At 69.7% G+C, this 46,914-nt stretch carries 49 protein-coding genes, 1 tRNA gene and 1 rRNA gene (1 of these 51 only partly in view); 6 read left to right on the plus strand and 45 right to left on the minus strand.

Features of this window, described 5'->3' with window-relative positions; genetic code table 11:
• The 8 genes from ACPCHZ_RS20200 to ACPCHZ_RS20235 all read right to left on the minus strand — a co-directional run.
• Window positions 1-425 carry the beginning of a major capsid protein gene (locus tag ACPCHZ_RS20200; RefSeq protein ID WP_423486354.1) on the minus strand. 463 nt of this gene lie to the left of the window's left edge, so only the first 425 of its 888 coding nucleotides appear in the window; its start codon is at window positions 423-425; the stop codon falls past the left edge of the window.
• 29 nt (window positions 426-454) lie between these two features.
• Window positions 455-835: a DUF2190 domain-containing protein gene (locus ACPCHZ_RS20205; RefSeq protein WP_423486355.1), complete on the minus strand. Its 381-nt coding sequence runs from the start codon at window positions 833-835 to the stop codon at window positions 455-457.
• 18 nt (window positions 836-853) lie between these two features.
• Window positions 854-1,438 carry a hypothetical protein gene (locus ACPCHZ_RS20210; protein ID WP_423486356.1) on the minus strand — a complete coding sequence of 195 codons (585 nt, stop codon included), beginning with the start codon at window positions 1,436-1,438 and terminating at the stop codon, window positions 854-856.
• 6 nt (window positions 1,439-1,444) lie between these two features.
• Complete coding sequence (locus tag ACPCHZ_RS20215) at window positions 1,445-1,855, minus strand: helix-turn-helix domain-containing protein (protein ID WP_423486357.1); 411 nt, start codon at window positions 1,853-1,855, stop codon at window positions 1,445-1,447.
• Complete coding sequence (locus tag ACPCHZ_RS20220) at window positions 1,852-2,649, minus strand: hypothetical protein (protein WP_423486358.1); 798 nt, start codon at window positions 2,647-2,649, stop codon at window positions 1,852-1,854. The genes ACPCHZ_RS20215 and ACPCHZ_RS20220 overlap by 4 nt, the downstream gene beginning before the upstream one ends.
• 414 nt (window positions 2,650-3,063) lie before the next feature.
• Window positions 3,064-3,456, minus strand: coding sequence for a hypothetical protein (locus ACPCHZ_RS20225; protein ID WP_423486359.1), 393 nt, complete (start codon window positions 3,454-3,456; stop codon window positions 3,064-3,066).
• The gene (locus ACPCHZ_RS20230) at window positions 3,453-4,352 is read right to left on the minus strand and encodes a hypothetical protein (RefSeq protein ID WP_423486360.1); all 900 of its coding nucleotides are present in this window, start codon (window positions 4,350-4,352) and stop codon (window positions 3,453-3,455) included. The genes ACPCHZ_RS20225 and ACPCHZ_RS20230 overlap by 4 nt, the downstream gene beginning before the upstream one ends.
• Window positions 4,353-4,407: 55 nt before the next feature.
• A complete protein-coding gene (locus tag ACPCHZ_RS20235; RefSeq protein WP_423486361.1) occupies window positions 4,408-4,608 on the minus strand; it encodes a helix-turn-helix transcriptional regulator in 201 nt (66 codons plus the stop codon).
• A gap of 385 nt (window positions 4,609-4,993) precedes the next feature.
• Here ACPCHZ_RS20235 and ACPCHZ_RS20240 point away from each other — a divergent pair, with 385 nt between their 5' ends.
• Entirely contained in the window at window positions 4,994-6,202 is a 1,209-nt protein-coding gene (locus ACPCHZ_RS20240; RefSeq protein ID WP_423486362.1) for a tyrosine-type recombinase/integrase, read from the plus strand.
• A gap of 86 nt (window positions 6,203-6,288) precedes the next feature.
• Here ACPCHZ_RS20240 and ACPCHZ_RS20245 read toward each other — a convergent pair.
• A tRNA-Pro gene (locus ACPCHZ_RS20245) sits at window positions 6,289-6,362 on the minus strand.
• A 66-nt stretch (window positions 6,363-6,428) separates the two neighbouring features.
• Window positions 6,429-7,427 carry a hypothetical protein gene (locus ACPCHZ_RS20250; protein WP_423486363.1) on the minus strand — a complete coding sequence of 333 codons (999 nt, stop codon included), beginning with the start codon at window positions 7,425-7,427 and terminating at the stop codon, window positions 6,429-6,431.
• 31 nt (window positions 7,428-7,458) lie between these two features.
• Between ACPCHZ_RS20250 and ACPCHZ_RS20255 the strand changes: the two genes are divergently transcribed.
• Window positions 7,459-8,952, plus strand: coding sequence for a cryptochrome/photolyase family protein (locus tag ACPCHZ_RS20255; RefSeq protein WP_423486364.1), 1,494 nt, complete (start codon window positions 7,459-7,461; stop codon window positions 8,950-8,952).
• Window position 8,953: 1 nt separating this feature from the next.
• Here ACPCHZ_RS20255 and ACPCHZ_RS20260 read toward each other — a convergent pair whose 3' ends face one another.
• The 16 genes from ACPCHZ_RS20260 to ACPCHZ_RS20335 all read right to left on the minus strand — a co-directional run bounded on the left by ACPCHZ_RS20260 (window position 8,954) and on the right by ACPCHZ_RS20335 (window position 23,915).
• On the minus strand, window positions 8,954-9,538 hold the full coding sequence (locus ACPCHZ_RS20260) for a rhodanese-like domain-containing protein (RefSeq protein ID WP_423486365.1): 585 nt from the start codon (window positions 9,536-9,538) through the stop codon (window positions 8,954-8,956).
• A 72-nt stretch (window positions 9,539-9,610) separates the two neighbouring features.
• Window positions 9,611-10,975, minus strand: a complete 1,365-nt coding sequence (locus tag ACPCHZ_RS20265) for an MBL fold metallo-hydrolase (RefSeq protein WP_423486416.1) — start codon at window positions 10,973-10,975, stop codon at window positions 9,611-9,613.
• 31 nt (window positions 10,976-11,006) lie between these two features.
• Entirely contained in the window at window positions 11,007-11,501 is a 495-nt protein-coding gene (locus ACPCHZ_RS20270; RefSeq protein WP_423486366.1) for a CAP domain-containing protein, read from the minus strand.
• On the minus strand, window positions 11,498-11,848 hold the full coding sequence (locus ACPCHZ_RS20275; protein WP_423486367.1) for a DUF732 domain-containing protein: 351 nt from the start codon (window positions 11,846-11,848) through the stop codon (window positions 11,498-11,500). The genes ACPCHZ_RS20270 and ACPCHZ_RS20275 overlap by 4 nt, the downstream gene beginning before the upstream one ends.
• A complete protein-coding gene (locus tag ACPCHZ_RS20280; protein ID WP_423486368.1) occupies window positions 11,848-12,468 on the minus strand; it encodes a hypothetical protein in 621 nt (206 codons plus the stop codon). Before ACPCHZ_RS20280 ends, ACPCHZ_RS20275 begins: the two co-directional genes overlap by 1 nt.
• A 31-nt stretch (window positions 12,469-12,499) precedes the next feature.
• A complete protein-coding gene (locus ACPCHZ_RS20285) occupies window positions 12,500-13,024 on the minus strand; it encodes a hypothetical protein (RefSeq protein WP_423486369.1) in 525 nt (174 codons plus the stop codon).
• Window positions 12,991-14,475, minus strand: coding sequence for an MCE family protein (locus ACPCHZ_RS20290; protein WP_423486370.1), 1,485 nt, complete (start codon window positions 14,473-14,475; stop codon window positions 12,991-12,993). Before ACPCHZ_RS20290 ends, ACPCHZ_RS20285 begins: the two co-directional genes overlap by 34 nt.
• Window positions 14,476-14,477: 2 nt before the next feature.
• Window positions 14,478-15,599, minus strand: coding sequence for an MCE family protein (locus ACPCHZ_RS20295; protein WP_423486371.1), 1,122 nt, complete (start codon window positions 15,597-15,599; stop codon window positions 14,478-14,480).
• A complete protein-coding gene (locus tag ACPCHZ_RS20300) occupies window positions 15,596-16,969 on the minus strand; it encodes an MCE family protein (RefSeq protein WP_423486372.1) in 1,374 nt (457 codons plus the stop codon). The genes ACPCHZ_RS20295 and ACPCHZ_RS20300 overlap by 4 nt, the downstream gene beginning before the upstream one ends.
• Window positions 16,970-16,971: 2 nt before the next feature.
• Window positions 16,972-18,276, minus strand: a complete 1,305-nt coding sequence (locus ACPCHZ_RS20305; RefSeq protein WP_423486373.1) for an MCE family protein — start codon at window positions 18,274-18,276, stop codon at window positions 16,972-16,974.
• Window positions 18,273-19,301: an MCE family protein gene (locus ACPCHZ_RS20310; RefSeq protein WP_423486374.1), complete on the minus strand. Its 1,029-nt coding sequence runs from the start codon at window positions 19,299-19,301 to the stop codon at window positions 18,273-18,275. The genes ACPCHZ_RS20305 and ACPCHZ_RS20310 overlap by 4 nt, the downstream gene beginning before the upstream one ends.
• Window positions 19,298-20,725: an MCE family protein gene (locus ACPCHZ_RS20315; RefSeq protein ID WP_423486375.1), complete on the minus strand. Its 1,428-nt coding sequence runs from the start codon at window positions 20,723-20,725 to the stop codon at window positions 19,298-19,300. The genes ACPCHZ_RS20310 and ACPCHZ_RS20315 overlap by 4 nt, the downstream gene beginning before the upstream one ends.
• A complete protein-coding gene (locus ACPCHZ_RS20320) occupies window positions 20,722-21,558 on the minus strand; it encodes an ABC transporter permease (RefSeq protein WP_423486376.1) in 837 nt (278 codons plus the stop codon). Before ACPCHZ_RS20320 ends, ACPCHZ_RS20315 begins: the two co-directional genes overlap by 4 nt.
• Entirely contained in the window at window positions 21,555-22,319 is a 765-nt protein-coding gene (locus ACPCHZ_RS20325) for an MlaE family ABC transporter permease (RefSeq protein ID WP_423486377.1), read from the minus strand. Before ACPCHZ_RS20325 ends, ACPCHZ_RS20320 begins: the two co-directional genes overlap by 4 nt.
• A 273-nt stretch (window positions 22,320-22,592) precedes the next feature.
• On the minus strand, window positions 22,593-23,102 hold the full coding sequence (locus ACPCHZ_RS20330) for a winged helix-turn-helix domain-containing protein (protein WP_423486378.1): 510 nt from the start codon (window positions 23,100-23,102) through the stop codon (window positions 22,593-22,595).
• A 60-nt stretch (window positions 23,103-23,162) separates the two neighbouring features.
• On the minus strand, window positions 23,163-23,915 hold the full coding sequence (locus ACPCHZ_RS20335) for a MetQ/NlpA family ABC transporter substrate-binding protein (protein ID WP_423486379.1): 753 nt from the start codon (window positions 23,913-23,915) through the stop codon (window positions 23,163-23,165).
• 170 nt (window positions 23,916-24,085) lie between these two features.
• Between ACPCHZ_RS20335 and ACPCHZ_RS20340 the strand changes: the two genes are divergently transcribed.
• Genes ACPCHZ_RS20340 through ACPCHZ_RS20355 form a run of 4 tightly spaced genes read left to right on the plus strand, consistent with a single transcriptional unit; the run spans window position 24,086 to window position 29,117 of the window.
• Window positions 24,086-25,528: an APC family permease gene (locus ACPCHZ_RS20340; protein WP_423486380.1), complete on the plus strand. Its 1,443-nt coding sequence runs from the start codon at window positions 24,086-24,088 to the stop codon at window positions 25,526-25,528.
• On the plus strand, window positions 25,525-26,871 hold the full coding sequence (locus ACPCHZ_RS20345) for a glutamine synthetase family protein (RefSeq protein ID WP_423486381.1): 1,347 nt from the start codon (window positions 25,525-25,527) through the stop codon (window positions 26,869-26,871). Before ACPCHZ_RS20340 ends, ACPCHZ_RS20345 begins: the two co-directional genes overlap by 4 nt.
• On the plus strand, window positions 26,868-27,884 hold the full coding sequence (locus tag ACPCHZ_RS20350; protein WP_423486382.1) for an LLM class flavin-dependent oxidoreductase: 1,017 nt from the start codon (window positions 26,868-26,870) through the stop codon (window positions 27,882-27,884). Before ACPCHZ_RS20345 ends, ACPCHZ_RS20350 begins: the two co-directional genes overlap by 4 nt.
• A gap of 15 nt (window positions 27,885-27,899) precedes the next feature.
• Window positions 27,900-29,117 carry an acyl-CoA dehydrogenase family protein gene (locus ACPCHZ_RS20355; protein WP_423486383.1) on the plus strand — a complete coding sequence of 406 codons (1,218 nt, stop codon included), beginning with the start codon at window positions 27,900-27,902 and terminating at the stop codon, window positions 29,115-29,117.
• Window position 29,118: 1 nt separating this feature from the next.
• Here the strand turns inward: ACPCHZ_RS20355 and ACPCHZ_RS20360 are convergent, their stop codons facing one another.
• The 19 genes from ACPCHZ_RS20360 to rrf form a co-directional block, all read right to left on the minus strand.
• Complete coding sequence (locus ACPCHZ_RS20360) at window positions 29,119-29,904, minus strand: sulfite exporter TauE/SafE family protein (protein ID WP_423486384.1); 786 nt, start codon at window positions 29,902-29,904, stop codon at window positions 29,119-29,121.
• Window positions 29,905-29,972: 68 nt separating this feature from the next.
• Complete coding sequence (gene der, locus ACPCHZ_RS20365) at window positions 29,973-31,376, minus strand: ribosome biogenesis GTPase Der (RefSeq protein ID WP_423486385.1); 1,404 nt, start codon at window positions 31,374-31,376, stop codon at window positions 29,973-29,975.
• The gene (gene cmk / locus ACPCHZ_RS20370) at window positions 31,373-32,059 is read right to left on the minus strand and encodes a (d)CMP kinase (RefSeq protein ID WP_423486417.1); all 687 of its coding nucleotides are present in this window, start codon (window positions 32,057-32,059) and stop codon (window positions 31,373-31,375) included. The genes der and cmk overlap by 4 nt, the downstream gene beginning before the upstream one ends.
• 8 nt (window positions 32,060-32,067) lie before the next feature.
• The gene (locus ACPCHZ_RS20375; protein WP_423486386.1) at window positions 32,068-32,817 is read right to left on the minus strand and encodes a pseudouridine synthase; all 750 of its coding nucleotides are present in this window, start codon (window positions 32,815-32,817) and stop codon (window positions 32,068-32,070) included.
• Between the two features lies 1 nt (window position 32,818).
• Complete coding sequence (gene scpB / locus ACPCHZ_RS20380; protein WP_423486387.1) at window positions 32,819-33,553, minus strand: SMC-Scp complex subunit ScpB; 735 nt, start codon at window positions 33,551-33,553, stop codon at window positions 32,819-32,821.
• Window positions 33,550-34,398, minus strand: a complete 849-nt coding sequence (locus ACPCHZ_RS20385; protein WP_423486388.1) for a segregation/condensation protein A — start codon at window positions 34,396-34,398, stop codon at window positions 33,550-33,552. Before ACPCHZ_RS20385 ends, scpB begins: the two co-directional genes overlap by 4 nt.
• Complete coding sequence (locus ACPCHZ_RS20390) at window positions 34,395-35,267, minus strand: ParA family protein (RefSeq protein WP_364983232.1); 873 nt, start codon at window positions 35,265-35,267, stop codon at window positions 34,395-34,397. The genes ACPCHZ_RS20385 and ACPCHZ_RS20390 overlap by 4 nt, the downstream gene beginning before the upstream one ends.
• Before the next feature lie 164 nt (window positions 35,268-35,431).
• Entirely contained in the window at window positions 35,432-36,412 is a 981-nt protein-coding gene (gene xerD / locus ACPCHZ_RS20395; protein WP_423486389.1) for a site-specific tyrosine recombinase XerD, read from the minus strand.
• The gene (locus ACPCHZ_RS20400; protein WP_423486390.1) at window positions 36,412-37,029 is read right to left on the minus strand and encodes an NUDIX domain-containing protein; all 618 of its coding nucleotides are present in this window, start codon (window positions 37,027-37,029) and stop codon (window positions 36,412-36,414) included. The genes xerD and ACPCHZ_RS20400 overlap by 1 nt, the downstream gene beginning before the upstream one ends.
• The gene (locus ACPCHZ_RS20405; protein WP_423486391.1) at window positions 37,022-38,776 is read right to left on the minus strand and encodes a CTP synthase; all 1,755 of its coding nucleotides are present in this window, start codon (window positions 38,774-38,776) and stop codon (window positions 37,022-37,024) included. Before ACPCHZ_RS20405 ends, ACPCHZ_RS20400 begins: the two co-directional genes overlap by 8 nt.
• Before the next feature lie 133 nt (window positions 38,777-38,909).
• A complete protein-coding gene (locus ACPCHZ_RS20410) occupies window positions 38,910-39,851 on the minus strand; it encodes a copper transporter (RefSeq protein ID WP_423486392.1) in 942 nt (313 codons plus the stop codon).
• Between the two features lie 9 nt (window positions 39,852-39,860).
• Window positions 39,861-41,045: a putative cytokinetic ring protein SteA gene (gene steA / locus ACPCHZ_RS20415; RefSeq protein WP_423486393.1), complete on the minus strand. Its 1,185-nt coding sequence runs from the start codon at window positions 41,043-41,045 to the stop codon at window positions 39,861-39,863.
• Window positions 41,046-41,134: 89 nt separating this feature from the next.
• Entirely contained in the window at window positions 41,135-42,901 is a 1,767-nt protein-coding gene (recN, locus tag ACPCHZ_RS20420) for a DNA repair protein RecN (RefSeq protein ID WP_423486394.1), read from the minus strand.
• Window positions 42,902-42,907: 6 nt separating this feature from the next.
• A complete protein-coding gene (locus ACPCHZ_RS20425; protein WP_423486395.1) occupies window positions 42,908-43,831 on the minus strand; it encodes an NAD kinase in 924 nt (307 codons plus the stop codon).
• Entirely contained in the window at window positions 43,828-44,634 is an 807-nt protein-coding gene (locus tag ACPCHZ_RS20430; protein ID WP_423486396.1) for a TlyA family RNA methyltransferase, read from the minus strand. The genes ACPCHZ_RS20425 and ACPCHZ_RS20430 overlap by 4 nt, the downstream gene beginning before the upstream one ends.
• A gap of 6 nt (window positions 44,635-44,640) precedes the next feature.
• Complete coding sequence (locus ACPCHZ_RS20435) at window positions 44,641-44,856, minus strand: hypothetical protein (RefSeq protein ID WP_423486397.1); 216 nt, start codon at window positions 44,854-44,856, stop codon at window positions 44,641-44,643.
• A 16-nt stretch (window positions 44,857-44,872) separates the two neighbouring features.
• Window positions 44,873-45,874: an HAD-IIA family hydrolase gene (locus ACPCHZ_RS20440; protein ID WP_423486398.1), complete on the minus strand. Its 1,002-nt coding sequence runs from the start codon at window positions 45,872-45,874 to the stop codon at window positions 44,873-44,875.
• 7 nt (window positions 45,875-45,881) lie between these two features.
• Window positions 45,882-46,685 carry a tetratricopeptide repeat protein gene (locus ACPCHZ_RS20445; protein ID WP_423486399.1) on the minus strand — a complete coding sequence of 268 codons (804 nt, stop codon included), beginning with the start codon at window positions 46,683-46,685 and terminating at the stop codon, window positions 45,882-45,884.
• 136 nt (window positions 46,686-46,821) lie between these two features.
• A 5S ribosomal RNA gene (rrf, locus tag ACPCHZ_RS20450) occupies window positions 46,822-46,914 on the minus strand; the annotation flags it as partial.

Consider the following 46,914-nt stretch of genomic DNA (forward strand, 5'->3'; position numbering starts at 1 on the left):
GCTTCAACTTTCGCCATGGCGCGTGTGTCTAGTTTCCTCGCAATGGTATTCGCAAGCTGGGTCGTCTGTTGGTCGAGGTAGTTGACCATGTTGCGGGTGATCTGTTCATCGGTGATCTGGAACCGGCCACCCCAATCCTCCACGGTGGCCAGTCGCGGTTCGGGATCGACGCCCTCCACGACGCGGTACTCCGCGCCGGGGGTGCGCATCTCCACGTCGGACGAGTAGAAGTCCGATGCCTGCACCACCGAGTAGAGCAGGCCGCCGCCGGTGACTGGTGCACCCAACTGGCGGAAGAATTTCGGCAGCAACAGCACCTCATCGGCAAGGCGGGCGACCTGCGCTTGGATGATCGACGGCTGCCGTAGTGCGGCGTCGACGGTGAGTGTGCGGCCGTTGAGGGCCGGGACGAGTGCGGATGGCATGGCGGCAATTCCTTTCGTGGCGTGGTGGTCTAGTAGAGGGCGACTTCGACGAGTCCGCCGTCGGCGGCACCGTTGACGGCGAGGCCGACGACGACACCGGCGGCCGCGGTGGACGCCGCGCCACCGGCACCAACCTGCACCGCCGCACCGGCGGCGATGGCACCGGCCGCGATGACCTTCGCCACGCCGCCGCGGGCGATACGCAACAGCTGCCCGGCGGCCGTTGCGTCGTCGGCGGCCACGCCCAGCGGCCGGTCACCGGCGGCGGCCTGCGCGACGGCGACGTTGCCGTTGGCGGTGCGGTTGCCGGAGGGCTTGACGAACCGCCGGGAGCCGATGACGCCGGTGGATTCACCGGTGATTGCCTGCGCTGGGCTATAGCTCCACGGGTTCTGGATCGTGGTCGACATGGTGGGATGTCCTCTCCGTTAGACGGTCATCGTTCGGGTAGTGATGCGGGTACGGCGGGCGCGGGCGACGGCGACGGCGCGGGCACGAGTGGCCGGCCCTCCACCATCCGATGGTGTCGCGGCAGCCACGACGCGGCGGCCGGACGCGGCGACGTCAACGCCGTAGAGGGCGGCCACATCGTCGAGCGATTGCAGTTCCTTGACCGCCGGGTGCGTTGCGCCCAGCAAGGCGACGGCGACGAGGACGCATGGCCAGGTGCGGCCGGTGCGGTCGACGTGATCGAGCAGGCACTCCACCGACCGCTGCGGGTAGGCGCGGGCCAGGACGGCTGCAATGGCACGCGGAATACCGGTGAACGTGCCGACGAGGGTGGTGGAGCCACCGGTGACCCGCAACGCCGTGACGGTGCCAAGCGCCGGTGCCGCGTCCCGCAGCGGCCCTTGGTGGCCGAGCTTGAGGACCGGGGTGGCGATACCGGCGGTGTGCGCGTCGACGATCGACCGCAAATCCGCCGGTGTCACCGTCCACGGCCCTGTTGACGCCGCGTGCTCGCCGGTGTGCAGCAGCGGCACATTCGGGATCGACGTCACGTTGACGGGCATCAGCGTTTACCCGCCACGGCAAGCCTTCCGCGCGGCGTGCGCCTCAACCGCTGCGGCGTCGACCAACCATGTCCCACCCGATCGGCGCGCGGCCAACCGGCCGCGCCGCACCAGGTCGCGGACGTTGCGCGGTCCGCACCCGATGATCCGGGCAGCCTCGGCGGCGGTGACGGTCGCATAGTCGCGAGCGTGCACGCCCTCGGGGTGGGGCGCACGCAACGGCAGTGTTTCGCTGCCGTTCGGCGTTGCACCACTACCGGTTTCGGCGGCGTTGGCGAGTTTCGTGGTGACTGATTGCAGGCGCGCCGACGGTTGCGACCGCTGCTCCGCCATCAGGCGGCCGAGCAACCGCAGCGCCTCGGCGATATACGCGGCGTCGTCGGCGGTGATGAACACGCCCGCCTGTGCGGTGATCACACGGTGCCCACGTCGGCATCCGGGTACACCATGAGCGAATCCACGCGCACCAGTTCGGCGCGCAGCGTCGCGGCCAACGTGTCGGGTGCGACGTCCATGCCGTGCCGCTGCACGAACGGCCCGGCTACCGACCACACCGCCGGGATCGTCAGCCCGCCGAACGGCCGCTCACGCCCCTCGCGGATCGCGAGGGTGGCGGCGGCGGACGTCATGAGCTCGTCGCCGGTGATCCGCCCGAGTGCGGACATGTAGCCAGCGCGTAGGCAACGCAACTCGAAGTCTTGATCGCCGTCGACGCACCGCAGCCGCAGCGCGGCCACCTCGTCGCCGGTGAGGTGGTCGCGTAGCCGGTTGACGACCCGCCACGCGGCTAGTTCGACGCGGGCACGGTCGACGGCCACCGGTGGCGGCAACACGTCGGCCAGCGATTCGGCGGCGGTGAGCACCCGCAGCCGATTGATGGGTAGCCGGTGCGCGGCCGCAAGCCACATAGCGCCGGGCAGCAGCGACCAGCCGTCGTCGTCGGAGCCGCACTCACACGGCATCGACGCGTGGGTGGCGGCGGCGGCGAAGCCGACGTCTAAACCGGCGAGGCCGAACCACAATGCGATGGCCGCCGATGCGTTCGTGCGGACGCCGCACCGCACCTCGGGGGGATCGCGGTCAGTTGGCACCGGCCGATCCAGCCGCGCCGACTGCGCGGACGCGACCCGCGCCACTAACGCCGCCTCGTCGACAACATCGCCGTCTTCGTCGGCGGGTTCGCCAGCGCTGCTGCTCGGGCGTCCAGTCATGGTGTCTCCTTCGTGGTGGGTGTGTGGTCTCGCGGGTAGGCGGCGCGCAGGACCGCCACGGCTTCGGCGATCTCGTGCGCCAATCCGAGAGCCTCCTCCGGCGTGGCGGTAACGAACATTGGCCCGAACCGGATCGACACACGAGGCGGATCACGTTTCGCAACAACGCCGATCGTCGTCTCGACGTCGAGGTGCGCCCTCACGGTGCACGCACCGACGGTGGCTCATGGATCGACCCGGTGATGTCGCGGGCCGATGGCGGTGCGGTCGGCGCACCGTGATCGCATCGGGTCGCCGGGTCCACTGGCGTCCCGTCCGGGCCGAGACGCCAACCCGACGGGTCGCAGTGTCGGCACGCGCGTATCGCCGCCGCCCGTGCCGCGCGGGCCGCCTGTTCGGCCGCGGTGCGCCGCGTCATGTCGCGGTGCCCCGTTGGCGGTCGTGCCACGCGCAGGCGTCGCCGAGCGCCGACACCGGGACGCGGCACGGCCGTCCGTGGCGGTTGGGTCGTCCGCACCGCGGCCGTGACGCAGCGGCGATTGTGGCGTCCACAGCGGGCGGCAGCGGGCCGAGCTGTTCGTGGTCGACATCGCGGCACATCGGGTCGTAGCGCACCGCGGGGTTGTCGACGGCGCTGTGGTCGATCAGTACGAGGTGCTCGCCGAACGCGACGCTGGTAGCGAGGGCGGCGTAGTGCCCGCTGCCTTCGTTGTAGAGGGCCGCGCTGCGGCCGTAGTCAACGACGGCGGTATCGCCGGTCACGGTGTCGGGGTCGGTGTCACAGCCGATAGCGTTCGTCTCGTTCATCGACGGGCTTCCTGGTGGCTCGTGACGATCGGCGCGGCGAGGTTGGCCATCTGCCGATGCCGACGGCAGCGGCGGGTGGGTTCGTCGGGGTCATCGGGTTCTGTCCACCCGGTCGGGCCGCAACCGCCGCACGCCTTGATCTCGTCCTGGATCGCCTGCTTCTCGCCGCCCCGCCACCGCTCGTAGTCGTGGGCCCAGCCGTCGTGTGCCGCGCGGAGGTCACGGCACGCACCGCAGTCGGGGACTCGGCCTACCCAGTTGATGTGCCCCCGGCAGCGTGTCGGTGGCTCGGGACCGGGATGCGGGTTCGGCGGCCCGGCGCTAGCCGGTGCCGCATCGCCGAAAGGGAACGGCTGATCCTCGGGGGGATCGTCCGGGTAGTCGAACGGGCCGGGTGGTGCCGGTCCCGCCTCGCGCGCGCTCCCCTCGTTAGTAGAACCGTTAGTAGAACCGTTAAGTCCGACACCTGAGTGGCGGGATCGGTCGCGGTTTTGTCGGGATCGGTCGCCGCTCTGTCGGGATCGGTCGCCCTCCGATCCCGACACCTGGGTGGCGGGATCGTTGCCAAGCGATACCGACACCTGAGTGGCGGCATCGCCAAGGGACGCGACCTCGTACACCGGGGCGCAGGCGCGGCCGTTGTTGTTGTTGAACCCAGACCTCACGACTCGAACGAGACCCGCTTTGCGGAGGTCCTCGACAGCCCGCTCGGCAGTTCGCAACGACGCACCGTAGAGGGCGGCACGTATGTGCGACCACGGCACCGATCCCTGGCGGGTATCAGTTCCCGCCTTTTCCGCGATGGCGATCAGGCCGTGGAAGGCCCGCGGCGGCAACCCGGCAGCCTTAATCGAAGACGACGCTGCCAACACCTCGCCAACCAGCTGACCGCTCATGGCCCACCCGGTCCGCTGTCACCGGCGTGCTGGTGGCGACCGTGACCGTGACCCGTCACGATGCCGTTGCAGCGGCCTTGAGCCGATCGACGTATGCCGTAATTGATTCGGAGGTCACGAAGGCCCGGCCGCCGATGTGCACTCGGACAAGTTCGCCCTGGTCGATCAGGTTGTAGACCGTCGTTCGGCCGATGCCGCCGAGGCGTGGTTGGACATCTGGAAGCAGCACCCGAAGGGCGTCGGGCGTGTTGTTCATTAGGTGACTACTCCGGGGTCGGTGGACATGTCCGCGGTGGTCCGCGGTTAGGTGCAATCATGCACACTGCGGCCGTCGATGTCACAGCCAAGAGTGTTGCTGTACAACATGTTTGGCGCTATCCGTAACACCACGTGGTACCGCGGCAACCGGCTACGGCCGTCCGGTCAACCGCATTCGGATGCGGATCAGACACGCCGTGACCAGCGCGAACCCACCGCGGAGCGCGGCCACGTGAAACTACCGACTGTGGTTGCCGTGCGACCGCAAAATTGTCGCTACGGCACCACCCACATTGGATGTGCTCAATTGCGTTGGTAGTCAGAATCGTTCACGCACGTGCATGATTGTCCAGACACGATCGAACTGAGGAGGGCGCGGGACCATGGGCAAGCGGTCGAACGGCGAGGGCAACGTTTACCAACGTGCGAACGGCACCTGGGAGGCCCGCATGTCCTTCGTCGACCCGGACACCGGGCGGCGGCGGCGCGTGTCGTTCTACGGCAAGACGTCGCGGGCGGTGCGCGCGGAGATGAAGAAGGCGCGCGATCGGGTCGACGCAGGTGCGCCGGTCAAGGACGCGAGCACCACCGTCGCCGATTGGCTATCGCATTGGTGCGCAACGACGCTCGCCGTGTCGGACCGCAAGGAGACGACACGTGCGCTCTACACCACGTTGTCGCGCCGTCACCTCGAGCCCGCACCGTTCGGCGCGACACCGCTCGACAAGCTGCTGCCGTCCGACGTCGAGGCACTCGTCCTGCGGCTGCGCGCTAAGACCAAGCCGGGTCCGAAGGACGCCGATGGCAAGCCCGGTAACCCTGTGCGGGCGTTGTCCGACTCCACGATCCGCTCCACCTACACCGTCCTTCGGTCGGCGCTCGACGGCGCGGTGCGCGACGGGTTGCTTGCACGCAATCCGGCGGCCCAGGTGCGGCGTCCGGGCGTCCAGCGCACCGAGGCTAGGCATCTGGACTCTGACGGCGTGAACGCGGTTCTACAGGCCGCGCAGACGTCGCGATACCACCCGGCGCTGGTGCTCATCGCGTCCACCGGCCTCCGCAAGGGCGAGGCATTGGCGTTGTCGTGGGATCACGTCGACCTCGACACCGGTTCGCTTCGCGTGGCGGCGACGATCAGTCGGATTGGTGGCCGGTTAGTCATCACCGAACCGAAGACGGTGCGGTCGCGTCGCGCGGTGCCGTTACACCCGGCGGTGGTGTCGATGCTGCGGAAGCAGAAGGCGCGGCAGGCAGCCGAGCGACTGCGGGCGGCGAACCAGTGGCAGGACTGCGGGCTTGTGTTCACCACCGAACTCGGCGGCCCGGTCGACCCGCGGAACCTCCTGCGCGTGATCGCGCTGGCGTCGCGCGCGGCGAAGGTCGATGACGTCGGCGTGCACACGTTGCGCCACAGCGCCGCGGTGGCGTGGTTGGAGTCGGGTGTGCACATCAAGGCCGTGGCCGACCTGCTCGGGCACTCGTCCATCGCGATCACCGGCGACGTGTACGGCCACACGTCGGATGACACCGCGCGGGCGGCGGTCGACGTGTTGGCCGGAAGGTTGGGGCTAGTGGACGCGGGCGGACGGTAACAAACGTGTGCGCGTTGGCGTACGGGTTGGCGTACGGGACGGAAAAAGGCACCTTCCGGGCCTCCGGAAAGTGCCTCTGACCTGTGTCGGGCTGACAGGATTTGAACCTGCGACCACTTGACCCCCAGTCAAGTGCGCTACCAAGCTGCGCCACAGCCCGCGGTGCCGCCGGGATCGCCGGCAGCGATCGAGAGCCTACCGCAGGCCCGCCCGGAGATCCCAACCGCTATCCGTCTGTCTCGCGGTAGCGCGGCGGCTTCGGATACCGCTCCGACCAGCCGCCCGGATACCGCGGGCGCCAGTCGCACGTCTCGTAGTGGTCGTACATCGCGGCATAGGCCGCCGGATAGTTCGCGTACACCTCGAACGCCGGCAACGGCAGCTCGATCTTCGTCCCATACGGCTCGGCGTGCACCAGGCAGAACTCCGTGCCCTTGCTGAACAGCGTCACCCGGTTACACCGCGCACATCGGGCGATGGCCAGCAGGTGCCTGCCGTGCAGCGCGTGCCCGGCCGGGATCACCCAGGCCGCGCGCTGCCCTGCCGCGGCCGCGTCCTCCGCCGTCAACCGGGTGAACTGTGGCGGTAGCTCGCCGAACTCCGGGCCGTCGGCCGTCAGCCCGTCCTGCAGCCGGTTCACCAGATACGGCAGCGCGACGTGTCCGGACCACCACTCCCGCGCCGGCCCGATCCCCGGCCGGACGAGGTCGATGTCCTCGGCAGCGACGGCGGTCCCCAGCCCGACCGGGAACGCACGAACATAGCCTCTGAACAGATCGCACATCCCCGCGTCGTCCTCGACCACCATCGGCCTGACCTCGCCCCGGTCCCGACGCTCCCCCACCCACGTCCCAGTCTCGTTGCGGCGCAGCGTGAAACCGGGATCGCCGTCGCCCCAGAAGATGGTGTCGCCTCGGATCGTCGCACCGAGCAGGCCGACCGCGTTGAGCGTCCTCACCAGCCCGTGCGGCGTCCACGGCGCCGGGAACCGGGCCAGCAGGGCCACGCTTAGCACCGTGCGGCACGGGTACTCCGTGTCGCATGCCCGGCACTCGATCGACCTGTACTTCGGACCGTGGTGCTCCAGCGCCTGCGCCAGCAAGTACTGGTGCAGTCCGACCGGCTCGCCGGGTCGCTTCAGCTCGCGCAGGAACACCATCAGCAGGAAGTAGAAGTCCTTTGCCGCCTCGAGCGACCCGAACGGCGGTGCCGTCAATGTCCGCATCAGCGCATCGTAAGGACCGGCGGCCACCCCGGTGAGCACCAAAGTGCGCGACGACACGCCGCTGTGGTTGTTCGCAGACCAGCTCGGCCCGGCGATGTACGGCGGCGAACACGCCCACCGCGAAGTCCTGCTCATCGAGTCGGTCGCCGCACTGCGCAAGCGTCGCTACCACCGCCAGAAGCTCCATCTCGTGCTCTCCGCGCTCCGCCACGCCGATCGCGACCTCGGCGACCGCGCCACCCTGATGCGGACCGACGATTACACCGATGCGCTCGAACGCTTCGACCGGCCGGTGCTCGTGTTCCAGCCGACCTCCTTCGCCGCCGAACGCTTCGTCAACCGTCTGCACGAGCAGGGCCTCGTTGCCGATGTCCTGCCCACCCCGATGTTCGCGCTCCCCCGAGCCGACTTCGAGCAGTGGGCGGGCAACCGCACCCGGTTCCGGATGGAGGACTTCTACCGCGACCAACGCCGCCGCTTCGACGTCCTGATGCAGGGCGCCGACCCGGTGGGCAACCGGTGGAACTACGACGAGGAGAACCGGGAACCGCCTCCGAAGAAGCAGGATCGGCTCGACGTGCCTGCGCCGTACCGGCCACGCGAGGACGACATCGACGAGCAGGTGCGCCGCGATCTCGACGCGATGGACCTCGACACCGTCGGCGTGGACGGGCCCCGCCTCTTCGCCGTCACCCCCGTCGAGGCGCAACGGGCGTTGAAGCGGTTCGTCGACCACCGGCTCCCCCTGTTCGGCCGCTACGAGGACGCGATGATGGGCGACGACTGGGCGATGTCGCACTCGCTGCTGTCGGTGCCGCTCAACCTCGGCGTGCTGCACCCCCTCGACGCGGTGCATGCCGCGGAGCAGGCATACCGCCGCGACGGCGCCCCGCTCGCCGCGGTCGAAGGCTTCATCCGGCAGATCCTCGGCTGGCGAGAGTATATGTGGCATCTGTACTGGCATTTCGGCCCGGGCTACACCCGCAACAACGCGCTGGCCGCCGAGACGCCCCTGCCCGACTGGTGGCGCGACCTCGATTCCGACGCCGTCACCGCCCAATGCCTACGGCACGCGCTGATGGGCGTGCGCGACCGTGGCTGGACACACCACATCCAGCGGCTCATGGTGCTCGGCAACCACGCGCTGCAGCGCGGCTACCATCCCGCTGAACTCACCGAGTGGTTCGCGACCGCCTACGTCGACGGCTTCCGGTGGGTGATGCCCACCAATGTGGTCGGCATGAGCCAGCACGCCGACGGCGGGAGGCTGGCCACCAAGCCCTACGCCGCGGGTGGCGCCTACATCAACAAGATGAGCGACCACTGCGGCGACTGCGTCTACGACCCGAAGAAGCGGGTCGGCGACGATGCGTGCCCTTTCACCGCCGGCTATTGGACGTTCGTCGACCGCCACCGCGACCGGCTGGCCCGCAACAACCGCACCCGCAGGGCGGTGTCGTCGATGGAACGCCTCAAGGATCTGCCGGCGGTGTTGGAGCAGGAAGCGGCACGGAAAACGTTCTAGCTCAACCGGTTTCGCGGAGCCGCGCCAGGATGTCGTCGGAATCGACGTTCGCGCCGCGGTTGTAGGGCAGCTTGGACAACGCGGTCGCCATCGCGCAGGTGTTGCTCACCGCGGCGAAGGTCAAGCCGCCCCCGATCGCAGCGGCCACCCACTTCAGCTGCGGGACGGCGACACTGCCCACCACAGCGGACAGCACCACCGAGCCCGCCACGAGGCGGACCTGTCGTTCGAGTGCCCACTTCTGCGTTCCGCGGTCGACGTCGAAACTCTTGCTCTCCCACTCGCTGAAGCCGTTCGCGAGCACCCGTCCCCCGGTCAGGCCCGCGTCGCGCAGGATCGACTGGGCCTTCGTCGCGCGCTGCCCGGACTGGCATACCAGGACGACGTCCTGGTCCTCGGCGAGCAGCTCGGCGACCTGAGCGTCGTGCTTGTCGAGCAGATCGAGCGGCACGTTGTGCGAACCGGCGATGTGCGCGGTCTCGAATTCGGCGGGCGTGCGCACATCGAGGATCCGCGGCGGCGCGGCGGACTGGAAGCGGTCGCGCAGTTCCGACGACGTGATGGTGGCGGGGGCCGGTGCGTTCATGGTGTCACTCCTTCTTCAGCTGCGGTCTACCGCAGGCGTACCCCAGGGCGCCGTGCCGTCAGACATTTCCCGTCACGGCGATTCTGAATCGGTCGACGTCGTGAGGCCCAGCCGCTCCGCGCTGCCGTACTCGTCGTCGATGAGTACGACCCGCCGGTCCTCACGGTCGAGCAGGGCGGCCGCCACTGAGGCGCGGTAACCGCTGGCACAGTGGATCCACACTTCGCGGTCGGCCGGAATCTCCGCGGCGCGTTCGGTGAGTTCGTGCAGGGCGACGTTGATGGCGCCGCGCACATGGCCCTCGTCGAACTCGCCGCGCTGCCGGACGTCGACGACGGTGACGCCGTCATCGCCGAGCACCTCGGCCAGGTCGGCGAACTCGGCGACCCGGTAGCTGCGCAGCGGCGCACCGGCGGCGAGCGCCTCGATGTCGCCCGTCGCCTGACCGGTGAGGCGGTCGACACCGATTCGCGCGAGTTCCCGCTGCGCCTCGGCGATCTGGTCGGTGTCCTCGCCGATCAGTGTCAGCGCCGCACCCCAGGCGTACAGCCAGCCGAGGTAGCTGACGAACGAACCCGAAAATTCGAAGCCGAAGGTGCCGGCCAGGTGGCCGGCCGCGAACGCGGTGCGGCTGCGCAGGTCGACGACCCATTCTCCGGCGTCGATCCGCCGGCGCAGCTCTACGGGGTCCACCGGGGCGGGCGGCGTGAGATCCGCTGCCGCGGGACCCGCCCTGTTGATCACTCCCATGTGTGCGTAATAGGCGGGGTATGCGTCCAGATCGGCGAGCAGGCCGTCGACGAATTCCTCCTCCGCCTGGGTGAGTGCGGGATTGGTGTCGCGCTGTTCGCCGATGGTCGATGCGTCGGTGTCCGCCGGGGCGGCCGAGCAGAAGCTGCCGAATCCGTGTGTGGGGTAGATCGGGGTGGCTGCGGGCAGCTGGTCCGCGAGGCGGCGCACCGAATGGTACTGCTGGCGCGTCAGCTCGGCGGTGTCCTGCTCGCTCACCAGGTCGGTCCGCCCGGTGCTGCCGAGAAGCAGTGAGCCGCCGGTGAACACGCCCGCCACGCTGCCGGATGCGTCGCGCAGCACGTAGCTGACGTGGTGGTGGGTGTGTCCGGGGGTGAGCAGCACGTCGAGGTGGATTCCGCCGGTGTCGACGCTGTCCCCCTCGCCGACCGCGCGCCGTTCGAACTCGACGTCTTCGCCTGCAGGTAGCACGTATTCGGCGCCGGTGACCTCTGCGAGCGCCAGCCCGCCGGTCACGTAGTCGTTGTGCACGTGGGTCTCGAGCACATGGGTGATCCTGACGTCGGCGGCGGCCGCCAGCACGCGGTCGATGTCGCGTTGCGGGTCGATGACCACCGCGACCTCGCCGTCGCTCACCAGGTAGCTCCGGTCACCGAGACCGGAGGTTTCGATGATCGACACGTCCAGAGTTGTCATCTCACACTTCCTCGGTTGCGGGTCATGCCTGCCGCCCGTAGACCGCCACCACGACGGAGCGGTCCAGGCTGTTCTCCGACCAGACGCCGATGGCGGTGTAGCCGCAGTCTCGCATCACGGCCAGGTCGGTGGGGTCGGAGTACCACTGGTTCACGATGTCCAGCCCGTTGATCGCCAGGGCCGGGTTGATCGCCACGGTCTGTGCCACGTCGCCGGGGAATCCCGCTGCCCTGGCGCGGGTTTGCGCCGTCGACCCGTCGGACCCGATGTCGCCGTCGAGGTTCCGGTTGGCCAGGACGTCACGCGTGTGCCATTCGGCAGCGAGTCGCAGCTGCGGGTTGATCTTGACGTCGTTGCCGCAGCCCGCGAGGTAATGGGTGCGGTACACGTTGGCCACCACACCGTCGTTGAGGCGCGCGTTGTCGGCACCTGCAGGGGGCGTCGACGGCGCACCCGAAAGGGCAAGGACCACAGGAATCGTCAGCGCCACAGTGCGCCGGAGCAACGGCCGGCTCACGGTTGCGGAGTTCGGTAGTGAGCGGCGGAGTTGCGGAGCTGCCAGATCTGCGCCGGGCACAGCTCACCGGCGGCCTGGTTCACCAGGTAGGCGGCCTGATAGTCGTCGGTGGTGCGGAAGTCGGCGCGGATGTCGGCGATGATCTGCGCATAGGGGCGGTGGGCGGCGATCTCGTCGCAGATCGCGTGTCCGTAGGCGAGCGCGGCGTCCGCGTTCGGGAAGTTGTAGCCGGGCCGCACCGTGACGTTGACGAGGTAGCCGATCGCATCCGCGCTGGCGGGCGCGGGCACCGCCACCCCGACGCCCAGCACGGCCGTCGCCGCGACCACGGTGGTGACGATGCGCATCACACCGGCTCGAACTGCGAGATGAGCCAACGGTCGCCGACCTTGTCGAGGCTCACCCGCACGCTGGAGGCGGACGTCGTGGGCGGAGCCGCGCCGATCGAGGTGGCCTGGTCGACCAGCACCAGGACCACCGCGTGCTCCGGGGTGGCCGACACCGACGCGGCCGCCGGTATGGTCGCCGTCGCCGAGATCTGTTGCTGCTTGGCCCCCGGCGCGACCACATCGGTGACCAGTCGGGTGTATTCGTCGCGGAAGTCGCCGGTGAGCCGGTCGACCGCCGCGGTCAGCTCGGTGTCCACGGTGTCGGGGCGGTAGGACAGGATCGCGACAGTACTGTCCTTGGCCGCTTGCACGGACTGCTCGGCCGCGGTCTGTGCCGCACGCGCCGAATCCTGTTCGTACTTGGCGTAACCGAGGCCCAGCGCGACGATCAGCGCGAGGCCGGGCAGCGCGCCGAACGCAAGCAGCCGGACCCACGGGATCGCGCGGCGGTGGCGGCGTGGCGCCTCGGTCGGCTCGGCATCGGCGGTCTCGTCGGCGGTCTCGTCGGTGGTCTCGGGCTCCTCGACCTCGACATCGGCAAGGGCATCGTCGGCGGCGGTCTCGGTGTCGACTGTCATCCTGAGCAGCCTCCTGTCGTTGATCGGCGGGTCACGGCACGAACGCCACGTTCGAGATCTTCGCGCCGTCGTCGGTCTGGCGGACCGAGATCCGCATCCGCCAGCCACGCGGCTCCGTCTGCGGGGCAGTCGCACTCGTCGTCGTCATCGACACGGTGACGAGCACGTCCGCTTGGTCTGCGGTACCGGACTCCAGGCCGGCCTCGGTGACCGTGCCCTCCGATGTCGACTGCATCTGCCTCACGGCATCCATGAACGGTTGGTAGCGCTGCTGGAACTCGTCGTGGAAGTCGCCGGTCGACTGCTCGAGGATGCGCTGCATCGCGGCATCGATGTCCGTGTGACTGACGGTGGTGATGTTCACCGCCGCCTGACGGGCGACCTGGACGAAGGTGTCGCGTCGGCTCTGCGCTTCACGCTGCTGGTGGTTCTCGTAGCCGAACCAGCCGAGCAGACCGCCAAGGGCGGCCAGGACGACCAGTCCGGCGGCCACGGCCGCGCGTGTGTTCGACGGGCGAACGGCTACCCGCTCGGCGGCGTCAGCATGTCCTGCCATGTCTTCCCTTCTGGACTCTGCGTCAGGTCGGAATTGGTGTGCACCTGGCCGTCCGGACCCACATAGGTGCCGGTCGCCGGGTCGTACGGCGCGAAGGCGACGGGCGGCGTCGGTGGTGGCGGCGCGTCGGGCGGCGGTGGCTGGTCGACCCCCGGCCACGGCACACCCGGCTCATACTGGGGCACGCCCTGTCCGGTCACGGTGGCGTTCGGGTCGCCCTTCCAGTTGAATCCGTCGTTGAGCGGCACGTACTGCTCGCTGCTCTCGCACATCTCGACGGTCGGGGCACGCTTGGCGGGGTCGTTCTCGCACGGGATGTTGCGCACGCCGCGCACGTTGAGACTCGAATCCTGCGGCACCCGGCAGTACAGCTCGCCCGCGGGCCGTTCCGGCGCGTCGACGTCGGAGGCCGACCGCTGCTGCTGAACCGGCAGGAAGCCGGTGTTGCAGGGCGGCGGCAGGTTGAGGTTGAGGTTGAAGTCGAGATAGATGCCCCGGTAGTCCTGCTTGGTCCCGGCGTTGGCCAGCGCGATCGCCGACATCACGGCGGTGCCCTGCGGGAACAGCACCAGCAGCTGCTCGATGTCGGCCCGGTAGGTCACCGCGATCTCGCCGAGGCTGACCATGTTGGCCAGCAGGACGGGCAGCGCGGGTGCCACCCTGTCGAAGAACGCCCTGCCCTCGGCCAGCGCGGGTCCGCCCTGGACGAGCAGGTCGGCGAACGCGCGGTCCTGTGCCGCGAGCTGGCCGGTGATCGACCGCATGCGCGCCGCCCAGGTGGCGATCGAATCGGCCGTCCGGACCTGCGAGTCGAACACCGGTGGGGACTTGTCGATCAGCTGGGTGAGCGGGTCGATGGTCCGGCCGGCCTCGATCGCCAGCGAGGTCGAGCCGTCGACGATGCGGGACAGTTCGGGGCCGAGCCCGGCCACCGCGGTGGCCGCTTCGTCGACGACCGTGCGCAGGTTGTCCTGCGGGATCGCCTGTAGCGCGGTGTTGGTGGCGTCCAACAGGTTTCCGATGTCCGGCGGGATCTGCGTCCGGCCGGCCGGGATGACGTCGCCGTCGCGCAGCGTGCGCTGCGGTTCGTCGGGCGTGCCGGGTTCGGGGGTGAGTTCGACGAACTGTTCGCCGATGGCCGACCGGCTGTGCACCGCGGCGGTCACCTGGGCGGGAACGGGTATGTCCGAGTCGAGCTTCAGCACGGCGCGCACACCGTCGCGGGTGACGTCGATGGAGGTGACGCGGCCGATCTCGGTGCCGCGGTAGGTGACCACCGACGTCGGGTACAGCCCACCCGAGGCGGGCAGGTCCAGCGTCACCTCGTACCGGCCCACCCCCAGCAGCGCGGGGACCTTGACGAAGCCGAACGCCATGACGCTGCACGCCACGACCGTGATCGTGGCCAGGATCGCCAGCTGGGTCCATACCGTGCGGGACAGGCGCAGCATGGTCAGTACCCGCCGAAGTGGTAGGGCGCGATCAGCGGGTTGGCCGCGGTGTACGGGCTGGGCATCTGGCCGATCGTGCGGCCCCACTGCAGTTCGAGTTCGGTGAGGTCGCCTTCCCACCTGGTCCCGGTGAACAGGCTGCTGTCCAGTCGGCTCAGCGTCAGATCGATGACGAGGCTGATGTTCGCGAAGTCGCCGCGGAACCAGTTCGGCAGCGTGCTCTTGACCCACGGATAGGTGGACAGGAAGTCCAGGCCCTTGGTCAGCGCCGGACCGGCGTCGGCCAGTTCGCGGAAGACCGGGGCGATGCTGCGCAGGTTCGCCACCAGGGCCTCGCGGGTCTGGTCGATCGTCGAGGTGGCGATCGCGCTGAACTTGCCGAGCGAGTCGATGGCCTCGACCAGGTTCGCCCGCTGCTCGGCCAGCACGGACAGTGCCTTCGGGATGGTGGTCAGCGCCCTGTCGACGGTGGTGTCGTTCTCCGCGACCTGACCGGCCAGCGCATTCAATCGTTCAGTGGCCGTGATGATGTCGTTCGTCTGCGCGTTGAGCTGGCCGATGAAGACGTCGAGCTGGGTGAGCAGGCTGCGCATGACGTCCTCGCGGCCCGCGAGCGCCGTCGCGAACGCCTTGTTGATCTCCTGCAGCTCACCGAGCCCGCCGCCGTTGAGCAACACCGACACCGAGGCCAGGGTCTGTTCGGTGGTCGGGTAGGTGGCGGCCGACGACAGCGGGATCACCGAACCGTCGTGCAGCCTGCCTTGGGGCGGGGCGTCGGTGGGCGGGGCGATTTCGATGTGCATGGATCCGAGCAGGCTGGTCTGACCGACCTTCGCGGTGGCGTTGGCCGGCAGTGCGACGTCGCCGTCGATCCGCATGGTGACCAGTGCGTGCCAGTCCTGCACCTCGATCTTGGTGACGTTGCCGATGTTGACGTCGGCCACCCGGACCCGGGTGTTCTGCTGGATCACCACCACGTCGGGCAGCTGCGCCTGGATGGTGTAGGAGCCGTCGCCCGAGCCCTCGGTGCCGGGTAGGGACAGCGAATTGAGCCCCCGCCATTGGCATCCGGTGACGGCGGACAACAGGACGACGGCAAGTGCTGCCGCCGCCGCGCCCCTCACGGTGTCCCTCCCGGCGCGGGCGGCGGCGCGGGCGCGGGCGCTCCGCCCGGCGGCAGCATCAGTCCCGCCAGCCCGAGACCGGGATCGACGACCGGCCCGGGCCCGGTCTGCCCCGCGGGTGGCGCCGCCTCGGCGGGCAACGGCCCGGAGGCGCCGGCGATCGGCGGCGGGACGTCCAGCGGCACCGGCGGTGGCAGGTTGGGGTTCAGCCGGTTCTCGCTGTAGGTGATCTCATTGGGCCGCGCCGACGCGCCGACGAACGGGTTGACCCCCAGCGGTGGGAAGTTGTACTGGCGGTTCTTGATGATCGGCGCCAGATACTGGACGCACAGCTTCGACGACTGCTCCCAGCCCTTGCGCGATGCGGCCTGCACGGCGCTGCAGATGAACTGCACCGTGTTGGCGAAGTTCACCGGAGCGAGGATGCCGGTCACCGCGCTCTGAGCGGGCTGGTAGATGTTCATGAAGTTCTGGAACACCGTCGGCGTGATGTGCAGGACCTGCTTCACGTCGGCGCGGCTGTCGTTGAGCGCCGTGGTGACCGACGCGAGCCGGTCGACGGTGACGCCGAGACCCTCGCGGTTCTCGGCGACGAAGCCGCGCAGATCGTTCACCGCGCCGTCGAGGGCGCGGGTGGCGTCGGCGAACTCGTCGGGCGAGTTGTCCAGCAGCGTGGTCACCTCGGCGAGGTTGGTGTTGAACGCGGCGAGCAGATCGCTGCTCGACGTCAGGGCCGAGACCAGCAGCTGCAGGTTGCGCACGGTGCTGAAGATGTCGGTGCTGTGGTCACCGAGGGCGGAGATCGCCTGCGAAAGTTTGATCACCGTCTGGCGGGCGGTGTCACCTTCCCCCCGCAGGTTGTCCGCAGCGGTGTTGACGAACTCCCCCACTGCACTCGGGCCACCCGGCGTGACGGGCTGCAGCGACTCGGTCAGCTTCTCGAGCTGCCTGCGGAAATCGTCCCACTCGACGGGCACCGCGGTCCGGTTCTGCGGGATGACGCCCCCCGCTTCGAGTTTCGGCCCCCCGGAGTACGCGGGGACGAGCTGGATCGCCCTGGCACTGACCAGCGACGGCGACAGGATCGCAGCCTTCGCCTCGGCGGGTACCGGGTATTCGGAGTCGACGGAGAACGTGACCTTGGTGTTCTCCGGCTGCGGGTCGATCTCGTCCACGGTGCCCACGGCGACACCGAGGATGCGGACCTCGTCACCGGTGTACAGGCCATTGGCGTTGGCGAAGTACGCGGTGAACGTGTCCCTGCTGACGCGGTCCCACCACGGTGTGGCCACCACGGTGGTCGCGACTACGAGGATGAGAATCAGCGTCGCTGCCAACCCGATTCGCGCATGACGGACATCGATGTGCATGATCACGGCCCCCCGTCGGGCGCCGGCGGCGGGATGGTCGGCGGCGGTGTGGGTCCGGATTCGGCAGGCGGCCCCGGCGGCGGACCACCCGGCGGTGGAGCGGGCAGCGGCTCGCGGTAGGGATAGCGCGGATCGCCGGGGTTGCCCGTGATCGCGTCGGGCAGGGTGAGGTGCGGCTCGCCACCCTGGCCGGTTCGCGGGAACGGCATGGGCATCGGCGGGGTTCCGGGCTGGCCGACTCCGGGGTCGACGAGTTCGGAGGGCAACAGCACGTTGGGGTCGAGTCCGAGGTCGGAGAACGCCGCGTCGATGAACGGCTGGGAGAACTGGCCCGGCGCGAGATTCACCAGGGACGCCTTGAAGAAGGGGCCCGATCCGAGCACCTCACCGAACGACATCGCGTAGCGCCGCAGCAGGTACAGGGTCCGCTGCAACTCCTGTTTCCGGTTGTCGAGGATCTCCAGGACACCGTTGAGCTTGTCGACGGCGGGTTTGAGCTCGGTGCGGTTGTCCGCGACCAGGCCGGAGATCTGCTCCCCCGCCGCCCTGAGGTTGACCAGCAACGCGTCCACCGAATCCCGTTGTGACAGCAGTTCGGCGAGCAGGGCGTTGGTGTTGGCCACCAGGCCGGCGATCTGGTCGCTGCGCTTGGCAAGCACCCCGGTGACCTCGTCGGCGTCGGCAAGCAGGTTGCGCAGCTGCGCATCCCGCTCGTTGAGGGTGTGGGAGAACCGGGACACCCCCTCGAGCGCCATCTTCAGCTCGGGCGGCGTGTCGGCGAACGTGTCCGCCAGCGTGCTCAGCGAGGTGGACAGCTGGGCGGTGTCGAGGCCGCTGATCGTGGTGGTCAGGTCACCGAGCGCGTCCGGCAGGTCGTAAGGGGACGTGGTGCGTTCCAAGGGAATCGGCCCGTCGAGCTCGCCCTCTCCGCGGGGGGTGACCTCCAGCATCTTGGTGCCGAGCACGGTCTCGGTCTTGATCGCGGCCTCTGTCCTGTCCCCCAGGTCGACACCCTTGCGGACCGTGAACTCCACCAGCACCTGGGTGCCTGCCAGGGTGACGTCGTCGACCGTGCCGACCTCGAGCCCGGACACCCGGACCTCGCTGCCCGGCTTGATGCCGCCGGCTTCGGCGAAGTACGCCGAGTAGTCGGCGGTGCGCTTGATCAGTGGCAGCTTGTCGTAGGAGAACGCGGCGGCGACGAGCGCGACCAGGATCAGCGTTCCGACCGCCCCGACAGCGGGTCGGCTGCGCTGGGCCAGCGGCGTGATCGACGGCCGCTTCCACTTCAGCTTCGGTCGTCTCATTTCGGCGTGCACCGCCCCGAATCCTGGCCCGCGAGTTTGATGTACGTGGGATCCCCGCCCTTGCCGTTGAGTTTGAGGATCGCGTCGCACAGATAGAAGCCGAAGTAGTCGCCGTAGAGCCCCTGTCGCGCCAGCACCTGATAGGCGTCGGGCAGCGTCTTGACCAGATCGTCGACGTAGTCCCGGTCGGCCATGATCTGGTCGGCGAAGCGGTCCGTCTGGGTGACGGTCTCTTCGACGGTGGGGCGGATCTCCTGGAACAGGTCGGCGACGGTGCCTGCCGCTGCGTTGATGTAGGCGGTGCCGTTGGTGATGTCGGTTCTGCGGTCCGCCAGCGCCTGGGCCAGTTGCGACAGGGAGTCCAGGCCGTCGGCGAACTGGTCGTCGCGCGCGGCGAATGTCGCCAGCACCGTGTTCAGATTGGTGATCACCTCACCGATCAGTTCGTCGCGGCCCGCCAGTGTCGACGTCAGCGCCGAGGTCTGCGACAGCACGGAGGCGATGGTGCCGCCCTGGCCCTGGAACACCTTGAGCAGTTCGCCGGACAGCGCGTTCACCTGATCGGGGTCGAGGGCGCGGAACAGCGGCCGGAAGCCGCCGATCAGTGCGTCGACGTCGAGCGCCGGCGATGTCCGGGCGAGTGGAATGGTCTGTCCCGGTTGTAATTTCCGCACCGCGCCCGGCCCGTCCTCGAGCGCGAGGTACCGGTCGCCGATCAGATTCTCGTAGCGCACCACGGCGCGGGTGCCTTCGGTCAGCGTCAGCCCGTTGTCGACGTCGAAGTCGACGGACACGGTGCCGTCCTTGTGCAGCGTCAGTTCCTTGACCTTGCCGACCTCGACGCCCGCGATGCGGACGAAGTTGCCGCCCTTGAGCCCGGACACGTTGGCGAACACCGCGGTGTAGACGCTGCGCGCGTCGAAGCGGAACTGCCCGAACACCGTGACCAGAGCGAACATGAAGACCAGGCACATCACGCTGAACAGCACCACCCGGGTGAGGGCCCGCGGGGTTCTCCCACTCATGGTGCGTCCTGTTCGGTCGGTATCGGTGGCGTCAACGGAGCCGGCAACGGTGGCGGCGGAGGCGGAGCCCCGGGCGGCGGCGGGTACAGCGGGGTGCCGTCGGGCGCGTACAGCGCGGCGCCGTACGGGGGCGCCCCGGGGTAGGCCGGCAACGGCCCGGGCGCGGGACCGCCGGGGTACCGGATACGCGGCGGTTCCGGGACGGCCTTGGTCACCGGGAAGTAGTTCGCGAAACCCGGGAAGCCGATGCCCGGGTTGGGCCGCACGTCCAGGCCGGTGCCGAAGCCGGTGTCGGTGACCAGGTACTTGACCGGGAAGTTCTTGCTGACGTCGGGCAGCGATCCGCAACTGGGCCGCCCGCCGGGTCCGCCCTTTGCGTTCACCCGGGGCAGGTGGTCCGGGTACCGGTAGGAGTCGTCGCCGAACAGCAGCGCGGCGTCCATGATGACCGATTTGCCGTTGCCGCCCAACGCGTCCCGGCCACCGTTGTCGAGGAACCACTGGGCGCCCTGGAACAGGCAGGTGTAGGTCGGCGAGTATGTCTCCAACAACTCGGTCGTCGGCATCAGCAGGTCGAGCGAGCGCACCAGGGCGGGCTGATTGCCGCCGATGACGTTGATGCCGGACTGCGCGAATCCGACCGATGACAGCAGCAGATCGTCCAGCGCGCGGGCGTTCGTGTCGATCGTCGTGCTGGTGGTGGAGAAAGAGTCCAGCACCGACAAGATGTCCTGAGCTGCCTTCGAATAGGCGTCGGCCGTCTGGCCGAAGAGCTGCCAGTCCCGCTGCACGGTGGGCATCCGCGGGTTCACGGCGAGCAGCACGTTGTTGGAGTCGGTGATGGCCTGACCGATGACGTCGCCCTTGCCGCGCACCGCCTGCGCCACCGCGGAGAGCACCGAGTTGAGTTTTGCCGGGTCGACGGACTGCACCACCGACTGCAGATTCTGGAACACCGTGTTGACCTCGACGGTGACGTTGCGCGACTTCAGCACGGCGCCCGGCTCGAGTGGCTGCGGGGAGCCGCCGTCCTCGGGCACCACGAGGTCGACGTACTTGGCGCCGAAGGCGGTGCTGGCCTTGATCTCCGCCTCGACGTTGCGCGGCAGGAACTGGAACTGGTCCGGATAGATCTTCAGCGTCAGCTTGGAGTTCTCGGATCCTTCCGCCGCGGCCTCGGTGCCGATGCCGTCGACCTCGCCGATCTGCACGCCGCGCAACTTCACCTTGGCGCCGTCCTCCATCACCAGGCCGGAGCGGTCGGACACCAGGGTGACCGGCACGAAACTCTTCGCCGCGCCGGTGAACAGCACGGCGGTCAGCGCCACCAGAACGATGACCACCACGAAGAGCACCGGCGCCCACCAGATCGGGTCGACACCGGAGCGCCGCGGTGAGTTGGTCGGCTGGCTGGTCACGCTCACCCCGACAGATGGAAGTTGCCGGACTGTCCGTACACGGACAGCGTGATGGTCAGCAGGATGAACACCCCGGCGGTGATCGAGGTGCGTACCGCACGTCCGACCGCCTCGCCGACACCTGCCGGGCCGCCGGTGGCGGTGAACCCGTAGTAGGTGTGCACCGCCATCACCGCGGCGGCCATCGCCAGCGCCTCGGTGAACGACCAGAACAGGTCCGTCGGGTGCAGGAAGGTGGTGAAGTAGTGGTCGTAGACGCCGCGGGACTGGCCGTAGATGACGGTGGTGCCGAACCGGGTGGCGAGGAACGACATCAGCACCGCGACGGTGTAGATCGGGATCACCGCGATGATGCCCGCCACGATGCGCGTCGACGCCAGATAGGTGACCGCGCGGATGCCCATGACCTCGAGGGCGTCGATCTCCTCGTTGATGCGCATGGCGCCCAGTTGTGCGGTCGCACCGGCGCCGATCGTCGCGGCCAGCGCGACACCCGCGGTCGCGGGTGCGATGAAGCGGACGTTGAGGAACGCGCCGAGGAAGCCGGTGAGCGCCTCGATACCGACATTGGACAGGGTGTTGTAGCCCTGCACGGCGATCAGCGCGCCGGTGGACAGGGTGAGGAAGCCGACGATCACCACCGTGCCACCGATCACCGCCAGCGCGCCGGTGCCCAGGCCCATGGTGGCGACCAGCCGCAACACCTCACCCGGGTAGCGGCGGATCGCGTCGGTGGTGGCGGCCAGCGCCTGTCCGTAGAAGGCGGTCTGCTCCCCCAGCTTGCGGGTCGTGCCGATCACGCGGTCCAACGTCGACGGTTCGCTCGCGAGCTCGCTCACGGCGCCACCTTCACGCCCAGCGCGGTGGCCAGGATGTTGATCAGGAACAGCGCCATGAACGCGAAGACCACCGTCTCGTTCACGGCGTTGCCGACCGCGGTCGGCCCGCCTCCGACGGACAGGCCCTTGTAGCAGGCGATCAGACCGGCCGACAGCCCGAACAGCAGTGCCTTGACCAGCGAGACGATCACCTGCGGCAGACCAGTCAGCAGCGTCAGGCCGAAGGCGAAGGCGCCGGGGGTGACGTCCTGGACGAACACCACGAAGAAGTAGCTTCCGGTCAGGCCGACGACGGCCACCACCGAATACAGCATCAGCGCAACGAATGTCGCAGCGATCACCCGCGGCACCACCAGCGCCTGAATGGGGTTCACACCGATCACCTTCATGGCGTCGATCTCTTCGCGGATCGTCCGGGCGCCCAGGTCGGCGCACATGGCGGTGGCGCCGGCGCCGGAGACGACGATCGCCGTGACGACGGGCCCGACCTGGGTGACCGACGCCAGGGCCGCCCCGGCGCCGGAGAGGTCACCCGCTCCGACCTCGATCAGGACGATGTTGAGCGTGAAGACGATGAGCACCGTGTACGGGATCGACAGCACCACCGTGGGCACGATCGACACCCGTGCGACGAACCAGATCTGGTCAATCAGCTCGCTGAAGGCGAACGGGCGCCGGAACATCGCGGCGAACGTCTCACCGGCGAGGACGAAGAAATCGCCCATCGACACGGCGGGTTTGGCGAAGGCGGTCCGGGTCACGCGCCCCCCTCGAGATGCTGCATCGGTCGTTGCATTGTCCAGCCGGGGCCGGTGCCGGCTCGACGAGGAGCGATGTCATGTCATCGCTCGGATTTCGTTGAGCTCGGAGGCAGACGCTAGGAAGGCGCTGATTTGCTGTCAACCGATGCGGCGACGCAAACGCGCACGTCAAATAGTGGAAATCGCTGGTTGGCGAACGCAACCGGTCCGCCGGGCACGGATTGAATCGGGTCGAGTTAAAAGACGCTGTATCGCTGAGGCCCGGGGCCTCCGTCATGCCGATTCCGCCGCCGGGGCACCCGACGGGGTCAACCGGTAGCCGACGCCGCGCACCGTCGTCACCATTCCCGCGCGGTCGCCGAGCTTGGACCGCAACCGCCGGACATGCGAATCCACCGTCCGCTCGGAGATTCCGGCCCGCGCCTCCCACACCTCGGTCAGCAATTCGGTGCGGGACACGGTGCGCCCGTTCGCACGATCCAGGTAGACGAGCAACTCGTACTCCCGGTGGGCCAACCGAATTCGTCGGCCATCGACGGTGACGGTGCGCCGGACCGGGTCGACGGCAACCCCGGCGACAGGCCTGTCGATCGACGGCGACACCCCGGAAGTGGCGGTGCGGACGACAGCGCCGGGGATCGTGGCGGCGATCAGCGCGCCGTACTGACCGACGAGGTCGAGGGCGTGCCCGGTCAAATCCGCGGGTTCACGGGGCACGTCGACGTGCAGCACGATCCGCACGGTGCCGGCGTCACAGCCGGCCGGCCGACCACCCTGGTACACGAGTTCACTATCACTACAGCGGGCCGTCGCGCCACCGGTTTGCCTCGCCGTGAGCGCAACTCAGAACGCGGCGATCACCTGGCCCCGGTAGGCGGCGCCGATGAAGGCGCGCGTCGAAGCACAGTTCAGCGCGGCGCCGAGCAGGCGGATGTCCGCGTCCTCACAGTTGTCGGGGCGGGCCACCAGGTATTCGGCGTAGGCGGGATTGCCGTGGTCGAACACCAGGGCCGCACCGGTGGGCACGCCGCGGCCCATCGCCTGGTTGCCGAACAGGAACGCGGCGTCGAAGTCGGCCAGTACGTCGGCGAGCAGCCAGCTGCTCAGTTCCTTGAGCACCAACTCGCGCGGGTTGTGTGTGACGTCGGCGATCGTCGCGGGCGCCGCACCGGACCGCTTCACCTCGATCATGTCCTCCCCGGCGAGCATCTCCAGCGCCCGGCCGATGTTCACCGGATCCGACGGCAGCGCGATCTCGGCGAACCTGGGGATGTCGGCCAGACCCGGCCAGACCGCCGAGTACAGGCCGAAGGGCTCGATGTGCACGGGCGTGATCGGCACCAGTCCCGCGCCGGTTCGCCGATTGAACTCCGCGAGGAACGGCAGGTACTGGAAGTAGTTGGCGTCGAGCCGGTGCGCGGCCACCAGATCGTTGGGCTCGTCGAACGACTCGAAGGTCTCGATCCGCAGGTCGACACCGTGACCGGCCAGCATCGGCTGGACATGCTCGAGGATCTCCGCATGCGGGACAGGTGAGGCGGCGACGCGCAGCGGCCGCATCCCGACACCGGCGATCGATCGCACGGTTCGGCTCACGGGGCCCGCCTCGTCACAGCCGCCGACCCTACCCCGCTTCGGACCGGTGCGGGTGTGACGCCGAATGTGCCCGATTGTGACGCCGAACGACTCACCGTGAACCGAACCATGGGAGTCACCGACGGTCTGTCCCTACCGTGCGGATACCGAAACACCGAAGGGGTCACCGCATGTCAGAAACCATCGCTCGCGTTCACGGTGTGGGCGACCCGCCCGACGCCCCCGCGCGCCGGCTGTCCGGAAACCTCGGCGTCGCGTCGATCGTGTTCATGGTGGTTGCGGCAGCCGCGCCACTCGGGGTGATCGGTGGCGTCGTGCCGCTGGGGATCGCCGGAGGCAACGGCGCCGGATTCCCGGCGACGTTCATCGTGGCGACGATCATCCTGCTGCTCTTCTCCGTCGGCTTCACCGCGATGACGCCCTACGTCCAGGAGGCAGGCGCCTTCTTCTCGTATGTTCGTGCCGCTCTTGGATTTCCGGTGGGAATCGGTGTCGCGTTCGTCGCGGTGGTGAGCTACCTGGCGATCGAGGCCGGTGTCTACGGTCTGCTCGGACCGGCCGGGGCCACCGTCGTCGAACTGTTCGGCGGGCCCACACTGCCCTGGTGGCTGTTCGCGGTGCTGGCCTTCGCCGTCACCACCTATCTGGGCTACCGCAACATCGCACTCTCCAGCAGGGTCCTGGCGGTTCTGCTGACCGCGGAGATCGCGATCGTCGCGGTGCTCGACGCCGTCATCGTGGTCCGCGGCGGCGACCACGGCCTGTCCACCGGCATCGTCGACCCCGATGCGATCCTGTCCGGATCACTCGGCATCGGACTGCTGTTCGCCATCATCAGCTACGTCGGCTTCGAGGCGACCGCGATCTTCCGCGACGAGGCGCGCACCCCGGAGCGCACCATCCCCCGCGCGACCTACGTCTCGCTGCTCCTGATCGGGGTGTTCTACGCGCTCACGAGCTGGGCGCTGATCTCGGGCTGGGGCGATGCGCAGGCACTCTCACAGGCGCAGAACTCCGGCGGGACGTTCCTGGCCGACACCGCGGCGCGCTACATCGGCGCGTTCGGCACCGACGTGATCACGGTGCTGTACTTCACCAGCCTGTTCGCCTGCATCCTGGCGTTCCACAACGTGGTCTCACGGTATGTGTTCACGCTGTCGCAGCGTCGCGTACTCCCCGCAGCTCTCGGTGACCCGCACACGAAACACGGTTCCCCGCATCGGGCGTCGCTGTGGATCTCCGGGGCGGTCGCCGTGAGTGTGGTGCTCGCCGTCGTCTTCGGTCTCGACCCGGCCGCACAGTTCTACACCTGGTTCGCGGGTGCGACGACCGTCGGCATCGTCGTGCTGCTCATCGCCACGAGCATCGCCGTGTTGGTGCACTTCGGCCGCGACCGGCGTGGGCACTCGCTGTGGCGGGTCCGGATCGCCCCCGCGCTGGGTCTCGTCGGACTGATCGGGGCACTCGCGCTGATCCTGGCCAACCTCGACGATCTCGTGGGCGGCTCGAGCGTGCTCGCCGTCATCATCGTCGGGCTGCTGGTGGTGGCCTTCGTCGCGGGCGTCGTCGTCGGCACCCGGGTCGGTGACCGCACGGTGCGGGCGGTGTCATGACCACCACCGCCGACCCCGTTCTGGACAGCGCCGACGACGCCGCGGCACAGCTGATCTCGGCGCTGGCCGAGGGCAGCGTGACCGAGGTGGAGATCGCGTGGAGCGACGCCTTCGGGCATGCCGCGGGCAAGCGGATCCCGGCCGACCGGTTCCTCGACCGGGCCAGGGGCATCGGATTCTCCTTCTGCGAGGCCGCACTCGGCTGGAACGCCGAGGGCACGGTCATCGACTCACTGCAGCTGACGAACTGGAGCGGCGGTTACCCCGACGTCTACGCCGTACCCGACCTGTCCACGTTCCGCCGGCTGCCGTGGCGTCCGTCGACCGGACACGTGTTGTGCGACATCGTCTCCCACGACCGATCGCCGTCGAAGCTGGACCCGCGCGCGGTGCTGCACCGGGTCCTGGACCGGCTGGCCGGCCACGGGTACACCGCCAAGGTGGGCGTGGAACTCGAGTTCTACCTGCTCGACCCCGACGGATCTCCGTTCCAGCGAGACATCCACGCCTACTCACTCGAGAACGCCAACGCCCTCGATCCCCTACTGGGCGAGCTGCACGACACCCTGACGCGGTTCGTGCCGCTGGAAGGCGTGCAGACCGAGTACGGGCCCGGTCAGGTCGAGACCAATCTGGTCTACGCCGACGCACTGCAGGCCGCCGACGACAGCGCACGCCTCAAATACGCCGCCAAGGAGGTGGCCCGCAGGCACGGCAAGGTCGCGAGCTTCATGCCGAAGCCGTTCGCGGACCAGTCCGGAAGTTCGGCGCACCTGCACATCTCGCTGTGGCGGGACGGCAGGCCCGCATTCGGGGCAAGCGACGGACACGAGAACGACACCGCACAGCACGCCATCGCCGGGCTGCTCAACCACCTGCCGGCGATCACCTTGTTCGGGGCGCACTCGGTGAACGCCTACCGGCGGTTCGAGCCGGACTCGTTCGCTCCGGCGACCGTCACCTGGAGCCGGGACAACCGCAGCGCCGCCGTGCGGTCGCTGGTGTCCGGACCGGCCGAGGAGAGCCGCATCGAATTACGCACCGGCGCATCGGATGCCAATCCCTACTGGCTGGTCGCCTCGGCGCTCGCCGCGATCGTGGCCGGGGTCGAGGCCGGCGACCGGCCACCGGACCGCGGGGACGGCAACCTCTACGAGCGTGGCGCGCCGCTGCCCGAGTCGCTCGGCGCGGCGCTGGCCGAGACGCTGCGCGACGACGTCATCGGTGAGATCCTCGGCGCCGACTCGGTGCTCGACTTCACCCTGATCGCCCGCAGCGAGTGGGTGGAGTACTCCCGTCAGGTCACCGACTGGGAGCGGCGACGCTACCTGGCGACGTCGTGACCGGTCCCCGCTTCGGGGTGTGGGCGCCGGTGTACGGAAATCACGGCGCCCGCAGGCATCCGGACGACGCTCCCGACGCCGGCTATCACCGCAACCGGGATGTGGTGCTCCGCGCCGAACGGGCCGGATACGACGCAACACTGTTGGCGCAGCACGTCATGCACCCGAGCAACGTCGAGGAGGATGTGCTCGAGACGTGGTCGACACTCGCGGCGATCGCCGAGGCGACGTCGACCATCGAGCTCATCGGTGCGGTGAAACCGCTGCTGTTCAACCCGCTGGTGTTCGCCAAGCTCGCCGCCAACATCGACGCCATCTCCGGCGGCAGGTTGAGCGTCAACGTGGTCTCCGGCTGGTTCCTGCCCGAACTCGCCGCCCTGGGGATCGAGGTCCCCGGTCACGACGACCGCTACGCCCACACCCGGCGCTGGCTGCAGCAGGTCGTCGAACTCTGGCAGGGCAAGGAGGTCGCCCTCGGTGCGCCCGACGGTCCACCGGCGCTGGTCCGGCGCGTTCCCGAACGTGTTCCCACCGTCTACGTGGGCGGTGAGTCCGCACCCGGCCGGGCGCTGGCCGCCGACCACGCCGACGTGTACTTCCTCAACGGCCGTCCGCTCGAGCAGACCGTCGACGTGGTCGCCGACCTGCGTGCCCGCCGCGGCGACCGGCCCGGTCTGCGGTTCGGCCTCTCGGCGTTCGTGATCGCCCGCGACACCGAGGCCGAGGCGCTCGCCGAGCTGCAGCACCTGCAGGCTCTGGTGGACGCGGAGTCCCGCCCGGAGATCTCGTCCGGCGCCGACCCTGCGACCGCGATGTACCAGGTGCTCTCGGGGACCAGCAGGGTCGGTTCGAACGGTGGAACACTGGCCGGCCTCGTCGGCAGCCACGCCCAGGTGATCGACCGCATCGCCGCGTTCCACGAGGCCGGGATCGAACTCTTCATGCTCCAATTCCAGCCGCTGGAGGCCGAACTGGACCGTTTCGCCGCCGAGATCATCCCCCGTCTCCGCTGACCGGAAGGCCCTCACATGACAGTCGCGCAGAGAACACTGCACACCGCGGGTGATCCGGGCTCGGTCGAGGATCGGCTGGCGCGGCTACCCGGCATCGTCGCCGCCCTGCGCGGAAACGACGCCGCCGCGGACCGCGAACGCATCCTGCAGTACGAGGCGGTCACCGCACTGCGGGACACCGGTGTGCTGGCGCTTCGCGTGCCCACCCGCTACGGCGGGCCGGGTGGCAGCGTCCGCGACGTGCTCACCGCGGTGATCACCATCGCCGGCGGTAGTTCGAACGTCGCGCAGGCGCTGCGGGCGCACTTCGGCTACAGCGAGCGCCTGTTGTCGAATCGCGCCACCGAAGCCGAACGGGCGGAATGGTTTCCCCGCATCGACGCGGGATTGGTGTTCGGCAACGCCGTCACCGACGCCCGCGGTGCCACGCCGGGCGGAGCCGACACGACGCTGCTCGCCGACCACGACGGTGTGCTGCGACTCAACGGGCACAAGTTCTACTCCACGGGCACGCTGTATGCCGACGTGGTCGCGGTGTCCGCGGTCGACCACGCCGGGCGCGACCTGCAGGCCGTCGTGCCGGTGGACCGCGACGGCGTCGAACTGTTCGACGACTGGGACGGATTCGGGCAACGCGTGACGGCCAGCGGTGGTACCCGGTTCACGAACGTGGCCGTCGAACCGGTCGAGGTCACCACCGTCACCGACGGCGCCCATCTCGGCCACAGCACGACCTTTCAGCAGCTGTACCTCGCCGCCGTGACCGCTGGCATCGGCCACGGTGTGCTCGACGACGCGGTGTCCTACGTGCAGACCAGGGCCCGTCCCGCGTCACACGCACTGTCGACGACTGCGGCGAAGGACCCGTTCATCGTCGAGGCGGTGGGCGACATCGCGGCAGCGGCGTGGTCGGCCAAGACGCTGGTGCTCTCGGCGGCAGACGAGATCGACCGCCTGGTCGATCGTGGCCTGCAGGACGACATCGACGCACTCGGCGCCGTCGCCGTGACGGTGGCCAAAGCGCAGCTGGTGTCCGAACGTCTCGTGCTGGCCGCCGCCGAGCGGCTGTTCGACACCGGCGGCGCCTCGGCGACCGCGCGCACCCTCAACCTCGACCGGCACTGGCGCAATGCCCGCACGATCGCGAGTCACAGCCCGCTGGCGTACAAGGCCTACGTGGCGGGCGACCATCACCTCAACGACGCGCCGCCACCCACCAATGGCTACTTCTGAATCACGCCGTCGCGAGCAGCCGCCACAGTCCGATCAGCCCGACCACGACGATCACCGCGCGCAGCGCTCCCGGTGACAACCTGCGTCCGTAATGTGCTCCGAGAAATCCGCCGGCCAACGATCCGACAGCGATCAGACCCGCTGCCGCCCAACTGATCCGGTCGAACGCGACCAGCGTGTACGCCGCTGCGGCGACGATGTTGACGATCAGCGACAACAGGTTCTTCGCGGCGTTCATCCGCTGCATCGACTCGGGCAGCAGCGCACCCATCGCGGCGATGAGCAGGATGCCCTGCGCGGCGGTGAAGTATCCGCCGTAGATCCCGACCACGAAGGTGGCGATCACCAGGGCGGCCATCCGGCCCCGGCTGATGTCGTCGACCGACCGGCCGCTGTCCTCGGCGCGGCGCCGCGCCCAGGCCTGAATACGGGGACCCACCAGCACCAGCAGCAGTGCGGCGATCAGCAGCACCGGTACCACCTGGACGAAGACCTTCTCGGGCAGGTGCAGCAGCAGCCACGCGCCGGCCAGCGCGCCGAACAGCGACCCCGGGATCTGCCACCGCAGCCGGCGCCACTGGCCGCGCAGTTCCCGGCGGTAGCCCCAGGTGCCCGAGACACCGCCGGCGACCAGTCCGACCGCGTTCGACATCGTCGCGGTCACCGGCGGATAGCCCAGCGCGACGAGGGTCGGGAAGGTGATCAGCGTGCCGGAGCCGACCACCGCGTTGATCGCGCCCGCTCCGACGCCGGCCAGCGCGATCAAGATCATGTCGAGGACGGGCACCGGACCACCCTAATCGGCAGCGACCGGTGTCCTCCGTCACGCTCAGCGCAACGGGCGGCGCCCGGAGATCACCGTCTCTGGCCGCGCTTCTCGCGCACCCGCACGTTGACCCGGATCGGGCTGCCCTCGAACCCGAAGGTCTCCCGCAGCCGGCGCTCCAGGAACCGGCGGTAGCCCGCCTCGAGGAATCCGCTGGTGAACAGCACGAAGGTGGGCGGACGCGTCGCGGCCTGGGTCGCGAACAGGATGCGCGGCTGCTTACCGCCGCGCACCGGCGGCGGGTTGCCCGCGACGACCTCTTTGAGGAAGGTGTTCAGCCGGCCGGTCGAGATGCGCGCATCCCAGGACGCGAGTGCCTGCTCGAGGGCGGGCACCAGCTTCTGCACCGCCCGGCCCGTCATGGCGGAGATGTTCACCCGCGACGCCCACTGCACCTGGGCGAGTTCGCGGTCGATCTCGCGGTCGAGCTGATAGCGGCGGTCCTCATCGACGAGGTCCCACTTGTTGAACGCCAGCACCAGGGCTCGTCCGGCCTCGATCACCATCGACAGCACCCGCTGATCCTGTTCGGTCAGCGGCTGTGAGGCGTCGATCAGCACCAGCACCACCTCGGCGGCGTCGATGGCGCCGTGCGTGCGGACCGATGCGTAGAACTCGTGGCCGCTGGCCTGGCCGACCTTACGGCGCAGCCCGGCGGTGTCGATGAAACGCCATGTCTTGCCGCCCAATTCGATCAGCGAGTCCACCGGGTCGACGGTGGTGCCCGCGACGTCGTGCACCACCGAACGCTGATCGCCCGCCAGCCGGTTCAGCAGCGAGCTCTTGCCGACGTTCGGCTTGCCGACCAGCGCCACGCGGCGCGGTCCGCCACCGGTCGCCGAGAACTCCGACACCGCGGGCAGGCTCTCCATCACCCTGTCGAGCAGGTCGGCGACACCGCGGCCGTGGATCGCGCTGACCGGGTGCGGCTCACCGACACCCATGGACCACAGCGCCGCCGCGTCGGCCTCACCGCGTTCGGTGTCGACCTTGTTGGCCGCCAGGAACACCGGCTTGCCGGATTTTCGCAGCATCCGTGCGGCGGCCTCGTCGGCGGTGGTCGCGCCCACCACCGCGTCGATCACCAGGATGATCGCGTCGGCGGTACGCATCGCCACCGCCGCCTGCTCGGCCACCAGCTGCTGCAGCCCCTTGGCGTCGGGCTCCCATCCGCCGGTGTCCTGGACGACGAACCGCCGGCCCGCCCACGTCGCGTCGTAGGAGACCCGGTCGCGGGTGACGCCGGGCACGTCCTGCACCACCGCCTCGCGCCGGCCCAGGATGCGGTTCACCAGCGTGGACTTGCCGACGTTGGGCCGCCCCACCACCGCGACGACCGGCGGCGGGGAGGACGCCTCCTCGATCGCCTCGGCGACATCTTCGGCGCCGATCTCCCATTCGCTCTCGTCGGCCCACGTGCCGTCGTCGGTCATTGCCGCACTCCCGTGCGCCGGGCCACCAGGTCGGTCAACGCCGCCACCACCTCGGGTTCGGTCATCGCGCTCGTATCCACCTGCACCGCGTCATCGGCAGCACGCAGCGGCGACACCGCGCGCGTCGAGTCGAGATGGTCGCGGCGCCGGACGTCGGCGAGCACGGTCTCGTAGTCGTCGGGCAGCCCGCTGGCCACGTTCTGGTCGTTGCGCCTGCGGGCGCGTTCCTCGGCCGACGCGGTCAGGAAGATCTTCAGGTCGGCGTCCGGCAGGACGACGGTGCCGATGTCGCGGCCCTCGACCACCACGCTGCCGGGACCCGCGGCCAGCTCGCGCTGCAGCCCCACCAGGCGGGCGCGCACCGCGGGCACCGCCGACACCGCGGAGACCGCTCTGGTCACCGCGTCGCCACGGATCTCACCGGACACGTCCTCGCCGTCGAGGTAGGCACGGTCCTCGTCGGGGTCGTAGCCCACCGACAGCGGCACCGCGGCGGCGGCCCGCTCGATGGCGGGCGTGTCGGCCAGGTCGACCCCGGCCCGCAGCACGGCCAGCGTGACGATGCGGTACATCGCGCCCGTGTCGAGATACCGTGCGCCCAGCGCCCTCGCCAGACCGCGGGACACCGAGGACTTCCCGGTGCCTGCCGGACCGTCCACGGCGATCGTCACGGCCTCGAGCACCGATCCCGTCACATCCCCACCGCCTTGTACAGCTCGCCGATTTCCTTGCTGGTCAGCACGCGGATGCTGCCGGGCCGCTGGTCTCCCAGGGTGACGGCGCCCAGTTCGGTGCGGACCAGTTCCTGCACCGGATAGCCGACCTCCGCCAGCATCCGGCGGACGATACGTTTGCGGCCCTCGTGCAGAGTCAGCCGCACCAGGGTCTTGCCCGGCACCGCGTCGACCACCGCGAAGTCGTCGACCCGCGCAGGCCCGTCGTCGAGCTCGACACCGTCGCGCAGCTTCTTGCCCACCCCACGCGGCATGGTGCCGAGCACCGTCGCCAGGTAGGTCTTCTGCACCTCGTAGGAGGGGTGCATCAGCCGGTGTGCGAGTTCGCCGTCGTTGGTCAGCAGCAGCAGGCCTTCGGTGTCGGCGTCCAGCCGGCCGACGTGGAACAGCTTCTTGTTGCCCCGTACCCGGTGTTCGACGAGATCGCCGACGCAGGGCCTGCCCCGGTCGTCGGACATCGTCGAGTGCATCCCGCGGGGTTTGTTGATCGCCAGGTGCACGAGCGTGTCGTCGAACCTCACCCGCACGCCGTCGACCCGGATCTCCGACACGTCGGGATCGACCCGGGTGCCCTGTTCGGTCACCACCCGCCCGTCGACCTCGATCCGGCCGTCGCGGATCATCCGCTCGGCGACCCGCCGCGAAGCCACCCCGGCCTGCGACAGCACCTTCTGCAACCGAATCCCCTCGGCGTCCGACTCGGCCATGTCAGTCCCGGTCCACGTCGAAGGACAGCGGCTGGTCGGGCGTGCGCCCGCCGCTGAGCTTGATGAAGCGCGGCTCGTCACCGAGTGACTCGCTGAGGTCGTCGATGACGTCGACGTCGGGCAGCAGCGGTGCGATGTCCGGCAGGTCGGTCAGTGACGACAATCCGAGGCGCTCCAGGAACAACTCGGTGGTCGCGAAGGTGGTGGCACCCGAATCGGGGTCGGTGCCCGCCTCGGTGATCAGCCCGCGGGCCACCAGCGTGCGCACCACCGCGTCGACGTTGACGCCACGGACCGCGCTGACCCGGGCGCGGGTCACCGGCTGCCGGTAGGCGACGACGGCGAGGGTCTCCAGCGCCGCGCGGGTCAGCTTCGACCGCGCGCCGTCGAGGACCAGCCGCTCCACATACGGGGCGAAGCGCGCGCGGGTGTACATCCGCCAGCCGCCGCCCGCCTCCCTGAGGTCGATTCCGCTGCCGCGCTCGCTCAACTCGGCGGCCATCTGTGCCAGTTTCGCGGCGATGCGATACGCCGGCTGCTCGGTGGCCGTCGCCAGCGCATCCACCGTCACCGGGGTGTCCACGACCAGCAGTAGCGCCTCGAGCACCGCTTCGAGTTCGGCGTCCTCGAGCTCCGGCGCGGTCGCGACGTCGATGCCGAGGTCGGTGTCTTCCCTATCGGTGTGGTTCACGTCGGCGCGGCTCAGGTCGTCGTGCACGGCGATGTCGTCGGTCATGGTTCTCGCTCTTCCACCGCGTCCGCGGTTGCCAGGTGTTCGCTGGTCGGCCGATCCCCGGTCCACGAAATCTGGAGCACACCAAGCGGTTCTGATTGGTCGAATGCTACCGCCCGCGCCCGGTACAGTTCGAGCAGCGCCAGGAACCTGCCGACGATCTCGATCGGACCCTGGCATTCCGCGACCAGTTCGGCGAACGTCGCCCACTCGCCGGGTCCCCGAATCTCCAGCAGCGACAACAGCCGCCTGGCCTGCTCGGGCACCGAGACCGCGGACTCGTGCATGTGTTCCATGGCCACCGTCGGCACCGGCCGCGGGGTGAAGACGGTCGCGGCGATCTGGGCGAACCGATCGGCGTCGACGCCGAGCATCACCTCCGGCAGCAGGTCGGCGTAGCGGTCCTCCAGCGACACCGCGCGGGGGTAGCTGCGCAGCGCCGCCGCCTCGAGTTCGGCGAACATCACCGCGACGTGTTTGTACGCCCGGTACTGCAGGAGTCGCGCGAACAGCAGGTCGCGCACCTCGAGCAGCGCGAGGTCCTCGTCGTCGTGCACCTCGCCCGAGGGCAGCAGCCGCGCCGCCTTGAGGTCCAGCAGCGTGGCCGCGACCACCAGGAACGCGGTGGTCTCGTCGAGCTCCAGCAGCGGACCGATGTCGCGGGTGTAGGCGATGAAGTCGTCGGTCACCTGGTGCAGCGCCACCTCGGTGACGTCGAGCCGGTGGGCGAAGATCAGCTGCAACAGCAGGTCGAACGGACCCTCGAAGTTGTCCAGACGCACCCGGAATCCGGTCTGACCGCCGGCGTCCGGCTCGCCGTTCCCATCGGCTGCGGCGTCGGTGCTCACCCGCCGAACCGGTGGATGACTTCCCGTGCCAGCGCCCGATATGCTTCGGCGCCACCGGATTTCGGCGCCCAGGTGGTGATCGGCTCGCCTGCCACGCTGGTCTCGGGGAAGCGGACGGTACGGGTGATGACGGTGTCGAACACCAGATCGCCGAAGCGCTCGAGCACCCGTGCCATCACCTCGCGGGAGTTGACGGTGCGGGGGTCGTAGCGGGTGATCAGGATGCCGCTGATGGACAGCCGCGGATTGAGCCGGTCGTGCACCTTGTCCACGGTATCGGTCAGCAGAGCCAAGCCGCGCAGCGAGAAGTACTCGCACTCGGTCGGGATGATCACGCCGTCGCTGCACGCCAGCCCGTTGACGGTGAGCAGGCCCAGCGACGGCTGACAGTCGATGAGCACGTAGTCGTAGCGGTCCAGCACCGGGTAGAGCGCCCGGCCCAGTGTCTGTTCGCGGCCGACCTCGTTGACCAACTGGATCTCCGCCGCCGACAGGTCGATGTTGCTGGGCACCAGGTCCAGTCCCTTGACCCGGGTGTTGATCAGCACGTCGTCGATCGACACCCGCGGTTCGACCAGCAGGTTGTGGATCGTGTGGTCGAGCTCGTAGTGCGGCACCCCCAGGCCGGCCGACAGCGCGCCCTGCGGGTCGAGGTCCACCAGCAGGACCCGGCGACCGTACTCGGCGAGGCTGGCGCCGAGGTTGATCGTCGAGGTGGTCTTGCCGACACCGCCCTTCTGATTGCACATCGCGATGACCTTGGCGGGGCCGTGCGTCGTGCGTGGCGCGGGTTCGGGAACGGTGCGCACCGCCCGGCCGGTGAGGCCGGCCTGCGCCGGTGGGTCGGCGCCGCCGCCGTCCTCACTCATATCTCGGCCATGGCGAACATCCGGGCAAGTTTAACGGCGCGACGCTGCGGAAACAGGCAGACCCGCGGGCGACATGGGCTGTGGACGTCGTGTACCGACCTTCACGGAGGGCCAGATGGGCCGGATCGCGGCGCGGCGGACGGTCCCGTGTGGTCGATCCCCGGCTATCGCGCACGCGGGTGGGCGCCCGCCCACACCTCACGCAGCGCGTGCACCGTGACCATCGTGTAGATCTGCGTGGTGGTCACCGAGGCGTGGCCGAGCAGTTCCTGGACGACGCGGACGTCGGCGCCGCCGTCGAGCAGATGGGTCGCGAAGGAATGCCGCAGCGTGTGCGGTGACACCGCCGCCGTGATCCCGGCGCGCTCCGCCGCGTCCTGCAGCACCTGCCAGGCGCTCTGCCGAGACAGCCGCCCGCCCCGGACGTTGAGGAAGATCGCCGGCGTGCCGCGGCCGCGCCGGGCCAGATCGGGCCGGCCCCGCACCAGGTAGGCGTCCAGCGCGCTGACCGCGGGCCTGCCGATCGGCACCAGCCGCTGCTTGCCGCCCTTCCCGCGCAGCAGCACCGACCGCGCATGGGTGTCGACGTCGTCGACGTCCAGCCCGACGGCCTCGGAGATGCGGGCGCCGGTGGAGTACAGCAGTTCCAGCATCGCGCGGTTGCGCAGCGTCAGGGGGCCGTCGGCGTCGCTGTCCCCGCCTGCGCCGTCGAGCAGCGCGAGCACCTCGTCGACGGTCAGGCTCTTGGGCAGCCGGCGTGAGGGCGTGGGCGGCTTGACCGCACGCGCCACGTCGACGTCGGTCAGGCCTTCCGACGCCGCGAACCGGTGCAGCCCGCGCACCGCGATCAGCGCACGGGCCGCGGAGACGGCCGACAGCGCGGCGGAGCCCGCCGCCGGGTCACCGCGGCGCAGGGCCATCAGGAAGTCGCTGACATCGGTCTCGACGACCGCGCCGAGGTCGTCGATCCCGCGGGCGTGCAGATGGTCGGCGTAGCGGCGGAGGTCACGCCGGTAGGAGCTGAGCGTGTTGGCGGCGACGCCGCGTTCGATGGCGAGGTGGTCGAGGTAGCCCTGCAACTGACCGTCGAGCACCGACCCCAGGCCCGGCGGCGAGCCGCCCGCACCCAGCGCCGGTGTGACCATCAGTGCCCTTTCCGGCGCGCGAACGCCGTCGGCCGGTCGATCCACTGCGCACCGACCGGGCGGAGCCCGTCACGGTCTCCGACGGTGTTGGCCGCCAGGATCCCCGCCACGGCGATCGAGTTGACGATCTCTCCGCGGAGCACCATACGGACGGCCTCCGACAGCGGAACGCGCTCGACGGTGAGGTCGGCCTCCTCGTCGTGGGCGTCCGGCCGCCCGACGTCGGACAATCCCGTCGCCAGGTACACCCGCACGCTCTCGTCGCTGAAACCGGGCGCGGAGTCCAGATCGACGAGCACCGACCAGGCGTCGGCGGTCAGGCCGGCCTCCTCCTCGAGTTCCCGGGCGGCGCTGATGTGCGGCGCCTCGTCGCCGGCGTCCAGCAGGCCGGCGGGCAACTCCCACAGCCTGCGGCCGAAGGGATGGCGGTACTGGTACACCAGCACGACGTTGTCGGCCTCGTCGAGTGCCACCACCGCGACGGCGCCGTAGTGCTCGACCACCTCGCGTCGTGCCGTCGTGCCGCCCGGCATCCGCACCTCGTCGGCGCGCAGCGCGAAGATCTTGCCGACGTAGACGGTCTCGCTCTCGACGGTCTCGAAGTCGTGCTCAGCCACGGGCGGCATGCTCTTGGAGGAACTCGGCCTGATCGCCGGCCGCCTCGGCGCCGTTGGAGCGCTCGGGGATCTCGACGGGCAGTCGCTCGGCGGCCTTGTACTCCAACGCCGCGCCGATGAACGCGGCGAACAGCGGGTGCGGGCGGGTGGGCCTGCTCTTCAGCTCGGGGTGGGCCTGCGTGCCCACGAGGAACGGGTGCACCTCGGGGCCGTACTCGACGAACTCGACCAGATGGCCGTCGGGCGACGTGCCGGAGAAACGCAGACCGCTGGCCGCGATGCGGTCGCGGTACTCGTTGTTCACCTCGTAGCGGTGCCGATGCCGCTCGGACACCTCGGTGGCCTGGTAGGCCTGCGCGACGATCGAATCCGGTTCCAGCACAGCCGGATACGCGCCGAGCCGCATGGTGCCGCCCAGGTCCGCCTCGCCGGCGACCGCATCGCGCTGGTCGGCCATCGTGGAGATCACCGGGTCCGCGGTCGCCGGGTCGAACTCCGCGGAGTTGGCGTCGGCCAGCCCCACCGAGCGCGCCGCCTCGATGACGATGCACTGCAGGCCCAGGCACAGCCCGAGTACCGGAAGGCCCCGTTTGCGGGCGTAGCTGATGGCGCCGATCTTGCCCTCGATGCCGCGGATGCCGAATCCGCCGGGGATGAGCACCCCGTCCACATCGCCCAGTGCCAGGGCGGCTCCGTCGGCCTCGCAGTCATCGGAGGCGACCCACCGCATCTCCACCTTCGCGTGGTGCTTGAAGCCGCCCGCGCGCAGCGCCTCGGCGACCGACAGGTACGCGTCGGAGAGGTCGATGTACTTGCCCACCAGCGCGATCCGCACCGTCTCCTGCGGTTCGTGCACCCGCCGCAGCAGGTCGTTCCACTGCGTCCAGTCGACGTCGCGGAACGGCAGGTTGAGCCGGCGCACCACGTAGGCGTCGAGTTCCTCGCGGTGCAGCACCTTCGGGATGTCGTAGATGGACGGCGCGTCCGGTGTGGAGATGCAGCCGTCGATGTCGACGTCGCACATCAGCGCGATCTTGTTCTTCAGCGCTTCCGGCACGTCGCGGTCGCAGCGCAGGATGAGTGCGTCGGGCGTGATGCCGATGCTGCGCAGGGCCGCCACCGAATGCTGAGTCGGCTTGGTCTTCAACTCCCCCGACGGCGCCATGTAGGGCACCAGCGAGCAGTGCAGGAAGAAGCAGTTCTCCCGGCCCACCTCGTGGCGGACCTGGCGGGCCGCCTCCAGGAACGGCAGCGACTCGATGTCGCCGACCGTGCCGCCGACCTCGGTGATGATCACGTCGGGCCGGTTGCCGTCGGCGTCCGGAATGGCCATCGCGAGGATCCGGCTCTTGATCTCGTCGGTGATGTGCGGGATCACCTGCACGGTGTCGCCCAGATACTCGCCGCGCCGCTCCTTGGCGATCACGGTCGAATACACCTGACCGGTGGTCACATTCGCCGAGCCGGAGAGGTTGCGGTCCAGGAACCGTTCGTAGTGTCCGACGTCGAGGTCGGTCTCGGCGCCGTCCTCGGTGACGAACACCTCACCGTGCTGGAACGGGTTCATGGTGCCGGGGTCGACGTTGAGGTACGGGTCGAGCTTCTGCATCGTCACCTGTAACCCGCGGGCGGTGAGCAGCTGGCCCAGGCTGGAGGCCGTCAGCCCCTTGCCCAGGGAGGACACCACGCCGCCGGTGACGAAGAGATGCTTGGTGGCCGTTTGCGGGTGCTTGCGTAACGATGGCAAGAGCGACCTCCGTGATGACCGGCGCAGGACGATGCAAGGACTGCTGGGGCCTGCCGACCCACGGAACCCCACCCTAACAGCGAGTCCGACATGACGTCACTGACGCGCCGTAGCTGCGACCGACGGGGTCGGCCTATTGGGGAACGGTGACCGAGGTGGCGCCCTGCCCGATGCCGTACTGGCCGGGCCGTCCGCCGTTGACGAGGTCCTGCACGGCCAGCACCGCGGTGAGACGCCCGGACTCCGCGTCGACGTCGTCGACCGTGCTCACCGCCGCCGACAGCGCGGCATCGCTCCTGGTGACCGCCACCGATCCGGTGCCCGACGCCGACCCGTCGCGGCCGACCAGCACGGTGCCCGACCCGTGTTGTGCCAGGCCCGCCGCGAACCTCGCGACGGTCGCGCCCCGATTGCCCGCATCGTCGGCGAGCCCGGCGCCGGTGACGACCACCGCCGCGTTGGCGGCGCCGATGCGCTGGTCGCCGTAGGTGAGGAAGCCGGTGTCACGAAGCGCGGCCAGCACCGTGTCGCGGGACATGTCGTCGACCGCAGGCGCATCCGGTTTGCCTGTGGTCAGCAGGGCGATGCCCAGCAGGTCCCCGGCCTGGGAGCCCTGGTCCACCGACGTCGTCTTGAGCTGGGTGCCGGCGGGCACGATCGGCGAGTTCACCACCGAGAGCAACTTCTCCGCGGAGTTGGCCTCGACGAACTCCTCGGTGAGCGCCACGGTGCCGGTGACCGAACCGCCACCCTGGCCGATCAGCCGCGACAGCGCCTCGACGTCGTCGTCGGCGGCGTCGGGTGTGCGGAACAGCACCACCGACTTGCCGCCCAGCGCGTCACGCAGGATCCGCTGCGACATCTGCGCGTCGAATTCGGCGGCGGCGCTGAGCCTCTCGTTCAGCCCGTTCTTCTCGCCGGTCAGCGTGTCGATCTGGTGCTGCAGATCCTGTTTGTCGTCACGAAGTCCGGACAGCACCGTGCTGGACAGCAGGCCGGATCCCAGCGCTACCCCGATCGCCAGCGCGAGGAACACCGCGGCCAGCGAGATCGCATGCGCGCGAAGCGAGATCATCGATACCCCTCAGGTGATCAGACTCTGGATCCACAGCGTGAACCGGTTCCAGTACTCCACGACCCAGTCGATGACGGCTGCGTCGGCCCGCGACACCCACAGCGCTGCGATCACCGCGACCAGCATCGCCATGATCAGCAGCGCGATGGCGCCACCGGAGACCCTGCTGCGGTACAGCGTGGCGACGGCCTTGGCGTCGACGAGCTTCTCGCCGACCTTGAGGCGGGTCAGGAACGTCGAGGGATTGCTGTGCTGGCGGGACCTGTCGAAGAACTCCTCGATGCTCGCGGAGTGGCCGACCGTGACGATCAGCGACGCGCCGTGGTGGTGGCTCAGCAGCAGCGCCAGATCGGCCGCCGACCCGGCCGCGGGGAAGGTCATCGCGCCGACACCGAGGTCCTGGATCCGCTCCAGGCCGGCGGCGTGGCCGTCGGCGTCGGCGGGCAGGATCACCTGGGCTCCGCCGCGCAGCGTCTCGGCGCTGATCCGGTCGGGATCGCCCACGATCAGCGCCGGCCGGTAACCCGCCTTCCGCAGCACGTCGGCGCCGGTGCCGACACCCACCAGCACGGGCTGATACTCCTTGAGGAACGGCTTGAGGGCCTTGAGGTCTTCGGCCGCGTCGGGTTCCTCGGCGACGATCACCACGTGACGCCGGTTGATGTCGACGTCGATGTCGGGGATGCCGATGCCGTCGATGAGCAGCGGGCTCTCCGAGCGGATGAACTCGATGGTGTTGCCGGCGAAGGCTTCCAGATGTGCGACGAGGCCGCTCTTGGCCTCGTGCATCAGCTCGTTGATCTCCTGGTCGGTGCGCTCGGTGCCCAGCGCCAGGCGACGGTCACCGGAGTACACGCCGCCGTTGTGCAGGCGCACCCGGGCGCCGTCCTTGACCTTCTTGAAGACGTCCGGTCCGGTCTCGTCGATGAGCAGCACGCCGTTGGCCACCAGCACCTCGGGCCCGAGGTTGGGATAGCGGCCGGAGATCGACGGCGACGCGTTGACCACACCCGCGACGTTGGCCTCGACGAGTGCGTCGGCGGTGATGCGGTCCAGGTCGAGCGCGTCGATCACGACGATGTCGCCGGGTCCCACACGACGGAGGAGCCGGTCGATGTCGCGGTCGACTCGTGCGGTTCCGGTGAGGCCCGGGCGCGTGCCGGCATTTCGGGTTAGCAGCGCTGACATCTTCATGCGGCGATTCTGTCGGGCAACCCTCAAGTAGAGGTGGAGGCGCGCCGTAACATCTGCCTCAGAAGTAACGTTCTGTCACAGCTGTCACATCAGTGGGCGGCGGTGCGCTCCTGCTGTGCGGCGTCGAGGAGTTCGCGCGCGTGGGCCCGTCCGCTGTCGGATTCGCCGAGCCCGGCCAGCATCCGCGCCAGTTCGGCGACCCGGTCGTCGTCGTCGATGCGGCGCACACCGCTGGCCTTGCCGCGGCCGCCGCCGTCGACCACCAGGTGCGCGTCGGCGTACGCGGCGACCTGCGGCAGGTGGGTGACCACGATGACCTGGTGAGTGCGCGCCAACCGGGCCAGCCGGCGCCCGATCTGGACGGCCGCGCGGCCGCCGACACCCGCATCCACCTCGTCGAACACCATCGTGGTTCCGGCGTCGGACGCGGCGAGGACGACCTCGAGCGCGAGCATCACCCGGGACAGCTCGCCGCCCGACGCACTCTTGGACAACGGGAGGACGTCGGTGCCGCGGTGGGCGGCGAAACCGAACTCGACGGCGTCGACACCGTCGTGTCCGGCATGCACGACCGTGCCGTCGGCCAGTGTCAGCGGCGCGGAATCATCGGCTCGCGCCGGAAGCGCTGCCACGGTGAGGGTGAAGTCGGCACCGGTCATCGCCAGTCCGGACAGCTCGGCGGTGACCGCCTTCGCCAGACCTTTCGCCGCCTTGGCGCGCACTCTGGTCAGCTCCGCCGCCGCCGCGACGACGTCGGTCTGCAGTTCGCGCACCCGCTGGTCGAGGCCGGCGAGCGCCTCTTCGGACACGTCGAGCTGGTCGAGTCGGTCGCGCGATTCGCGGGCCCACGCCAGCACTCCGTCGATGTCGGCGGCGTACTTGCGTGTCAGCGTCCGCAACTCGGCCTGTCGTGAAAGCTTCGTCTCCAACGTGCTGGCGTCGCTGGGAAGTTCGGCCAGGAAGTCGCCCAGCTCGCCGGCCACGTCGTTGATCACCGCGAGCGTCTCTGCCAGCCTGCCGCCGAGGGCGCGCAGCGCGGCGTCGTCGGTGCTCTCCAGCGCGGCCCGGGCGTGACCCAACCCGTCGACGGCCGACGACTCCCCCGGCGCGGCGGCGTCGTCGAACACCCCGGCGAGCGCGGTGCGTGCGGTCCGGGCGGCTTCGCGCAGCGCATCGAGCTCCGACAGGCGGCGGATGTCCTCGACGAGCGTCTCGTCCTCGCCGGGTTGCGGGTCCACCGCGTCGATCTCGTCGAGGCCGAACTTCAGCCGGTCGGCCTCCAGGGTGAGCTCACGCGCCCGCTCGCGGCGGTCAGCGAGGTCGCGGCGGGCGGTCAGCCACGCCTCGCGCGCCGCGCGGTACTTCTGCAGCGGCTTGTCCACGCCGGCGAACCGGTCGAGCGCCGCGCGCTGCTCCTCGGGCCGCATCAGCCGCAGTTGGTCGTTCTGGCCGTGCAGCGTCAACAGCTCGGTGGTGAAGGTGCTCAGCGATTTCGCAGGCACACTGCGGCCGCCGAGATAGGCGCGGGACGGGCCGTCGCGGCTGACCGAACGCGCCGCGATGACGCTGCCGTCGTCGTCGCGCTCGGCGCCGCAGGAGTCGAGGATGCCGTCGACACGGCCTGCCGTTCCGTCGCCGAGGTCGGTGGTGGTGAATCGCCCCTCGACCACGGCTCGGCCCGCACCCGACCGCACCCTCGTGGCGTCGGCACGGGCGCCGCCGAGCAGGTGCAGGCCGGTTACAACCATCGTCTTGCCCGCGCCGGTCTCGCCGGTGAGCACGGTCAGCCCCCGGTCGAACTCGGCGGTGGCGGCGCTGATGGCGCCCAGCGACTCGATTCGGATTTCAGCCAGCACCGGTGACTACTGCCCCCGCCAGCCGGTCACGGGCAGCCGGAACTTGCGCACCAGGCGGTCGGTGAACGGCGCGCTGTCCAGGCGCACCCATTTCAACGGCGTGCCGCAGCGGGTCACCTCCAGCCGGCCGCCCGCCGGCAGCACCATCTCGCGACGGCCGTCGCAGAACACCGTCGCGTCGTGGCCGTCGCCCTCGATCTCGATGGCGATCGCCGCGTCCGGGCTGGTGACCATCGGCCGGGCGAACAGCGCATGCGCATTGTTCGGCACCACCAGGATCGCCTCGAGATCCGGCCACAGCACCGGGCCACCGGCCGAGAACGCGTAGGCGGTGGACCCCGTCGGCGTCGCCACCAGGACGCCGTCGCAGCCGAACGCCGACACGGGCCTGCCGTCGACCTCCAGCACGGCGCCGAGCACGCCCAGACGCGGTCCCTTCTCCAGGCTCGCCTCGTTGAGCGCCCACCCCCGGTGCAGGATCTCGCCCCCAGCGCGGACCACCACGTCGAGCGTCATCCGCTCCTCGATGCGGTAGTTGCGGTTGATGACGTGGTCGAGGACGCTGTCGAGGGCCTCCAGCTCGGCCTCGGCGAGGAAGCCGATTCGGCCGAGATTGACGCCGAGCACCGGGATTTCGACGTTCCGGGCGAGTTCCGCGGCGCGCAGGAACGTGCCGTCACCACCGAGGCCGAGCACCAGCTCGCAACCCTCGGCGGCCCGCTCTTCGGCGTCGACGACCTCGAACCCCGCACCGAGGGCGCCCATCTCCTCGGGCGCCAGATGCAGCGGGGCCTTGTCGACGGCCTGCGCGGCGAGCACCCGGAGCCCGACTCCGTTGTTGCTCAACACCTTCTGCACCCGCCGGACAACGTCGATGGCGTCCGGGCGCCCGGTGTGCACCACCATGAGCATGGTTCGTTCGACCGTCATTGCGGCCCTTCCGTCACCGCACGCGTCACCGCGTGCTCGAGGTCGCCCGCGGCCAAGGCGTCGTCCGCGCCGCTGCGTAGCCAGAGGAAGTACTCCACGTTGCCCGACGGGCCGGGCAGCGGGCTCGCGGTGACGCCGGCGGTGTGCCAGCCCAGTCCGGCGGCGCGGTGTGCGACCTGCAGCACCGCCTCGGCCCGCAGGCCCGGGTCGGAGACCACTCCGCCTGCGCCGACCCGGCCCCTGCCGACCTCGAATTGCGGCTTCACCATGGGAACGATATCGGCGGCGGGTGACGCGCAGGCGGTCAGCGCAGGCAGCACGGTGCCCAGTGAGATGAACGAGAGGTCGGCCACCACGAGGTCGACCGGACCGCCGATGGTCTCCGCGGTGATCTCGCGCACGTTCGTCCGCTCCAGCACGGTCACCCGCTCGTCGGACCGCAACGACCAGGCCAGCTGTCCGTATCCGACGTCCACGGCGACCACCTCGCGGGCGCCGCTGTCGAGCAGCACCTCGGTGAACCCGCCGGTCGACGCGCCCGCATCCAGGCAGCGCCTGCCGTCTGCGGAGAGGCCGAACGCCGACAGCGCGCCGATCAGCTTGTGTGCGCCGCGCGAGACCCAGGTCCGCTCTGCGGCGGTCACGGTCAGGTTCGCGTCCACGGCGATCGCCGTCGCCGCCTTCGCCGCCGGCATCCCGTCGATGGACACTCGGCCCGCGCCGATCAGTTCGGCCGCCTGCTGGCGCGACCGCGCCAGTCCGCGCCGCACCAGTTCCGCGTCAACACGAGCGCGCCGTGCCACGTGCGCTCACCTCTCGAAGCCCGAAGCGGCCGCGGGACCCCGGTCCACCGCCTCGAGCGCATGTACCAGCAGATCGTGGGCCTGCTCCAGCTGCGCAGCGATCGCGTCGACCTCCGCGTCGGCCAGTTCGGCCGAATCGGGGCCGACATCGGGCAACTCGGCGAGCCGAGCCGCGATCTCGGAGCGGATCTGATCGGGGTCGGTAATCATGTCGACGTTCACGCTAGTCGATCGGCCATCACAGCAGCGACAGGTGCTGCAGCGCCTCCCGTGCGGTGTCGTCACCGGCGTCGATAGTCAGCGAATCCCCAGCGATGTCCGCCGACCACACCGCGTCGGCCAGGGCCCGCAGCACCGACAGGCCGTCGCCGTGGTCGTGACCGGTCGCGCGGACCGTGACCGCGGTGGTGTCGACGTCGACTTGCCACCCGGGGTGCGGTCCCACACGCAACTCGTCGGCGGGCCGCGTGAGTGAGCGCAGGTCGGCGCCGATGAAACCGGGACGCAGGTCGACGGGTGCGCGCACGGTGTCGTCGGCGGTGCTGACGCCGCTGAGCACGAGAAGGCTGGGCAGGCCTGCGGCGTTGGCGCCGGCGATGTCGGTGTCGAGGCGGTCGCCAACAGTGAGCGGGGTGGCGTAGCTGCCCCGGCTGAGCGCATCGGAGAACAGCGTGGGCTGCGGCTTGCCCGCCACCTGCGGCTCCTGGTTGGTGGCCGCCCGCAGCGCCGCGACCATCGAACCGTTGCCGGGCAACAGGCCGCGCTCGGACGGCAGTGTGAGGTCGACGTTGGCCGCCACCCACAGGGCGCCGGCCCTGATGGCGAGCGCCGCCTCGGCGAGATCGGACCAGCCGGTCTGCGGGTTGTGGCCCTGCACTACGGCGACCGGGTCGTCGTCCGCCGAGCGGACCGGCCGCAGTCCGCGGCCGGCGACCTCGTCGGCCAGCGCCTCGGTGCCGACGATCAGCACCTTGGACTCGGGCGGAAGCTGGTCGGCCAACAGACTGGCCGCGCTCTGCGCGCTGGTGACGACATCGTCGGCGTGGGCTCGGAACCCCAGCTCGGACAGGTGTGCGGCGACGTCACCGGGGGCGCGGGAGGCGTTGTTGGTGACGTAGAGGACCCGTGCCTCGACCGCCGCAAGCGTGTCGACGGCGCCGGTCGTCGGCTCGTGGCCGCGGAAGACGGTGCCGTCGAGATCGAGCAGCAGACAGTCATGTTGCGCTGCAATGCTTGTCACGACCGACTCAGCTCAGCTCGGTGATGCGGTCTTCGGCGTCGGTGGCGCCATCGAGGTCGGCGGCGGCGGCATTGATGAACCACTGCAGTGCCTCGTCGCGACGGTCGAGCGCGAGCAGCGTCTCGGCGTAGACGTAGAAGAGCCGGGCCGCGGTCTGACCGGTCCGGGTCCGGTCGAGCGGAGGCGAGGAGAGAATCGCCAGCGCCTGTTCGACCTGACCGAGGTCGGACCTGGCACCGGCGACGACGATCCGCAGTTCGTCGGCGTCGTCGCCGGTCAGCTGCTCGGCTTCGGGGCTCCGTGCCAGTTCGATCGCGCGCTCGGGCCGGCCGATGCCGCGTTCACAGTCGGCAATCAACGCAAGGAGCGGCGACTTGCTGCCCATCCGGCGTGCCGCGCGTAGTTCAGCGAGCGCCTGATTCCAGTCACCGCAGTGATAGGCCGCGATGCCGACGGCCTCCCGCACCGCCGCGAGCCGGCTCGACCGGGCACGGGCCGCCCGCGCATGCTCCAGTGCGGCCTCGGGGTCCTCGTCGAGCAGTGTGCCTGCGGCCACCAGATGGCGGGCGACGAAGTCGGCGGTGGACTTGTCGAGCGTGGTGAGTTCGCGGCGGACCTCCGGATTCAGCTGTTTGGCCTCGATGTCCCGAGGAATGGGGGGTCCCGCCTGGTCGGTACCCGCGGGCTGTGCGCTGCGGGCCCTTCCGGGTCCCGACGACCGCGGCGCCGAACGCTGATTGCGTGGCCGGCCGCCGTCCGAGGTCCGTCCGGGTCGCTGGTCGCCGCGTCCGCTGTGCCTGTCGTCGCCCACGTGTGCCTTCCGCTGGTTGCCCCGCCCGAAGTTTACGGCCACGGCGCATTCGGCGACAATTTGGCTTTCGAAAAATGGCGCCGGATAGAAAGAGAATCACCCCCCACGTGAACGTGGGGGGTGATCCTTAAATGGTGTTCGGCGGTGTCCTACTTTTCCACCCGTATGGGTAGTATCATCGGCGCTGGCAGGCTTAGCTTCCGGGTTCGGGATGGGTCCGGGCGTTTCC

This window comes from Mycobacterium sp. NPDC050041, from assembly GCF_049541695.1.
Taxonomy (GTDB): Bacteria; Actinomycetota; Actinomycetes; order Mycobacteriales; family Mycobacteriaceae; genus Mycobacterium.

Coding starts and splice junctions, on each gene's coding strand:
- ACPCHZ_RS20205 (WP_423486355.1), bottom strand. CDS start 835: ATGTCGACCACGATCCAGAACCCGTGGAGCTATAGCCCAGCGCAGGCA.
- ACPCHZ_RS20210 (WP_423486356.1), bottom strand. CDS start 1,438: ATGCCCGTCAACGTGACGTCGATCCCGAATGTGCCGCTGCTGCACACC.
- ACPCHZ_RS20220 (WP_423486358.1), bottom strand. CDS start 2,649: ATGACTGGACGCCCGAGCAGCAGCGCTGGCGAACCCGCCGACGAAGAC.
- ACPCHZ_RS20225 (WP_423486359.1), bottom strand. CDS start 3,456: ATGAACGAGACGAACGCTATCGGCTGTGACACCGACCCCGACACCGTG.
- ACPCHZ_RS20230 (WP_423486360.1), bottom strand. CDS start 4,352: ATGAGCGGTCAGCTGGTTGGCGAGGTGTTGGCAGCGTCGTCTTCGATT.
- ACPCHZ_RS20235 (WP_423486361.1), bottom strand. CDS start 4,608: ATGAACAACACGCCCGACGCCCTTCGGGTGCTGCTTCCAGATGTCCAA.
- ACPCHZ_RS20240 (WP_423486362.1), top strand. CDS start 4,994: ATGGGCAAGCGGTCGAACGGCGAGGGCAACGTTTACCAACGTGCGAAC.
- ACPCHZ_RS20250 (WP_423486363.1), bottom strand. CDS start 7,427: ATGCGGACATTGACGGCACCGCCGTTCGGGTCGCTCGAGGCGGCAAAG.
- ACPCHZ_RS20260 (WP_423486365.1), bottom strand. CDS start 9,538: ATGAACGCACCGGCCCCCGCCACCATCACGTCGTCGGAACTGCGCGAC.
- ACPCHZ_RS20275 (WP_423486367.1), bottom strand. CDS start 11,848: ATGCGCATCGTCACCACCGTGGTCGCGGCGACGGCCGTGCTGGGCGTC.
- ACPCHZ_RS20280 (WP_423486368.1), bottom strand. CDS start 12,468: ATGACAGTCGACACCGAGACCGCCGCCGACGATGCCCTTGCCGATGTC.
- ACPCHZ_RS20285 (WP_423486369.1), bottom strand. CDS start 13,024: ATGGCAGGACATGCTGACGCCGCCGAGCGGGTAGCCGTTCGCCCGTCG.
- ACPCHZ_RS20290 (WP_423486370.1), bottom strand. CDS start 14,475: ATGCTGCGCCTGTCCCGCACGGTATGGACCCAGCTGGCGATCCTGGCC.
- ACPCHZ_RS20300 (WP_423486372.1), bottom strand. CDS start 16,969: ATGCACATCGATGTCCGTCATGCGCGAATCGGGTTGGCAGCGACGCTG.
- ACPCHZ_RS20305 (WP_423486373.1), bottom strand. CDS start 18,276: ATGAGACGACCGAAGCTGAAGTGGAAGCGGCCGTCGATCACGCCGCTG.
- ACPCHZ_RS20310 (WP_423486374.1), bottom strand. CDS start 19,301: ATGAGTGGGAGAACCCCGCGGGCCCTCACCCGGGTGGTGCTGTTCAGC.
- ACPCHZ_RS20340 (WP_423486380.1), top strand. CDS start 24,086: ATGTCAGAAACCATCGCTCGCGTTCACGGTGTGGGCGACCCGCCCGAC.
- ACPCHZ_RS20345 (WP_423486381.1), top strand. CDS start 25,525: ATGACCACCACCGCCGACCCCGTTCTGGACAGCGCCGACGACGCCGCG.
- ACPCHZ_RS20355 (WP_423486383.1), top strand. CDS start 27,900: ATGACAGTCGCGCAGAGAACACTGCACACCGCGGGTGATCCGGGCTCG.
- der (WP_423486385.1), bottom strand. CDS start 31,376: ATGACCGACGACGGCACGTGGGCCGACGAGAGCGAATGGGAGATCGGC.
- ACPCHZ_RS20375 (WP_423486386.1), bottom strand. CDS start 32,817: ATGGCCGAGTCGGACGCCGAGGGGATTCGGTTGCAGAAGGTGCTGTCG.
- scpB (WP_423486387.1), bottom strand. CDS start 33,553: ATGACCGACGACATCGCCGTGCACGACGACCTGAGCCGCGCCGACGTG.
- ACPCHZ_RS20390 (WP_364983232.1), bottom strand. CDS start 35,267: ATGAGTGAGGACGGCGGCGGCGCCGACCCACCGGCGCAGGCCGGCCTC.
- xerD (WP_423486389.1), bottom strand. CDS start 36,412: ATGGTCACACCGGCGCTGGGTGCGGGCGGCTCGCCGCCGGGCCTGGGG.
- ACPCHZ_RS20410 (WP_423486392.1), bottom strand. CDS start 39,851: ATGATCTCGCTTCGCGCGCATGCGATCTCGCTGGCCGCGGTGTTCCTC.
- steA (WP_423486393.1), bottom strand. CDS start 41,045: ATGAAGATGTCAGCGCTGCTAACCCGAAATGCCGGCACGCGCCCGGGC.
- ACPCHZ_RS20425 (WP_423486395.1), bottom strand. CDS start 43,831: ATGACGGTCGAACGAACCATGCTCATGGTGGTGCACACCGGGCGCCCG.